Annotated in this window: 56 protein-coding genes and 4 pseudogenes; 24 read left to right on the top strand and 36 right to left on the bottom strand. The window is 63.2% G+C overall.

The window, feature by feature from the left end; all coding sequences use genetic code 11:
- Positions 1 to 784: pseudogene (locus tag F1735_RS16280) on the top strand (ISL3 family transposase); the annotation flags it as partial.
- A 151-nt stretch (positions 785 to 935) separates the two neighbouring features.
- Here the strand turns inward: F1735_RS16280 and F1735_RS36560 are convergent.
- Positions 936 to 1,076 (bottom strand): hypothetical protein, encoded by a 141-nt coding sequence (locus tag F1735_RS36560; protein WP_229505814.1) that lies wholly within the window; start codon positions 1,074 to 1,076, stop codon positions 936 to 938.
- 406 nt (positions 1,077 to 1,482) lie between these two features.
- Positions 1,483 to 2,580 (bottom strand): annotated as a pseudogene (locus tag F1735_RS38245) (transposase).
- A 231-nt stretch (positions 2,581 to 2,811) separates the two neighbouring features.
- On the opposite strand from F1735_RS38245, the gene F1735_RS16265 reads away from it, so the two are divergent.
- On the top strand, positions 2,812 to 3,243 hold the full coding sequence (locus tag F1735_RS16265) for a DUF29 domain-containing protein (protein WP_167237899.1): 432 nt from the start codon (positions 2,812 to 2,814) through the stop codon (positions 3,241 to 3,243).
- 100 nt (positions 3,244 to 3,343) lie between these two features.
- Here F1735_RS16265 and F1735_RS16260 read toward each other — a convergent pair whose 3' ends face one another.
- Both F1735_RS16260 and F1735_RS16255 read right to left on the bottom strand, forming a co-directional pair.
- A complete protein-coding gene (locus F1735_RS16260) occupies positions 3,344 to 4,681 on the bottom strand; it encodes an extracellular catalytic domain type 1 short-chain-length polyhydroxyalkanoate depolymerase (protein ID WP_229505813.1) in 1,338 nt (445 codons plus the stop codon).
- A 24-nt stretch (positions 4,682 to 4,705) separates the two neighbouring features.
- Complete coding sequence (locus tag F1735_RS16255; RefSeq protein ID WP_166875850.1) at positions 4,706 to 5,119, bottom strand: CopG family transcriptional regulator; 414 nt, start codon at positions 5,117 to 5,119, stop codon at positions 4,706 to 4,708.
- Positions 5,120 to 5,262: 143 nt separating this feature from the next.
- On the opposite strand from F1735_RS16255, the gene F1735_RS16250 reads away from it, so the two are divergent.
- The 6 genes from F1735_RS16250 (at position 5,263) to F1735_RS16225 (ending at position 8,790) form a co-directional block, all read left to right on the top strand.
- The gene (locus F1735_RS16250; RefSeq protein ID WP_167237898.1) at positions 5,263 to 5,628 is read left to right on the top strand and encodes a VOC family protein; all 366 of its coding nucleotides are present in this window, start codon (positions 5,263 to 5,265) and stop codon (positions 5,626 to 5,628) included.
- A 19-nt stretch (positions 5,629 to 5,647) separates the two neighbouring features.
- Positions 5,648 to 6,139, top strand: coding sequence for a thioesterase family protein (locus F1735_RS16245; protein ID WP_229505812.1), 492 nt, complete (start codon positions 5,648 to 5,650; stop codon positions 6,137 to 6,139).
- Positions 6,136 to 6,342, top strand: a complete 207-nt coding sequence (locus F1735_RS16240) for a DUF1289 domain-containing protein (protein WP_167237897.1) — start codon at positions 6,136 to 6,138, stop codon at positions 6,340 to 6,342. Before F1735_RS16245 ends, F1735_RS16240 begins: the two co-directional genes overlap by 4 nt.
- Positions 6,343 to 6,786, top strand: a complete 444-nt coding sequence (locus F1735_RS16235; protein WP_167237896.1) for a hypothetical protein — start codon at positions 6,343 to 6,345, stop codon at positions 6,784 to 6,786.
- Positions 6,787 to 6,793: 7 nt separating this feature from the next.
- Positions 6,794 to 7,738 carry an MBL fold metallo-hydrolase gene (locus F1735_RS16230; protein ID WP_229505811.1) on the top strand — a complete coding sequence of 315 codons (945 nt, stop codon included), beginning with the start codon at positions 6,794 to 6,796 and terminating at the stop codon, positions 7,736 to 7,738.
- Positions 7,739 to 7,836: 98 nt separating this feature from the next.
- A complete protein-coding gene (locus F1735_RS16225) occupies positions 7,837 to 8,790 on the top strand; it encodes an NAD(P)H-dependent flavin oxidoreductase (RefSeq protein ID WP_167237895.1) in 954 nt (317 codons plus the stop codon).
- Between the two features lie 145 nt (positions 8,791 to 8,935).
- Here F1735_RS16225 and F1735_RS16220 read toward each other — a convergent pair whose 3' ends face one another.
- The 13 genes from F1735_RS16220 to F1735_RS16155 form a co-directional block, all read right to left on the bottom strand.
- The gene (locus F1735_RS16220; RefSeq protein WP_229505810.1) at positions 8,936 to 10,402 is read right to left on the bottom strand and encodes a glycoside hydrolase family 19 protein; all 1,467 of its coding nucleotides are present in this window, start codon (positions 10,400 to 10,402) and stop codon (positions 8,936 to 8,938) included.
- A 92-nt stretch (positions 10,403 to 10,494) separates the two neighbouring features.
- Positions 10,495 to 12,846, bottom strand: coding sequence for a chitinase C-terminal domain-containing protein (locus F1735_RS37440; RefSeq protein WP_187364266.1), 2,352 nt, complete (start codon positions 12,844 to 12,846; stop codon positions 10,495 to 10,497).
- 34 nt (positions 12,847 to 12,880) lie between these two features.
- Entirely contained in the window at positions 12,881 to 13,876 is a 996-nt protein-coding gene (locus tag F1735_RS16205) for a cupin-like domain-containing protein (protein WP_187364270.1), read from the bottom strand.
- A gap of 119 nt (positions 13,877 to 13,995) precedes the next feature.
- The gene (locus F1735_RS16200; protein ID WP_167237893.1) at positions 13,996 to 15,654 is read right to left on the bottom strand and encodes a glycosyl hydrolase family 18 protein; all 1,659 of its coding nucleotides are present in this window, start codon (positions 15,652 to 15,654) and stop codon (positions 13,996 to 13,998) included.
- A 374-nt stretch (positions 15,655 to 16,028) separates the two neighbouring features.
- A complete protein-coding gene (locus F1735_RS16195) occupies positions 16,029 to 16,610 on the bottom strand; it encodes a hypoxanthine-guanine phosphoribosyltransferase (protein ID WP_167237892.1) in 582 nt (193 codons plus the stop codon).
- Between the two features lie 125 nt (positions 16,611 to 16,735).
- Positions 16,736 to 18,016: a phenylacetate--CoA ligase family protein gene (locus tag F1735_RS16190; RefSeq protein ID WP_167237891.1), complete on the bottom strand. Its 1,281-nt coding sequence runs from the start codon at positions 18,014 to 18,016 to the stop codon at positions 16,736 to 16,738.
- Positions 18,013 to 18,366: an MmcQ/YjbR family DNA-binding protein gene (locus tag F1735_RS16185; RefSeq protein ID WP_167237890.1), complete on the bottom strand. Its 354-nt coding sequence runs from the start codon at positions 18,364 to 18,366 to the stop codon at positions 18,013 to 18,015. Before F1735_RS16185 ends, F1735_RS16190 begins: the two co-directional genes overlap by 4 nt.
- Before the next feature lie 10 nt (positions 18,367 to 18,376).
- The gene (locus tag F1735_RS16180) at positions 18,377 to 19,198 is read right to left on the bottom strand and encodes an ABC transporter ATP-binding protein (RefSeq protein WP_167237889.1); all 822 of its coding nucleotides are present in this window, start codon (positions 19,196 to 19,198) and stop codon (positions 18,377 to 18,379) included.
- Between the two features lie 62 nt (positions 19,199 to 19,260).
- Entirely contained in the window at positions 19,261 to 20,589 is a 1,329-nt protein-coding gene (locus F1735_RS16175; RefSeq protein WP_373888534.1) for an ABC transporter substrate-binding protein, read from the bottom strand.
- A gap of 21 nt (positions 20,590 to 20,610) precedes the next feature.
- A complete protein-coding gene (locus F1735_RS16170; RefSeq protein WP_167237888.1) occupies positions 20,611 to 21,669 on the bottom strand; it encodes a branched-chain amino acid ABC transporter permease in 1,059 nt (352 codons plus the stop codon).
- 1 nt (position 21,670) lies between these two features.
- Positions 21,671 to 22,567 (bottom strand): branched-chain amino acid ABC transporter permease, encoded by an 897-nt coding sequence (locus F1735_RS16165; RefSeq protein ID WP_167237887.1) that lies wholly within the window; start codon positions 22,565 to 22,567, stop codon positions 21,671 to 21,673.
- A gap of 145 nt (positions 22,568 to 22,712) precedes the next feature.
- Positions 22,713 to 23,519 (bottom strand): ABC transporter ATP-binding protein, encoded by an 807-nt coding sequence (locus F1735_RS16160; RefSeq protein ID WP_167237886.1) that lies wholly within the window; start codon positions 23,517 to 23,519, stop codon positions 22,713 to 22,715.
- A 58-nt stretch (positions 23,520 to 23,577) separates the two neighbouring features.
- Entirely contained in the window at positions 23,578 to 25,536 is a 1,959-nt protein-coding gene (locus tag F1735_RS16155) for an AMP-dependent synthetase/ligase (RefSeq protein ID WP_167237904.1), read from the bottom strand.
- A 154-nt stretch (positions 25,537 to 25,690) separates the two neighbouring features.
- Between F1735_RS16155 and F1735_RS16150 the strand changes: the two genes are divergently transcribed.
- The 8 genes from F1735_RS16150 (at position 25,691) to F1735_RS16115 (ending at position 31,808) form a co-directional block, all read left to right on the top strand.
- Positions 25,691 to 26,377: a Crp/Fnr family transcriptional regulator gene (locus F1735_RS16150; RefSeq protein WP_167237885.1), complete on the top strand. Its 687-nt coding sequence runs from the start codon at positions 25,691 to 25,693 to the stop codon at positions 26,375 to 26,377.
- Between the two features lie 101 nt (positions 26,378 to 26,478).
- Positions 26,479 to 28,287, top strand: coding sequence for an aminopeptidase P family protein (locus F1735_RS16145; RefSeq protein ID WP_187364265.1), 1,809 nt, complete (start codon positions 26,479 to 26,481; stop codon positions 28,285 to 28,287).
- Positions 28,287 to 28,553: a hypothetical protein gene (locus F1735_RS16140; protein WP_167237883.1), complete on the top strand. Its 267-nt coding sequence runs from the start codon at positions 28,287 to 28,289 to the stop codon at positions 28,551 to 28,553. Before F1735_RS16145 ends, F1735_RS16140 begins: the two co-directional genes overlap by 1 nt.
- A 24-nt stretch (positions 28,554 to 28,577) precedes the next feature.
- The gene (locus tag F1735_RS16135) at positions 28,578 to 29,324 is read left to right on the top strand and encodes an MgtC/SapB family protein (protein ID WP_167237882.1); all 747 of its coding nucleotides are present in this window, start codon (positions 28,578 to 28,580) and stop codon (positions 29,322 to 29,324) included.
- Positions 29,325 to 29,348: 24 nt separating this feature from the next.
- Positions 29,349 to 29,927 carry a DUF924 family protein gene (locus tag F1735_RS16130; protein ID WP_167237881.1) on the top strand — a complete coding sequence of 193 codons (579 nt, stop codon included), beginning with the start codon at positions 29,349 to 29,351 and terminating at the stop codon, positions 29,925 to 29,927.
- Positions 29,928 to 30,770: a Rossmann-like and DUF2520 domain-containing protein gene (locus F1735_RS16125; protein WP_167237880.1), complete on the top strand. Its 843-nt coding sequence runs from the start codon at positions 29,928 to 29,930 to the stop codon at positions 30,768 to 30,770. It abuts the gene before it with no gap.
- Complete coding sequence (locus F1735_RS16120) at positions 30,767 to 31,270, top strand: GNAT family N-acetyltransferase (RefSeq protein ID WP_167237879.1); 504 nt, start codon at positions 30,767 to 30,769, stop codon at positions 31,268 to 31,270. Before F1735_RS16125 ends, F1735_RS16120 begins: the two co-directional genes overlap by 4 nt.
- 175 nt (positions 31,271 to 31,445) lie before the next feature.
- Positions 31,446 to 31,808 carry a hypothetical protein gene (locus F1735_RS16115; RefSeq protein ID WP_167237878.1) on the top strand — a complete coding sequence of 121 codons (363 nt, stop codon included), beginning with the start codon at positions 31,446 to 31,448 and terminating at the stop codon, positions 31,806 to 31,808.
- A gap of 6 nt (positions 31,809 to 31,814) precedes the next feature.
- Here F1735_RS16115 and F1735_RS36535 read toward each other — a convergent pair.
- Positions 31,815 to 31,987: pseudogene (locus F1735_RS36535) on the bottom strand (molybdopterin-dependent oxidoreductase); the annotation flags it as partial.
- A 127-nt stretch (positions 31,988 to 32,114) separates the two neighbouring features.
- Between F1735_RS36535 and F1735_RS16105 the strand changes: the two are divergent.
- Entirely contained in the window at positions 32,115 to 32,708 is a 594-nt protein-coding gene (locus F1735_RS16105) for an alpha-ketoglutarate-dependent dioxygenase AlkB family protein (RefSeq protein WP_167237877.1), read from the top strand.
- Positions 32,709 to 32,911: 203 nt separating this feature from the next.
- A complete protein-coding gene (locus tag F1735_RS16100) occupies positions 32,912 to 33,469 on the top strand; it encodes a porin family protein (protein WP_167237876.1) in 558 nt (185 codons plus the stop codon).
- A 143-nt stretch (positions 33,470 to 33,612) separates the two neighbouring features.
- On the opposite strand, the gene F1735_RS16095 is transcribed toward F1735_RS16100, so the two are convergent.
- The 3 genes from F1735_RS16095 to F1735_RS16085 all read right to left on the bottom strand — a co-directional run bounded on the left by F1735_RS16095 (position 33,613) and on the right by F1735_RS16085 (position 36,193).
- Positions 33,613 to 34,086: an REP-associated tyrosine transposase gene (locus F1735_RS16095; protein ID WP_167237875.1), complete on the bottom strand. Its 474-nt coding sequence runs from the start codon at positions 34,084 to 34,086 to the stop codon at positions 33,613 to 33,615.
- Between the two features lie 126 nt (positions 34,087 to 34,212).
- Complete coding sequence (ettA, locus tag F1735_RS16090) at positions 34,213 to 35,880, bottom strand: energy-dependent translational throttle protein EttA (RefSeq protein ID WP_167237874.1); 1,668 nt, start codon at positions 35,878 to 35,880, stop codon at positions 34,213 to 34,215.
- Positions 35,881 to 36,007: 127 nt separating this feature from the next.
- On the bottom strand, positions 36,008 to 36,193 hold the full coding sequence (locus F1735_RS16085) for a hypothetical protein (RefSeq protein ID WP_167237873.1): 186 nt from the start codon (positions 36,191 to 36,193) through the stop codon (positions 36,008 to 36,010).
- On the opposite strand from F1735_RS16085, the gene F1735_RS16080 reads away from it, so the two are divergent.
- The gene (locus F1735_RS16080) at positions 36,183 to 36,956 is read left to right on the top strand and encodes a choice-of-anchor L family PEP-CTERM protein (RefSeq protein ID WP_167237872.1); all 774 of its coding nucleotides are present in this window, start codon (positions 36,183 to 36,185) and stop codon (positions 36,954 to 36,956) included. The genes F1735_RS16085 and F1735_RS16080 overlap by 11 nt on opposite strands.
- A gap of 62 nt (positions 36,957 to 37,018) precedes the next feature.
- Here the strand turns inward: F1735_RS16080 and rarD are convergent, their stop codons facing one another.
- A complete protein-coding gene (rarD, locus tag F1735_RS16075; RefSeq protein ID WP_167237871.1) occupies positions 37,019 to 37,885 on the bottom strand; it encodes an EamA family transporter RarD in 867 nt (288 codons plus the stop codon).
- 53 nt (positions 37,886 to 37,938) lie between these two features.
- On the opposite strand from rarD, the gene F1735_RS35710 reads away from it, so the two are divergent.
- The 4 genes from F1735_RS35710 to F1735_RS16060 all read left to right on the top strand — a co-directional run bounded on the left by F1735_RS35710 (position 37,939) and on the right by F1735_RS16060 (position 41,854).
- A complete protein-coding gene (locus F1735_RS35710) occupies positions 37,939 to 38,145 on the top strand; it encodes a hypothetical protein (RefSeq protein ID WP_222853004.1) in 207 nt (68 codons plus the stop codon).
- The gene (locus F1735_RS16070) at positions 38,142 to 40,022 is read left to right on the top strand and encodes a potassium transporter Kup (protein ID WP_167237870.1); all 1,881 of its coding nucleotides are present in this window, start codon (positions 38,142 to 38,144) and stop codon (positions 40,020 to 40,022) included. Before F1735_RS35710 ends, F1735_RS16070 begins: the two co-directional genes overlap by 4 nt.
- Before the next feature lie 134 nt (positions 40,023 to 40,156).
- Positions 40,157 to 40,609: an FKBP-type peptidyl-prolyl cis-trans isomerase gene (locus F1735_RS16065; protein WP_167237869.1), complete on the top strand. Its 453-nt coding sequence runs from the start codon at positions 40,157 to 40,159 to the stop codon at positions 40,607 to 40,609.
- Between the two features lie 168 nt (positions 40,610 to 40,777).
- Positions 40,778 to 41,854 carry an HAF repeat-containing PEP-CTERM protein gene (locus tag F1735_RS16060; RefSeq protein ID WP_167237868.1) on the top strand — a complete coding sequence of 359 codons (1,077 nt, stop codon included), beginning with the start codon at positions 40,778 to 40,780 and terminating at the stop codon, positions 41,852 to 41,854.
- Here F1735_RS16060 and F1735_RS16055 read toward each other — a convergent pair.
- The 9 genes from F1735_RS16055 to F1735_RS16015 all read right to left on the bottom strand — a co-directional run bounded on the left by F1735_RS16055 (position 41,829) and on the right by F1735_RS16015 (position 51,730).
- Positions 41,829 to 42,311 carry a GNAT family N-acetyltransferase gene (locus tag F1735_RS16055; RefSeq protein ID WP_229505809.1) on the bottom strand — a complete coding sequence of 161 codons (483 nt, stop codon included), beginning with the start codon at positions 42,309 to 42,311 and terminating at the stop codon, positions 41,829 to 41,831. The two genes, F1735_RS16060 and F1735_RS16055, sit on opposite strands and share 26 nt — an antisense overlap.
- A gap of 11 nt (positions 42,312 to 42,322) precedes the next feature.
- On the bottom strand, positions 42,323 to 43,366 hold the full coding sequence (locus tag F1735_RS16050; protein ID WP_167237867.1) for a histone deacetylase family protein: 1,044 nt from the start codon (positions 43,364 to 43,366) through the stop codon (positions 42,323 to 42,325).
- A gap of 38 nt (positions 43,367 to 43,404) precedes the next feature.
- A complete protein-coding gene (gene gshA, locus F1735_RS16045) occupies positions 43,405 to 44,997 on the bottom strand; it encodes a glutamate--cysteine ligase (RefSeq protein WP_167237866.1) in 1,593 nt (530 codons plus the stop codon).
- Positions 44,998 to 45,129: 132 nt separating this feature from the next.
- Positions 45,130 to 46,950 carry a DUF885 domain-containing protein gene (locus tag F1735_RS16040; protein WP_167237865.1) on the bottom strand — a complete coding sequence of 607 codons (1,821 nt, stop codon included), beginning with the start codon at positions 46,948 to 46,950 and terminating at the stop codon, positions 45,130 to 45,132.
- Between the two features lie 47 nt (positions 46,951 to 46,997).
- A complete protein-coding gene (gene prmC / locus F1735_RS16035; protein ID WP_167237864.1) occupies positions 46,998 to 47,831 on the bottom strand; it encodes a peptide chain release factor N(5)-glutamine methyltransferase in 834 nt (277 codons plus the stop codon).
- Between the two features lie 2 nt (positions 47,832 to 47,833).
- Entirely contained in the window at positions 47,834 to 48,307 is a 474-nt protein-coding gene (locus F1735_RS16030; protein WP_167237863.1) for a disulfide bond formation protein B, read from the bottom strand.
- Between the two features lie 94 nt (positions 48,308 to 48,401).
- Entirely contained in the window at positions 48,402 to 49,478 is a 1,077-nt protein-coding gene (gene prfA / locus F1735_RS16025) for a peptide chain release factor 1 (RefSeq protein ID WP_167237862.1), read from the bottom strand.
- Positions 49,479 to 49,560: 82 nt separating this feature from the next.
- Positions 49,561 to 50,835: a glutamyl-tRNA reductase gene (hemA, locus tag F1735_RS16020; RefSeq protein WP_166891308.1), complete on the bottom strand. Its 1,275-nt coding sequence runs from the start codon at positions 50,833 to 50,835 to the stop codon at positions 49,561 to 49,563.
- Positions 50,836 to 51,040: 205 nt separating this feature from the next.
- Complete coding sequence (locus tag F1735_RS16015) at positions 51,041 to 51,730, bottom strand: response regulator transcription factor (RefSeq protein ID WP_167237861.1); 690 nt, start codon at positions 51,728 to 51,730, stop codon at positions 51,041 to 51,043.
- Between the two features lie 243 nt (positions 51,731 to 51,973).
- Between F1735_RS16015 and F1735_RS16010 the strand changes: the two genes are divergently transcribed.
- Entirely contained in the window at positions 51,974 to 52,465 is a 492-nt protein-coding gene (locus F1735_RS16010) for a hypothetical protein (protein WP_167237860.1), read from the top strand.
- Between the two features lie 34 nt (positions 52,466 to 52,499).
- Here F1735_RS16010 and minE read toward each other — a convergent pair whose 3' ends face one another.
- The 5 genes and pseudogenes from minE to F1735_RS35705 all read right to left on the bottom strand — a co-directional run.
- Positions 52,500 to 52,751, bottom strand: a complete 252-nt coding sequence (gene minE, locus F1735_RS16005) for a cell division topological specificity factor MinE (RefSeq protein WP_166875981.1) — start codon at positions 52,749 to 52,751, stop codon at positions 52,500 to 52,502.
- A 1-nt stretch (position 52,752) separates the two neighbouring features.
- Positions 52,753 to 53,568, bottom strand: coding sequence for a septum site-determining protein MinD (gene minD / locus F1735_RS16000; RefSeq protein WP_166875984.1), 816 nt, complete (start codon positions 53,566 to 53,568; stop codon positions 52,753 to 52,755).
- A 27-nt stretch (positions 53,569 to 53,595) separates the two neighbouring features.
- A complete protein-coding gene (minC, locus tag F1735_RS15995; protein ID WP_167237859.1) occupies positions 53,596 to 54,345 on the bottom strand; it encodes a septum site-determining protein MinC in 750 nt (249 codons plus the stop codon).
- 480 nt (positions 54,346 to 54,825) lie between these two features.
- Positions 54,826 to 55,320, bottom strand: coding sequence for a hypothetical protein (locus F1735_RS15990; RefSeq protein WP_167237858.1), 495 nt, complete (start codon positions 55,318 to 55,320; stop codon positions 54,826 to 54,828).
- A gap of 376 nt (positions 55,321 to 55,696) precedes the next feature.
- Positions 55,697 to 55,890 (bottom strand): annotated as a pseudogene (locus F1735_RS35705) (IS4 family transposase); the annotation flags it as partial.

Genomic DNA, 55,890 nt, shown 5'->3' with positions numbered 1-55,890 from the left:
ACGGAAGGACGCAAACACGGCACGGTGACCGAGTTCAAGGCCGATCTGCTCGCCCATGGCGGCGATCCGAACGAGATCAAACACGTCTGCATGGATATGAGCGCGGCCTACACGAAGGGCGTGACCAAGGAACTGCCGCAAGCCCAGATCAGTTTCGACCGCTTCCATGTGATCGCGCTGGCCAACGAGGCAATGGACAGCGTCAGACGCCAGGAGATGCGCGAACAACCTCGTGTCGTGCGTGCGGCGGTGGGAAACGAGAAGAAGGAAATCAAGGGCATGGCGTGGGGCATGCGCAAGGACCATGCCGACTGGACCGTGGAGCAGAGCAACACGATGTATCGCTTGCAGCGCTCCAACCTCAAAAGCGCGCGCGCCTGGCGCATGAAAGAGGCGCTTCGCGCGACCTACAAGACGGGCGTGACCAGCAACTGCCCGGAGCAAGCCGAAGCGGCGTTGATAAAGTGGATATCGTGGGCCCGACGCAGCCGCCTTGAGCCATTCAAGAAACTCGCCACGACGCTCAAGGATCGCATGGCGGGCGTCGTACGCGGCATGCTCGATGGACGCAGCAACGCCTACGTCGAGGCGATGAATGGGATGCTCCAACAAGTCAAACGGGCCGCCCGCGGATTTCGCACCGTGAAGAACTTCGTCGCCATCGCCTACCTTCGCATGTCCAAGTTCAAAAAACCTTCCGGCCAATCCACTACAACCAGCCGCCGCTCCGTTGCGATCTACCATCTACCGTGCCGGCTGTCCAGTTCCACTCAAAACGGCATAGAGCCCCATTTCTTCAACGTTGTCTCTGGCGCACCGATACGCTTTGCGAATTCCGGCCATGTCAGGCCCAACTTCGATTTTGCGCTGCGCAAGAATTCTTGCTGCGTCATGTTCATTGTCATCATCAATTTTCAATACGTACCCAATGGGCATCATAGCACCATTGCAAACATCAGCATCAACTTTGGTTTGGAAATTTCAAGATGGGGCTGGCACGCGTCGATATCGCCATGACCGAGGATTAGCATCAGCGTGTCGATCTCGTGGCCTTGCGCCAGCAGCCGGGACGCCATCGCGCGCCGCCCGGAATGGGTTGAGCCGCCCTTGATGCCAACGTCCCGGTAAAGCTTACGGCGACTCGAGGATGTCGGCCGGCGCCGTACAAGCATCCTGAACGCGTGATTACAACCCTAATCACGCGTTCATGACGCTGCCCTAAAACGGGCGTATAGTTGCTTCTAAATTATGCCCAACAGGAGATCACGTGCGCCAACCTCAACAATCAGCATATATTTACCGAGCAGCCCTAGCCCGGATATTTCATGAGTCTGTCAATCTGAGGGCCGGGTGCGCCGAACATGTTCGCGGCATGTTGATTGCTCGCTTCCTGATGTCGGTTCTGCCGCGCGGCCAGATTACAGACGTAACTCTCCCTACTCCCCTTGCTTTATAGCGTGCCCGGGACAGCACTTGGCGGGCTTATGGTGCCAGCGCGCGGGCGGCAGTGGGGAAGACGTGCTTGAGTGGATGCTGGGATGCGAGCAGGACGCGCACGCGCCGCGTGTTGCGCACGACAGCCGCGCCGATCTTGAGCAGTTTGATGCGGATCGTCGCCGTGCAGGCGCGTGCCAGTTCCGTGCCGACCAAAGCCAGGCGGCGCAAATTGATCATCAGGGTATAGGCGAACGCTGCCAGTAGCAGCCGCAGTTGGTTGGCCTGGAATTTGTGGCAGCTCGCACGGCGTCCGAACAAATCGAGCTGCGCCTTCTTGATACGGTTCTCTGCTTCGCCGCGGGCGCAATACACGCGTTCGTACAGTGCCTTGGGACCTCCAGTGAGGTTGGTGACGATGAAACGCGGGTTGGCGCCGCGCGCATCGTGTTCCAGCCGCGCGATGACGCGCCGTTGCCGATCCCACGTCCCCGCCGCATAAGTGAATTCTCCAATCATGCGTTGCTTGGAGCCGGCCTTCTGATCGCGCAGCAAGTACGGATAGACCTTGTGCCCAGGATGCCGCACCGTCGTGCTCGGGCCAGGCGCCATCCCGGCCAAGCCCATCACGCGCATCAGGCGCTGAACCCGCTTGCGGTTCACCAGCCAGCCCAGCCGCAGCAGGATCACCACCATCCGCCGGCTAACGTAGAACGGGTGCTGGGTGTACTTCTCGTCGACGGACACGGCCACACGTGGTCGATACACCGTGGCCCGCGACATGCCAGCCAGCTCGCACTGTCGCGATAGCGGCAGTTTGGGCTCCGGCTCGATTCACCCCAGCCGCACCGCGCCATTTACAGGCCTAACTTTTTTGAGCCAGTCCAGCTCCATCTTCAGGCGCCCGACTTCGCCAAACAGGCGGTCTTCGTTCTCGTGCTCCAGTTCAACCTTGGGGCCGCGCTTACCCTCGAACAAGGTGCCGGCGTTCGCCAGGATCTCCTTCGTCCATTGGCTCACCATCACAGGATGGACGCCGTGCAGTTGGGCGATCTCGTTGACCGTCTTGACCCCTCGCACGGCCTCCAGACCGACTTTCGCTTTGAACTCCGCGCTGTGCACTTTCCGCTTCTTTGTTTCCGTCATTCCCTGCTACCCTCCGTTGAGGACCATAGCTTAAACTGCTCTCTCAAATCGTGGGTCCACTATATCCCGCGCACGCCTGTGTGGGCCACTGCGAAAGTGCTCGATTCGACGTTTTTCCCTGGGTAGGTCGCGGCGCGCCACTATCTTGTCGGGCAGCGGCCATTTTCTGCCGTGCCGGGCTCGCTTGGCTTACCATACGGAGACTGGTTCGGCTTTGAACAGGAGTGGTCAATGGCAGATTTGTACGACACCGACGTGGTGGCCTGGGCTTACCAACAGGCTGCCTTATTGCGGGCGCGGCAGTGGTCCTCGCTCGACCTGGAGAACATCGCCGAAGAAATCGAAGGCGTTGCCAAGGCCGAAAAACGCGAGCTGGGACGCCGCATGTCGGCCTTGTTTGCGCAGTTACTCGAATGGCATACGCAGCCCGAGCGGCGCAATACGGCCTTGTTGCGCAGCATCGGCGACCAGCGCATGAGCATTGCGCGCGTCTTGCGCAAGATGCCCAGTTTGCAGTCGGCCCTGCTCGATGTCGAATGGCTCGACGATGCGTGGAAAGATGCCCTCGGCATCGCCGCCGGACAGATGGAACTGGCGGGGCTCCCGCGCAGGAGCACCTGGACCTTGGTCCAGGTGCTCAACGCGAATTTTCTGCCCGATTAAGCTGGCCGGACCGGTTTTCCCTCATCAATCAGGTGGCGCGCCAGCGTCGACCCGGCTTGGCCGGATCGGCGCAAGCACACTACCCGTGAACAACGCAGCCTTAGCGCTTGGTCTGGAAAAACCGCATCATTTCACGGCTGGCGTCCGGCCCCTTGCCATCGGTATAGCTGCCGCGTGCGCTGCCGCCGGACCAGGCATGACCCGCGCCATGAATCAGCCACTGTTCCGCCTGCGGCGTGCCATCGACCGCCTGGTGTACGGTGCGCGTGTAGGCGTGTCCGTCCGGTACACGGCCCGGCTCGATAATCTCCTGCATCACGTTGTGCGCGCCGCGCTTGATCAGCTCGTCGCCATTGACCGGATGCACGGTCGTATCCTTGTCGCCATGGAAGACGATGATGGGAATCGACTTGCCGCTGGCGCGCTGCGGCCCGAAATTGCCCTTCATGGCGGCCAGCGCCGACGGCAAGTCGTGCGCCGAGGCGAACGGCAGGCCGGAATGCACGCCCACCGCCGCATACAGTTCCGGATACAAGGTGCCCATGATGGTCGCCATCGCCCCGCCGGCGGACAGCCCGGCCACATACACCTGGCTGGCGTCGACCGCATGGTTGTGCATGATGGTTTCGGTAATGCCGGCAATAATCGATGGCTCGCCCTGGCCGCGCTGTTGATCGACCGCATTGAACCAGTTCCAGCAGCGCGAGGAATTGGCTTGCATCGATTGCGCCGGGTACACAACCAGGCATTGCATTTCCTCGGCCAGCACATTCATCTGCGTGCCGGTGGCGAAGTCATCCGGGTCCTGCGTACAGCCGTGCAACATGACCACCAGCGGCATCGGCTGGCCGGTGTAGCTGCTCGGCACGTACAATTTATAGGTCCGGGTGCCGGCCGCATTCGTGAAGCTGCCGTCGGTAAATTTGCCGGGCAGCGCCTCGGCCGGGCTGGACGCGCCGCCGCCCTGCATGCCGTTCATGCCGCTCATGCCGTTCATCCCATTCATGCCGGGGATGTCGAAATGGGGCATCTTGAAGGCGGCATGGCCGTTCGCGCCGGCACGATCGAGCTTGGCGAGCAGGTCGGGCATCAGGTTGTTGAAGGCCTCGGTCGCATCCTGCACCACGCTCTTGACGTATTGCTCGTGGCTTGAGGCGCCCGGCGCATGCGGCTGGGACGCCGCCTGCGGCTGCGGCCCGGGCGGCGCGCTGCCCGCACGCGCCTGGCTGAAACCCTGCGCGCCATGGAGCGAAGGCATCGGCGGCGTGATCTCGCGCGCTCCCGCTGGCGCCGCCGGAGGATGGGCGGCGCCGCCTTTGTGGGGCGTCAGGACCTTGAGCGCATCCTGAATGACCTTGGTGGCGGATTTTGGCCCCTGGCCCATCAGGGTCTTGGTTGCCGCCCGCATGTTCGCGAACAGTTTGTCATTGAGTTTCATTGGCTTTTTCCTTATATAAGCGCATCAGAGGATGCGGCCCGCCAGTGCTGTCTTGATCACGCTGCTTGCATGCAGGGCTCCAAGTACAAAAATAGATTCGATGGTTGCCAGCGCCAGCTCTACCGAGACGTCGCTGGCGATGCTTGCCATGCCCAGTACCTGGATCTGCAAGCGTTCGCCCGCCGCCAGCGCCGCTTCGAGGTCGGCCCTGGAATAATGATGCATTCCAAGCACCAGGCTCTTGCGCGCCACCGTTTGCCGGACCACTTCGGCATGGGTATTGAGCTGATTGCGGATCGCCGTGCGTATCAGGTCGGTCCGGTTCGAATAAAAGCCTTCACTGACCAGGAGGTCGATCTGGCCAAGATCGATCAAGCCCAGGTTGATGGTGATTTTTTCCGATTCAGCGGGTTTCAGTTTCAGGTCGCGGGCGTTCATATGTCTCCAATATCATCTGCGTGGCATCCGTACGCCATCTGTATGGATGGTAGTCTACCCTTGTGAGCTTCTCCGTCAAGCGCGATTCGTCTGAATGCGATAATGACGTTTTTATGTATCAATCCCGTCACAGCGGAGAAACGATGGCAAACATTACAGGAATCGACCACGTGCAGGTGGCCATGCCGGTCGGTGCCGAAGACGCCGCGCGCGCCTTCTACAACGGGGTGCTCGGCTTGCCCGAAGTACCCAAGCCGGCCCACCTGGCCGTGCGCGGCGGCGCCTGGTTCCAGTGCGGCAGCGCCCAGTTGCACCTGGGGGCCGACAGCGCCTTCCAGCCCGCCAAGAAAGGTCACCCGGCCCTGATCGTCGCCGGTTTCGATGCGTTCGTCGGTGCGTTGAGGGGTGCTGGCGTCGATGTCCAGGTCGAAGAAATGGTCGCCGGGCTGCAACGCGCCACCGTGAACGATCCTTTCGGAAACAAAGTCGAGCTCATCGAGCAACGTTAAAAGAAGGCATAATCCGCGCATGAGTCCCGACCTGCAAGCCGGCTTCCGCTTCGAGTGGAGCTACACCGTCCCTGCGCGCGCCAGCGTGCCGCAGCTGTACCACGACACCGGTTTCTGCCTTGACATGCCCGACGTGCTGGCCACCGGTTACCTGGTCGGCATGATGGAACTGGCCTGCGTGCATGGCGTCATGCCGTTCATGGACTGGCCGCGCGAGCAAAGCCTGGGCACGATGGTGCATTTTTCGCATTTCGCCCCGACCCCGCCCGGCATGATCTTGCTGATCAAGGGCGAAGTGCTGGAAGTCGACGGCCGCCGCCTGTTGTTCCGCGTAGAAGCGTGGGATGGCGTCGAGCGCATCTGCCAAGGCACCCACGAGCGCCATGTGATCGACCCGGTGCGCTTCAACGCCAAGGTTGCCGCCAAGGCCGCCGCCGCACTCACTACCGTCGTTCCCGCGCAGGGCCGCCTTGGCGCGGGAACCCAAGTTAGCCCTGTCGAGGCCGCATGAATCCCGAACTGCAGACGCCGGTGCCGTCCCCCTGCATCAGCCTGTGCGACATGGCGCCCGATACCGCGGCCGGCAAGGGCCTGTGCCGCGGTTGCCTGCGCACCCTCGATGAAATCGTCGCCTGGGGCACTGCCCCGGATGAGTACAAACGCGCGGTCTGGGCTGACATCCGCCGCCGCGAATCCGAACTGGACTTCGACTAAATGAATTTCTACACCCCGCAGCAAGCAGTTACCGGCCCCGCCTACGGGACCGGCTTCAAGGTGTTTGCCACCATCGTCACCGTGGTGCTGCTGGTGTACGCCGCCAGCGTGGCATGGCGCTTTCCGCTGCCCTCGTTCGGCATGGGCGTCAAGGCGCTGCTGCTGGGCGCGATCGTCATGCTGGGTGTGAGCTACTACTGGTTCCTGCGCGCCACCACCACGGTGGACGCCACCGGCATCCGCCAGACCTGGCTGTACGACAAGCAGGTCGAATGGCGCGACGTGCGCGGCGCCAAGATGATCGGCATTCCCTACATGTCCTGGCTGTTCCCGCCGCGCATGGTTGTGCGCACCGGCAATTCCTTCACCACCTTCAATGGCGGCTCGCAAGCCGTCCTGATCGAGTTCGCCAAGATCTCGCTCGCGTTTCAAATGAAAAAATGAGTTACCCATGAGTGCAATGTTACATCCCGACCCGGCGCGCTTGCCGGCGTCGATGCAGGTGTTCGAACGCGGCTGGTTGTCATCGAACAATGTGCTGTTTACCGGGGCCGGCGAGGCCACCCTGATCGACAGCGGCTACAAGACCCACGTGCCGCAGACGCTGGCGCTGGTCGGCCATGCGCTCGGCGAGCGGCCTTTGGCGCGCGTCATCAATACCCACCTGCATTCGGACCATTGCGGCGGCAACGCGGCCCTGACGGCGCGCTACGGCTGCCGCATCGGCATTCCCGTGGCCGAGGCCGCCAATGTCGCGGCCTGGGACGAGCGCGCGCTCAGTTTCAAGGCCACCGGCCAGCAGTGCGAGCCGTTCAAGGCCGACTTTACCGTCTCGCCCGGCGACGAACTGGAACTGGGCGGCAAGCTGTGGCAAGCGCTGGGCGCGCCCGGGCACCATCCGCATTCGCTGATTTTCTTTTGCCCGGGCGAAGGCATCGTCATCTCGGCCGACGCCTTGTGGCGCAACGGTTTCGGCGTGATTTTCCCCGAGCTCGACGGTGAATCGGGCTTCCAGGAGGCGCGCGCCACGCTGGAACTGATCGACAGCCTCGACGCCCGTCTCGTCATTCCCGGGCACGGCGCCATGTTCACCGATGTCCAGCCGGCGCTGAAACGGGCGTTCACGCGCCTGGCTTTCCTCGAAGCCGACCCGCTGAGGAATGCCGAGAACGCGGTCAAGGTCATCCTCAAATTCCTGCTGCTCGAGCGCCAGCGCATCAGCCTGGCCGACGTGGCGGCCATGTTCGCCACCATTCCCGTGCTGGAAGGCGCGCGCCGGCGTCATCTGCATCGTTTCGAGACCTCCGGCCAGATGGCCGACTGGGCCGTGCAATCGCTGGTGCGGGCCGGCGCGGCCAAGCGCGATGGCGACGAACTGGTCAACAGCGACCTGTAAACACATTCCTGCCGCGTTTTCAAGCACGGTCGTACTTTTTTCGAACTATAATGGATGAGAATTTGCTTCCATCCACTTTTTTCGATTGCGAGACCGACATGGCATTGCCCGCCGCGCTGCAAAACCTCACCCTTCCCGTCATTGGATCGCCGATGTTCATCGCCAGCGGACCCGCGCTGGTGGCGGCGCAGTGCAAGGCGGGGATCGTCGGTTCCTTCCCCGCGCTCAACGCCCGTCCGGCCGAGCTGCTCGACACCTGGCTGAGCGATCTCAAGCAAGAGCTGGCCGATTACCAGGCCGCCAATCCGGGCGCGAAGGTGGGGCCGATCGCGGTCAACCAGATCGTGCATCAGTCGAATGACCGCCTGGAACACGACGTCGCGATGTGCGTCAAGCATCAAGTGCCGATCATCATCTCCTCGCTGCGCGCGCCGCCGAAAGAAATGCTCGACGCCATCCATAGCTACGGCGGGATCGTGCTGCACGATGTGGTGTCGATCCGGCATGCCGAAAAGGCGCTGGAAGCGGGCGTGGATGGCTTGATCCTGGTCGCGGCCGGCGCTGGCGGGCATGCCGGGCCGTTGTCGCCGTTCGCGCTGGTGGGTGAGGTGCGCAAGTTCTTCAACGGTCCGGTGGCATTGTCGGGATCGATTGCCACGGGCGACGCGATTCTGGCGGCGCAGGCGATGGGCGCCGATTTTGCGTATATCGGTTCGCGCTGGCTGGCGACCAGGGAATCGAACGTGACCGACGAATACCGCGCCGCGATCGTGGAATCGGCGGCGGCCGATATTGTGTACACGAACCTGTTTACTGGCGTCCACGGGAACTATCTGAAGAAATCGATCATCAACGCCGGGCTTGACCCGGATGCCTTGCCGGAATCGGACAAGTCGAAGATGAGCTTCGGTTCGGGCAGCGCCAAGGCCTGGCGCGATATCTGGGGCGCGGGGCAGGGCGTGGGGATGATGAATGATGTGCCGACGGTGGCCGAGATGGTGGCGCGCTTGAAGCAGGAATACGACGCCGCGCGCGCGCGGCTGGCGCTGTAAGCGCCCCGTCGTCCCGCGCAGGACAACCAACCTAAAGACCGTCGTTCCCGCGCAGGACAACCAACCTAAAGACCGTCGTTCCCGCGCAGGACAACCAACCTAACGACCGTCGTTCCCGCGCAGGACAACCAACCTAAAGACGAGGTTACTGCAGTTTGACCTTCCAGTTATCCTGCACGCACTTGACGTAGTTATCCGCAATCAACGCGCTGTACGGCGTCTGGTAACTCACCAGCTGGCATTGATTCTGCCCACCCTCATTCCAGTTTTTCTCCCAGTAGATGTTGTACGACGCCGAACTCGACGGTCCAAAGCGCTGCATCGTTGCGCACGATAACTGCTCGGCCCCTACATTCCAGCCCAACTCGCCAGCAAACTGCTTGTAATAGTTGATGCGGTTCTGCGCCGCCGCTTTTTCCGTCCCCTGTCCGCACTCGGCATTGATGATCATGATCGTCGTGGCGAAGTTGTTCCCCGCCCCGGCCGCGCGATCGGCCGCGTTCGGCACCCAGGTCCCATCGATCACATGCAGCATCGATGGCTTGGGCGGCTGCGGATACACAAAGAAGAACGACGCCGACGCCAGGTTCAGCCAGGTCGACGCCACCCGGTCCGGATCGCGCAGCAGAACCGATTGATCGCCGCCGAACATGATCTGCGAGAACGGCCCGTAGTTGTAGTTGTACGATAGCTGCTTGGCCCCGCGTCCGAAATACTTCTTGAAGCTGCCGTCCGCATTTTTCCCGCAGGTCCAGACCGCATTGAACACCGGATCGGCGCACTCGGCGTTGTAACCGCAGCCGGCCCCGGTTTCGTCGCAGCCCAGTTCGCGCAGGTACTTCAAGCCCTGGCGCCACTCGGGAATCGTGCTGCTCGCGTTGTGCTCGCCGGTTTCTTGCGCGAAGTGCGCGAACATGGTCGCCAGCGTGTGCCGGCAGATGCCGTCGGCATCGCGCCCGTCGCTGTAGTTGTCGCACAGGGCTGGAAACTTGGCCACCGCCTGCAGGAAACGCTGATACGTATAGCTCGGCTCGCGCAGCGCGAAGAAATGGTCCCATTTGGTCGCCGGCAACAGCCGCTCGACACGCTTGACGTTGATTGGATTGGCGCTGCGCCCCGGCACGACTTGCTCGACGCCCGCGTTGTCCAGCGTGCGGATCGATGCCTTGACGGTGCGGAAGAAGGCGTTGTCGGTCAGCTGCGCCTCACGCGCTTCGGCTTGCGCCTTGGTCGGCACGCCGCCCGGCGTCGGCGTCGGGGTTGGTGTCGGGGTCGGAGTCGGAGTCGGAGTTGGTGTCGGTGTCGGCGTCGGCGTCGGCGTTGGCGTTCCCGTTATCGCCTCCCACGGCCCCCATTGTTCCGTTCCTGGCACGTTCCCCTGCGTCCACCACTTCGCCTTGTAGAACTTGTTCTGGTAGCTCGCACATTGCCCTGCGGTATAGACCATGCCTGCGTTCCACGGCGCGCACATCGGACTCACGTCAAGCTTGGTCATCGACCGGCTTGCGCTCTGCGTCCCGACTGATTCGCCGCCCTTGCCATCGCTGCCGCCGCATCCGGCCAGCATGCCCGCCAGCAGTCCTACCGCCAGCGTCGATAATTGTTGTTTCATATTTGTACTCCAAGAAGTTGGATATCGGGCAAAAAAACCCGGAAACGCACGCTGGCGCTCCCGGGTCCTTGCCCTATAAGGTCAGGCGATGCTTACGGCAGCGCGACCGGCAGTTCTGGATACTCATCCGCCAGCGCATAGCGCTTGCCGCCGACCGTGATCACGTAGGCCGACGGCCCCGAAATCGGCAACTGGTAGTTGAGCGTGAGCGACACCGACGCGCCCGGCGCCAGCGCTTGCCATGCCGGAATCGTGAACTGCGCGCGGTTGAAGTTGGCCTTGAAGCCGCCGATATTGTTCGGCCCGTTGTACCCCGCCGCAATCACTTTCAGCCCATACCCCGACTGGTCGCTCATGTTGGCGGGCGCCGCCACCGGATACGAAAACTCCACCACGCTGCCGCCCGGAATCGTGGTGGCCGACTTGTTGGTCACCGTCATCACCGGATTGATCGGGAAGTTGCTGTCACCCATTTTCCAGCCACCCAGCTCGATGCTCACTTTGGCGCTGCTGGCCGGCATGACCGTTTCAGCGCGCTTGTTGCCGTACGGCCCGGCCGCCTTGAAGGTGTTGAAGGTGTTGGTGGTCAGGGTGTTGCCCATCACATACTGGCCCTTGCCGCCGTTTTTGCTGGCATCCCACGCGTAGTCGCCCGCCATCTCCCAGATCATGATGCCGCCGACCTTGTTGTCGACGATGTAGCGCGCCTTGGCATCCATCGATTGCGCCGTCTCGGTCGAGAGGAACACTTTGGTGGTCGGGTTCCACAGCCACGGCGCGGCCATGGTGGCGCTGTAGTTCGGCTGGTAAGTGCCGCGCAGGGTCTTGTCGCTCACCTTGTAGGCGTCCAGGTAGTCCGGCAGGATGGCTTTTTCCAGGTTCAGCGCATGCCACAACGGATTGCCGCCGCCGGGAATGGCCTGGCCCTTGACGTCGAGGTCGTGCCACAGATTGTCGATGCCGACTGCGCCTTCGCCGCAGGTTTTGACGCCGGCGCAGGTCACGGTCGAGCTGACCAGCGCGGTGGTGCCCCACAGGCCGTTGTTGCCGCCGTTCACGTTCCGCCAGCCGCGCGTGTAGTACGGCACGCCCAGGTTGATGCGCCCGGCTTGCAGCGCGCCACGGTAGTAGCGGTACGACCAGTCCACGTTCAGGTAGCCGATGTTGGCGAACTGGTAGGCGTTGCCGGCGCGCAGTTCGGCGTCGTTGCCGTCATCGAACAGGGCCGCGTTGGGACCGACGTACTGGTTCCAGCCGCCGTGCAGGTCGTAGCTCATCAGGCTGGCGTAGTCGAGGTACTTCAGGCCCGACAGGTTTTCCTCGCCGCGCAAGATCCAGGCCGAGGCCGATCCGGCGATGGTCAGCATGTAGTATTTCTTGTCGGCCACCGCTGCCGTGTCGAGCTTGGTGCGCACCCTTTCGAGCAGCACGTTGTAGCTCTTCATCAGGCCGGCCAGGCGTGGTTTCGACATGCCGAAGTCGAGCGGGTTGCCGGCCTCGTTGTTGGTGGTCGGGTGCTCGTAGTCGATGTCGATGCCGTCGAAGAAGCGGTACTGGCGCAGGAACGCCACCATCGAGTCGGCCAGGGTGTCGATACCGGCGCTGTTGAGCGAGCCGTCGGCGTTGGTGGTGGCCGTGTAGAAGCCGCCGCTGCCCGCCCAGCCGCCCACCGACAGCATGATTTTCACATCGGGATGCTTGCGCTTGTATTGCGCCAGCAGGTTGAAGTGGCCTTTGTAGGGCAGGCTCGGGTCCATGGCGGCAGCCGGGTTCTCGGGCCAGGTGAGACCGGTATCCGGGTTGCTCGCGCCGCTGCCCAGCAAGAGCCTGGATGTGGCCGGGTCGACCGCGGCGAAGGCGTAATTGACGTGGGTGATCTTGTCCCACGGGATGTTGTTGACGAGGTAGGAAGGCGTGCCATCCTTGCCCGTGCGCCAGCTGGTGAAGTAGCCGACGATGCGCCGATTGAGCCCGTGCGCGAGCACTTCGCGGCCGTTGGCGTCGTACACGCCGCAGTACGGCACGTTGGGGACTGTGGAAGTGAGGCCGTCGGGGCGGCAGGCGACCGTGGGTGTCGGCGTCGGCGTCGGCGTCGGCGTTGGCGTCGGAGTCGGTGTCGGTGTCGGTGTCGGTGTTGGTGTTGGCGTCGGCGTCGGAGTCGGAGTCGGAGTCGGCGTCGTCGACAGCGCCCACGGTCCCCATTCCTCGGCGCCGGGCACGTTGTTCTGTGTCCACCACTTCGCCGTGTAGGTTTTGCCCAGGTGGCTGACGCAGGCGCCAGCCGTATAAACCTGGGTGGCGGACCATGCGCTGCACACCACCACTTGGGCCAGTTGGCGCTTCGACTCGCCACCCTGGCCTTGAACGGCGTCAGGACTGCTGGCGCCTCCGCACGCTACCAGGGCGCTGCCGAGAAGGGCGCCCATCAAACGATTGATCGTCATTATTGTTGTCTCCGTGATTCATTGTGTTCCCCCCTCAGAAATCATGATTGGGGGGATAGTTAGTGTAGAAGTCATTCGGCCATCGGAAATTGGTCGTCGACAGCGTCACCGACATATCGAGCCCTTCCACGTAATGCCACCAGCCGACCGGCAGGAACAGGATCTCGCCCGGTTCCAGCACGCATTCGAGCACCTGCACCTCGGCCATGGCGGGAAAGCGCGCCAGGTCGATGTTGCGGGCGTCCACCTCGGTAAAGCAGTGCCGGTGGTTGTAGACCCTTGGCGTGTCCGACGGCGCCATCAGCTTGATCTTCTTGCGCCCGATGATCTGGGCCATGAAGTTATTGGTCAGGTCGTGGTGGAACGGGGTCACCGTGCCGGCCGGGCCGAACCAGAAAAAGCCGCGCCGCCCCGGATCGTCATCGAGGTACTCGGGCAGGGTGCCTACGTCCTCGAACAATTCCTTCAACGCTACACTGTTGAGCGAGTCGTTGTTGGCGGTCATGTAGAAGTCATTCGTGCGGCCGCTGGTGCGGACCATCTCCACGTACTCGCCGAAAGGCATCTTGCGCTTGTGGGCGATACTGTTGAGCTCGTATTGGGGATCGGCTTCGCGTCCGAACTGCACCTCGACCTCGCGTTCGCCGAAGCGCTGCGCAAAATAGTCGAGGTTCCATTTCTGGCGTGCCGGGAAATGCTCCAGCATGCCGGTGATGATCACCGGCCGGTTGGTGCGGTAATACTGTTGCAGGAAGTCCTCGCCGGAGAGCTTCTCCCGTCGTTCAATCCCCTCGTCGTACAGCCGGTTCAATTGCGCCTGGATGTTCAGCACCCAGTCGCGCTTGTTGACCCGATTGGCCAGCCTGCGCGCAGCCTGCAAGTACGGGCTGCGCAGCGCCGCGTCGATTTCGGTCCGGGCGTTGGCCTGCGACACGTTCGATTTGACCAGGATGGCGGCAATCGCCTCGGGCGAGGTGCCGAGCATCAGGTTTTCGCCGATCCAGCGGCGCCAGTCGTCGTTGACCTGCATTGTTGGCGACACCTGCGGCTTTACGTTCGATTGAATTTTCAAGAGGTTTCTCCAGGAGGTTGCGGGCATGGAGATGCCGGCCGCCTTGTAAGAAGCAGCCGGCACCTCCGCTTAGCCGCTTAGCGGCCCTTCCATACTGCGCTGGTCAGGGCACCGTTGGCGTCGCCGTCGAGTTCCCAGGAGAACGCGCCACGCAGGCCCTGATCACGCATATATTGCATTTTCACACCGATGGTGGCCGGATCGTCATAGCTCCACCATTCGCTGTTGGTCGTCAGCAGGTACAACTGCTTGCTCACCGGATGAGTCCAGCGGGTGCCGGCCTTATTGATGAGAACCTTGTAGTCGTCGATGCCGGCTTCGTACTGGCCGGCTGCCGCGCCGCTTGCTGCCTGGTACAAACCGTCGCCGCGCGGGCCGGGGCTCACGCCTTTCCAGCCACGGCCGTAGAACGGCACGCCCAGCAGGATTTTGTTTTTCGGCATGCCGGCTGCGACCAGCGTTTTGATCGCGTCGTCGGTGTTGTACTTGACCAGGTTGCCGGTCGCCGGGTCGGCGGGATCACGGTACAGCGGCGCGTGGAAATTCGTCGTGTTTTCCCATCCGCCGTGGAAGTCGTACGTCATCACGTTGACCCAGTCCATATATTGACTATACAGCGCAGGTTCGGTCTGGGCAATCTTCTCGCCGCCGGCGCCGATGGCGGCCGTCAGCGGATAGCGTTTGCCGTCGAGCTTGCCCTGTGCGTCGAGCTGGGCGCGGAACTCGGCCATCAACAAGGTGAAGTTACGCTTGTCGTTGACCGGGTCGACCGTGTTGTACGACTGGCCGCCACCGCCCGGGTATTCCCAGTCGATATCGATGCCGTCGAACACGCCCTTGGCCGCGCCCGGACCGCCGCGTCCATCCTGCACCGGCAAGTCACCGGCGAGGAATTGCTTGATGCACGACCTGGCCAGTTGCTTGCGCAGGGCGTCGGTCTTGGCGGCCGCCGAGAAGTAGCGCGACCAGCTCCAGCCGCCCAGCGAAATGAACACTTTCAGGTTCGGGTGGGCCGCTTTCAGCAGTTTCAGCTGGGCGAAATTGCCGGTCAGCTTGGCATCCCACGGGATGACCTTGCCATCGACGGTGCGCGCGGGCGAGCGCTGGTAATCGGCGTAGGCATCGCCGCCGGTGCCGGCGTCGGCTGGCGGCGGCGTGGTGTTGCCGGTTTCGGCCTTGGTCACCATGTCGCACTCGTAGCCGCCGTTTTTGGCGTAGACGTTGCCGAAGGCATAGTTGATGAAGGTGAGCTGATCGGCCACGCTGGTCGGTACGCCGTTCACTGGTGTTTTGGTGGTATGGATGTCGGCCACTTCGTAACTACGGCCGTACACGCCCCACTGCGCAAAATAGGAGCCGATTTCACGTCCGCCAACCGGTGTTGGGGTGGGCGTCGGTGGCGTTGGGGTCGGTGTTGGCGGCGTTGGCGTCGGTGTCGGCGGGGTTGGCGTCGGCGTCGGGGTATCGGTGCTCAGTTCCCACGGTCCCCATTGTTCGGTGCCGGGGACATTGTTCTGGGTCCACCATTTGGCTTTGTAGACCTTGCCCTGGTAGACCGCGCAATGACCGGCGGTGTAGATGGCGGTCGCATTCCAGTTGGCGCAGGCGACCACGGCCGCAGCCGTTTTGGTCATGCTGCCCTGCATGTCGGATTTCTCGCCGCCGCTGCCGCCGCAAGCGGCGAGCATGCCGCCGATGAGCGCGATCAGCAGGCTGCTCTTTGTGTTGTATTGCATGTTGTCTCCTTGGTCGATAGGTGTCCGTTTTACGATCTTCTGCAATCGGAACTGCGCCGATCAATCCGGAAAACGGTGAGCCAGAGTGAGCCTCGGATAATTGGTAGTCAAGTGGTTTTAGCGAGTTGAGTAAAATGAAATACCAGTTAGATTTGTGAAAGAATGTCGCGTCCGGGCAAGGTATGCATTTATCGCCCATGCATATGCGGGAAACGAATTGTTAAATGTGGAGGCTGAGAAAGGCGGGATATCAGAGAGATATCAAATTGTACACAAGGTCAGTAGTACCGCTTTAGTACCCGTTTAGATTGGTATTAACGACGCCGCGAGCGCTTGCGGCGTGTTTTTCCTGCTTGTCACGATGTTGTGGAAAATCACCGTGGTTTCAGGTCTTCCGCGCGGATTGCCCACAGGCCAGGCAAGTTGCGCCAGTAGCCATACACATCCATGCCGAAACCGACCACGAACTTGTTGGGAATGGACAGGCCGACGATGTCCGGCTTGACCGGTTTGCTGCGTTTCAGGGCCTTGTCGGCAAACACGGCGATGACGACCTCGGCCGCGCCCATGTCGAGCAGGCGCTGCTTGACCTGGGCCAGCGTTTCGCCCTCGTCCAGGATATCGTCGAGCACGATGATGATGCGCCCGGCGACGCTGGGGCGCGGGATGACTTTCCACACCACATTGCCGCCCTGATCGTCGTCGCCGTAGCGGCTGACGTGGATGTAGTCGAATTCGAGGGGGAAGCGCAGCTGCGGGAGCAGGTTGCCGGTGAACACGACGGCGCCGCCCATGACGCCGAGGACGAGGGGGAAGGCGGCGTTGTCAAGGCGGTCGAAGCGCTCGTTGAGCTTGTCGGCGACCTGGCGCACGGCGGCCTGGACGGCGGCGGCGTCGAAGATTTCTTCCGCCTTGTCGAGAAGGGCGCGGGCACGTTCAGCGTGGAATGCTTGCATGGTGGTTAGCTCATAAAGGACACCAGGCAATTATGCTGCAAAGTGCAATGCACAATGGGAAGCGTTGGCATTGTGCGACAGCCCCCCGTCCATCCTGCCACCACGGGGAGTGGCCATCAAACCATTTAACTGTAATCCCGCAAATCCTCAATCACCGTGCCATCGTCAGCCAGGGTCCCCGGCGACTCGAACCGCACCTCCCCGCGCAACTTGGTCACCTCGCGAATCGACTCCACGATCGCCGCCGCCTGGGCCGCGTCCGGCGCCGTGGCTACCTCGCAGTGCAAGGTCATCACATCGTTCGCCATCCGCCCGGTCACCACCAAACGCGCCTTCAAGATCCCCGGATGCCGCCGCACGATATTGTTTACCTGCGACGGATGCACGAACATCGCGCGCACCTTGGTCGTTTGATCCGCCCGTCCCAGCCAGCCGCGAATCCGGCTGTTGGTGCGCCCGCAACGCGATGCCTCCGCATCGACCAGCAGCGCCGACATATCCCCCGTCGCAAAGCGGATCAGCGGATAATCGGCATTAAACAAGGTCACCACGATCTCGCCGATATCGCCCGGCGCCACCGGCTCGCCGCTGCCGGGCCGCACGATTTCGAGCACCACATCCTCGTCGAGCATCATGCCGGGATTGAGCACGCCGCCGGTTGCCGTCTCGTACGCCATGCTGCCGATATCGGCCGACGCATAGGTCTGGAACACATGCGGCACGCCGTTCTCGCGAAACCACGTGCGCAAGGACTCCGGCAGCGCCTCGGCGCCCATCAGCGCGCGCTGCATGCTGCTGATATCGGCCCCCATCTCGCGCGCCTTCTCGATGATGATGCGCAAAAACGATGGCGTGCCCACGTACGTATCCGGACGCAGGTCGGCGATCGCCTGCACCTGCATCTCGGTCTGCCCGGCGCCGGCCGGAATCACCGCGCAGCCGATGCGCGCCGCCCCGCCTTCGACCATGAAGGCGGCCGGCGTGAAGTGATACGAAAAGCAGTTTTGCAGCAGCCCGCCCGCGCGCACGCCGGCCGCGTACATCGGCCGCGCAAAGCGCCACCAGTCCTGGCCGCGCCCCTCCGGATCGAAAATCGGCCCCGGCGACACATACACGCGCGCCAGCTCGCCCACGGGCGTCAGCGCCAGCCCGCCGAACGGGCGCGCCGCCGTCTGCAGCGCCTTCAGGTCGGCCTTGCGCGTGATCGGCAGCGACGCCAGCGCGGCGCGGCTGTTGATGGCGGCGCTATCGACGCCGTCGAGGATGCGCGCCCAACCCGGCGCGCTGCGGGCGCGCTCGATCAGTTGCGGCAGGCGCGCCATCAGGTCACGTTCGCGCTCCTGCGGGTCGCGCCTCTCCAATGCGTCGAGCGTGTCGACGGTATCGACGGGGCAGTCCACCTTCATGCTTGTTCTCCGATCTGGCGTTGCAGCTTGCGCGTCAGTTTTGCAAAAATCAGTTCATAGGCGCGCCGCAGCAGCGCCGCCGCTTCGGCATCGCTGAGCGCCTTCGCGTCCTCCACGTACACCCATTTCGCCCGCGCCAGGTAAGGCGCCGGAATGATGCCGGGACGGTCGGTCAGCTCCAGAAAGCGCTCGTCCTCCACCTTGAAGCAGATGCCTTTGGCGGGCGCCGCGTGGTCCGACATCGCGAACATTTTTTCGCCCACCGAAAACACCGCCCGCGTGTCCCACTTCCGGTCTTCGGTCGCGCCGGGAAAAGTCCGGCACAGCGCCTTGGCAACTTCAAAATCCATGATCGATCCTTCAAGCCAGCCAGCGTTTGCGGCGGCGATAAAATTTCATGTCCCTGAAGCTCTTGCGCCCGGCCCCGGACACGCCCAGATAGAACTCCTTGACGTCTTCATTGCTGGCCAGTTCCTTCGCCTCGCCTTCCATCACCACGCGCCCGTTTTCGAGGATGTAGCCAAAGTCGGCGTAACGCAGCGCCACCGTGGTGTTCTGCTCGGCCAGCAGGAACGACACGCCTTCCTTCTGATTGAGGTCCTTGACGATGTCGAAGATCTCTTCGACGATCTGCGGCGCGATGCCCATCGACGGTTCATCGAGCAAAATCATGGACGGCTTGGCCATCAGCGCGCGTCCGATCGCGCACATCTGCTGTTCGCCGCCCGATGTGTAGCCGGCCAGGCTGGCGCGCCGCTCTTTCAGGCGCGGAAAATACTGGTACACCGCTTCCAGCGCGGCTTTCAGTTCGGCGCGCGAGACAGTGCGCGTGTAGGCGCCGGTCAGCAGGTTTTCTTCGATGCTCAGGTGGCCGAAGCAGTGACGGCCCTCCATCACCTGCGACAGGCCGCGCTTGACCAGCTCATTGGGCGTGAGGTGATCCACCCGTTCACCCTTGAACTGCACCTCGCCCTTGGTCACGTCGCCACGTTCGCCGCGCAGCAGGGTCGAAATGGTTTTCAGCGTGGTCGACTTGCCGGCGCCGTTGGCGCCCAGCAGGGCCACGATCTTGCCCTTCGGGACCTGGAGCGACACGCCCTTCAAAACCAGGATCACATGGTCGTAAATGACTTCGATGTTATTGACCGACAGGTACGGCGTGCTGGCAGCGATGCTGTTCATAGGCTCTTTGCGGTGTAAAAATCCCGCGCGCCGCTGCTCTGGCGCGCGGGCAAGGGACTGGTTTATTTCATGCAGCTCGGCGTGATCCTTTTCTCGGCCGCGTAGGCTGCCGACGACTCCTCGACCAGCTTGCGCGTGAGGGCCTTGTCGCCCACCACCCAGGTCGGCGTGATGGCGATCCACTTCTTGCCGTCCCACTGCTGCACCTTGACCGCGCCCGAGCCTTCATGGTCGTCGCAGCTGGTTTTGATGGTCGGGAACATGCCGAACGCACCCAGCGCCTTCTGGCGCGCCTCGTCCACGTTCAGGTTTTCCAGGCCCCAGCGAATCTGTTCGCCGCTCATGGTCTTGCCCTTGCCGAATTTGTCCTGCGCCACGCGGATCGCCTCCACCCACAGGATACCGGCCGTCAGGCCGCGCATGTGGTACACCGAGCCGATACGCGACTGGTCGGCCAGGTTGCCTTTGCCTGCCGCGTAGACCTTCTTGCGGATATCGTCGATCAGCGGGTAGTTACCCGGCGTGTTGAAGGTCATCGAGGTGTAGCCCTTGGCGGCGTCGCCCGACGGGATCATGTCTTCTTCCGAACCGGCCCACCACACGCCCAGCATCTTCTCGCGCGGGAAGCCGTTGCGCTGCGCGGTCTTGATGGCGACCGAATTCATCACGCCCCAGCCCCACAGGATCACGTGGTCCGGCTTGGCCTGGCGGATCTGCAGCCACTGCGACTGCTGTTCGCTGCCCGGCGGCGCCACCGCGATCTTGATCAACTCGAAGCCGTACTGCTTGGCCTGCGCTTCAAGTACCGGCAGCGGTTCCTTGCCGAAGGCCGAGTCGTGGTACAGGTGGACGATCTTTTTGCCTTTCAGCTTGGCGTAGCCGCCTTCCTTGTCGGCCAGGTACTTGATCATCGCGGCCGCCTGGTTCCAGTAGCTGGTAATGAGCGGGAACACGTACGGGAACACCTTGCCGTTGGCCGCGTCCGAGCGACCGTAGCCGAGGGTCGTCATCGGGATCTTGTCCTGCACCAGGCGATCGAGCACGCCGTAAGCGATGCCGGTGGAGAGCGGTTCGACCATGCTGGCGCCGCCGTTCTTGGTTTTCAGCCGTTCGTAGCATTCGATTCCGCGCGACGGGTTGTATTCGGTCTCGCATTCTTCCCACAGGATCTTGACGCCATTGACGCCGCCATTGGCGTTGACCAGGTTGAAGTAATCGATCGCGCCGCCGTAAAAGCCCGAGCCGCCGGACGCGTAGGGACCCACGCGGTAGGAGGGCAGCGCGATGAACTGGTCGGCCGCCTGCACCTGGTTGAAGGCGCCGATCAGGGTGGCGCACAGCAGGAGGTTCTTGAATGCAGGGCTCTTCATCTTGTGTTTTACGTGATTCATTGTGGTCTCCGGAAGAATGCGTTAATGCGGGAACGGCCAAAGCCGCAGTTTTTCTTTACCTACTTGCCACAGGCGCGCAAGACCATGCGGCTCCACGATCAGAAAAAAGATAATCAGCGCGCCGAACACCATCAACTCCAGGTTCGACGCCACCGAGGTTGGCAGCGAGAGGCTATGCGCCAGGATGTTCAAAAAGACCGGCAGCAGCACGATGAAGGCCGCGCCAAGGAAGGAGCCAAGCACCGAGCCGACCCCGCCGATGATGATCATGAACAGGATGCGGAACGACAGATCGAGGTTGTACGCTTCCGGTTCGACCGTGCCCAGATAGGCGTAGGCGTACAGCGCGCCGGCCACGCCGCAGTAGAAGGAACTGACCGCGAACGCCAGCAGCTTGGTGCGCATCGGCCGGAATCCGATCACTTCGGCCGCCACGTCCATGTCGCGCACCGCCATCCACGAGCGGCCCACGTTCGAGCGGATCATGTTCTTGGCCAGCAGCGCCATGAGCGCAACGATCGCCAGCACCAGCACGTATTTGCTGGCCGGCGTATCGAACTGGTAGCCGAAGATGACGATCTTCTGGGCCGTGATCACGCCCGAAGCGCTGCCATTGGTCAGGTAGGGGATCTTGGTCAGGCACCAGACCACGAAGAACTGGGTCGCCAGGGTCGACGCGGCCAGGTAGAAGCCGCGGATGCGCAGCGACGGCAGGCCGAAGGCGATGCCCACCATGGCCGCGCACAGGCCGCCGAGCACAAAGGCGAGCAGCATCGGAATGCCGGGCAGGCGCGCGATGAAGTTAAACGAGGCGAACGCGCCGACCGCCATGAAAGCGGCGGTGCCGAGCGAGAGCTGGCCGCAATAGCCGGTGAGGATGTTCAGGCCCAGTGCGGCCAGCGAAAAGATCAGGAACGGGATCAATATCGCCGAGAGCATGTAGGGCGAGGCGAACAGCGGCACGATGGCCAGCGCCAGCAGCAGCAGGGCGCCCAGGGCGATGCGGTCCTGGCGGATCGGGAAGATCTGGCCGTCCGCTTCGTAGGTAGTCTTGAATTGTCCGGCTTCGCGGTAAAACATGTCAGATTCTCCGGATGATTTTTTCGCCGAACAGGCCTTCCGGCCGCACCAGCAGGAACAGCAGGGCCAAGACGTACGGGAACCAGCCTTCGATGCCGCCGCCGACCATCGGCCCGATGTAGACCTCGGCCAGTTTTTCGGACGCGCCGATGATCAGGCCACCGACGATGGCGCCGGGGACGGAGGTAAACCCGCCCAGAATGAGTACCGGCAGCGCTTTGAGGGCGATGAAGGTCAGTGCGAACTGCACGCCGTTGCGCGCCCCCCACAACAGGCCCGCCACCAGGGCCACCAGTCCGGCCACGGACCACACCACGGCCCAGATCTGCTGCAGCGGGATGCCGACGGCGAGTGCGGCCTGGTGGTCGTCGGCCACCGCGCGCAGGGCGCGCCCGACTTTGGTTTTCGAGAACAGCAGCGCGAGCGCGGTGACCAGCAGCGCGCAGATGGCGGCGGCGGTGACATCGAACTGGGAAACGATGATGTTGTAGTTGTCGAGCAGGTAGGGAATCGGCACGTCTTCGATCGGCAGGTCCAGCTTGTGTACCTGCGAGCCCCACAGCAGCTGCGCCAGGCCTTCGATGAAGAAGGCGAGGCCGATGGTGGCCATGAAGAGGGTGATTTCGGGCTGGTTGACCAGCGGGCGCAGGACCACCCGTTCGATGGCCAGGCCGAGCGCGATCATGACGACGATGGTCATCGGGATGGCGAGCCAGATCGTGACGCCGAACTTGTCGATGATGCCGACGCAGGTGAGGGCGGCGAAGAACACCATCGCGCCCTGGGCAAAGTTGAACACGCCGGAGGCTTTGTAGATCAGCACGAAACCGATGGCGACTAACGCATACATGACGCCGGAGAGCAGGCCGCCGATCAGGACTTCAAAGAAAAAATTCATGTTCGATATCCTTTATGCCCGTCGTTCCCGCGCAGGCGGGAACCCAATTTTTTGCCGCAGCCAATGGCGCACCTATGAACTTGGGTTCCCGCCTGCGCGGGAACGACGGTGGTATGTGGAGTGCATCGCGGTACGCGGTGCGGCCTCAATGCGCCACCCCCAGATACGCATTAATCACGTTTTGATTGCTGCGCACTTCATCCGGCGTGCCGTCCCCGATCTTCTTGCCGTAATCGAGCACCACCACGCGGTCCGAAATATCCATCACCACGCCCATGTCATGCTCGATCAGCACGATGGTGGTCCCGAACTGGTCGTTCACGTCGAGGATGAAGCGGCACATGTCCTGCTTTTCCTCCACGTTCATTCCCGCCATCGGCTCGTCGAGCAGCAAGATGTCGGGTTCGGCGGCCAGCGCCCGTCCCAGCTCCACGCGCTTTTGCAGCCCGTACGGCAGCCGTCCCACCGGCGTCTTGCGGATCGCCTGGATCTCCAGGAAGTCGATGATATCTTCCGCCTTTTCGCGGTGCGCAATCTCTTCGCGCCGCGCCGGCCCCCAGTACAAGGCCTGCATCAAAAAATTCGACTTCATCTTCAGGTTACGGCCGGTCATGATGTTGTCCAGCACCGTCATCCCCTTGAACAGCGCGATGTTCTGGAACGTGCGCGCAATGCCCGCCTTGGCCGCGCTGTAACAGTCCATGTTCTTGCGGTGCTCCCCGCGCAGCACGATCTCGCCTTGCTGCGGGCGGTACACGCCATTGATCACGTTCAGCATCGAGCTCTTGCCCGCGCCATTCGGACCGATGATCGCGCGGATTTCGTGCTGCCTGACGTTGAACGAAATATCGGTCAGCGCCTTGACCCCGCCGAACGACAGCGAGATATTGTTCAGGTCAAGGATCACCGGCCCGATCTTGCGCGTCGATCCCTGCGTCGCTGGATCATTCATCGCTGGTTCATTCTTCGCCGGTTCATTGGGTTCGTTCATGTTCATCGCGACGCGCTCCTCACGCAGCCTTCTCCAAAACGGGGTAGGTAGTGGCCCCGCAGATGCGCAGATCGGCGCTGACCGTGCCTGCGCGGCCATCTTCGAACTTGACCTGGGTGCTGATGAACTGACTGGCCTTGTCGGTGTACAGCGCCTCGATCAGCACCGCGTATTTGTCGGCGATGAATTTGCGCCGCACCTTGCGTGTGCGCGTCAGTTCATCGTCGTCCGGGTCTAGCTCTTTGTGCAAGATCAGGAAGCGGTGGATCTGGGTCGCGCCCATCAACTCCTCAGCAGCCAGGTCGGCATTGACCTTCTCCACGCAGTCGCGTATCAGGTCGTAGGTGGTGCCGTGCGCAGCCAGGTCGGTGTAGCCGGCGTAGGCGATATTGCGCCGCTCGGCCCAGTTGCCGACCGCTTCCATGTCGATATTGATGAAGGCGCATACCTGCTTGCGCGCATTCCCGAACGCGACCGCCTCCTTGATAAACGGGAAGAATTTGAGCTTGTTCTCGATGTAGTTCGGCGCGAAGATCGCGCCGCAGTCCATCTTGCCCACGTCGGCTGCGCGGTCGATGATTTTCAGGTGGCCTTCGCTGTCGAAAATGCCGGCGTCGCCCGTATGGAAGTAGCCGTCGGCGTCGATGACCTCAAGCGTGGCGTCGGCGCGCTTGAAGTAGCCCGCCATCGTGGCGATGGACTTGACCAGCACTTCGCCGCTGGCGGCAATCTTGACTTCGACGCCGGGCGCCGGCAGGCCGACGCTGTCGAATTTGATGTTCCCGTCCGGTTGCAGGCACACGTAGGCGCACGTTTCGGTGGAGCCGTACAGCTGCTTGAGATTGACGCCGATCGAACGGTAGAAGCGGAACAGGTCCGGTCCGATCGCCGCGCCGGCGGTGTACGCCACGCGCACGCGCGACAAGCCAAGCACGTTCTTGAGCGGTCCGTACACCAGCAGGCTGCCCAGGGCATACGCCGCGCGATCCGCGCTTGACACCGGCTTGCCATCGAGGATATCGGCGCCGCAGCGCTTGGCCACGTCCATGAAGTGGTGGAACATCTTGCGCTTGACGGCGCCGGCGTCTTCCATCCTGATCATGACGGTGGTGAGCATGTTCTCGAACACGCGCGGCGGCGCAAAATAGTAGGTTGGCCCGATCTCGCGCAGGTCGGTCAGCACCGTGTCGCCCGACTCCGGGCAGTTGACCGTAAAACCGGCCACCATGGCCTGCGCCAGCGAGAACAGGCAGTCGCCCACCCACGCCATCGGCAGGTAGGAGAGAATGTCTTCGCGGTCGGTGAGTTTATCGAAACCGACCCCGCCCACGCCGGCCGCCATCAGCGCCGCATGCGACTGGCATACGCCCTTCGGTTTGCCGGTGGTGCCGGAGGTGTACAGGATGATCGCTATGTCGCCGCCGCCGCCCGCCGCCACGGCCGCGTCGAACGCGCCGGGATGGGCTTTGTCCCATGCGCGGCCGAGCGCCTGGAGCGCCGCGAACGAGGTCAGGCCTTCCTGCTTGTAGTGGCGCATGCCGCGTTCGTCGTCGAAGGCGATGTGGCGCACCTGCGGGCACAGGGCCTGCAATTCGAGCAGCTTGTCGACCTGTTCCTGGTCTTCGACGATGGCAAAGCATACTTCAGCGTCGTTCAATACGTAGGCCATGTCGGCCGCCGGCGCATCCTGGTACAGCGGCACCGGCACGCCGCCAAAGGCTTGCGCGGCCAGCATGGCCCAGTACAGGCGCGGGCGGTTGTCGCCGATGATGGCCAGGTTCATTCCGCGCGTAAAACCGAGCGAGGCCAGGCCGCAGGCCAGCGCGCGCACCTCGGCGTTCACCTCCAGCCAGCTCCAGGTTTGCCAGATGCCCAGGTGCTTTTCGCGAAAGGCGGGGCGCTGCGGGCGTTCCTGTCCGTGCGCCAGCAGGCGCCGTGGAAAAGTCTGCAATTGCGAGCCATCGAATGTCTGCACCAGCGTCCCCTTTTGTTTGTCCGGCCCCCTTTCGCAACGGCAAATGCGGGGGTGGCGCGCTTTTTGTGTGATGATATTAGCTCGCGTTGGACAAGGAGGTTGTCTTTTGGATGACAATTGCGCCTCAAATTCGCGACTTTCGATGCTGCGACGCACAATGAGAAACCAGACACAGACATTAATAGATCACTTGCGCTCGACCATCTGGGCACGCACCCTCACGAGCACCGAGATGATCCGGGTGGAGGCCGACTGCTTCGAACAGTTCGTGCCCAAGGGCGGCTTCGTCTGCCGCAAGGGTGAGCCGCTGGATAACTGGGTCGGGATCATCGATGGCCTGGTCAAGATCAACAATTTTTCGCCGTCCGGGAAAAACGTGACGTTCGCCGGCGTGCCGACCGGCGGCTGGTTCGGCGAAGGCTCGCTGCTCAAGGACCAGACCCGCAAATACGATGTGATGGCGCTGCGCGACACGCGCGTGGCGCGCATGCCGCGCGAAACGTTCGAGTGGCTGCTGGAAGTGAGCCTGCCGTTCACCCGCTTTTTGCTGATGCAGCTCAACGAGCGCCTCGGCCAGTTCATCGGCCTGGTCGAAAACGACCGCATGCTCGATATCGACACCCGCGTGGCGCGCTGCCTGGCCGCCATGTTCAACTCGCATTTGTATCCGGGGCTGGAAAAGCTGGTGCAGATTTCGCAGGAAGAAATCGGCTACCTGTCGGGCGCTTCGCGCCAGCGCGCCAACCAGGCCTTGCAACTGCTGGAAAAGGAAGGCCTGGTGCGGCTCGACTACGGCGGCATCCGCGTGCTCGACCTGGAAGGGCTGCGCCACTTCCAGGCATGACCTCCGCGTTCGCGCCCGCGTCCGCGAACGCGTTCGCGCCACGGCCGGGCGCGATACAGGTATCATAAGACCCAATGACACCACCCGATTCAACGCTGCCCATGCCCACCTCCACCGCGCGCGACGAGCGCCTCGCGCAGCTGCGCGCCGCCATGCGGCTCGCCGGCGTCGACGCCTGCGTCATCCCTTCGTCCGACCCGCACCTGTCCGAATACCTGCCCGGCCGCTGGCAGGGGCGCGAATGGCTGACCGGTTTCACCGGCTCGGTCGGCACCTTCATCGCCACCGCCGACTTCGCCGGCTGCTGGACCGACGCCCGCTACTGGACCCAGGCCGCCACCGAACTGGCCGGCAGCAGCGTACACCTGATGAAAATCCCGTCCGGCGCCAGCCTGCTGCACATCGACTGGCTGGCCGCCAAGCTGGCTGCGGGCCAGACGGTGGCGGTGGACGCCCGCGTGCTCGGCCTGTCCAGCGCGCGCCTGCTGGCGGACGCCCTGAGCGCGCGCGGCATCATTCTACGTACCGATATCGACCTGCTGGACGGTGTCTGGAGCGAGCGCCCGGCGCTGCCGCCCGCCCCCGTGTTCGAGCACGCCGCGCCATTCGCCTCCCTCAGTCGCGCCGACAAGCTGGCCGCCATCCGCGCCGCCATGGATGAACTGGGCGCGGACCGCCACTTCATCTCGACCCTGGACGACATCGCCTGGCTGTTCAACCTGCGCGGCGCCGACGTGAGCTACAACCCGGTCTTCCTGGCGCATGCGCTGCTGACAAACGACAGCGCGACCCTGTTCGTGGCCGAAGCCAAGGTCTCGGCCGACCTGCGCGCGCGTCTCTTGCAAGATGGCGTGACCCTGGCCCCGTACCAGGACGCCGGCGCCGCCCTGGCCGCGCTGCCGCTTGGCACCGCGCTGCTGATCGACCCGCGCCGCATCACGGCCGGCATGCGCAACGCCATCGCAGCGGGCGTGACGGTGATCGAAGCGGTCAACCCGAGCACCTTCGCCAAGTCCAAAAAATCCGCGCTCGACGCGGCCCACGTGCGCGCCACCATGGAGCACGATGGCGCGGCACTGTGCGAATTTTTCGCCTGGCTTGAGGCCGAACTGGCCAACCCGGCCCGCGCGCCACTGACCGAGGTGGCGATCGACCGCCACATCACGGCCGCACGCGCGCGCCGGCCCGGTTTCGTGAGCCCCAGTTTCGGCACCATCGCCGGTTTTAACGCCAACGGCGCCATCATCCACTATCGCGCCAGCGAGGCCGCGCACGCCGTCATCGAAGGCGATGGCCTGCTGCTGATCGATTCCGGCGGCCAGTACCTGGGCGGCACCACCGACATCACCCGCGTGGTGCCGGTCGGCGCCACCAGCGAGGCGCAGCGGCGCGACTTTACCCTGGTGCTTCAGGGCGTGATCGCGCTGTCGTCGGCGCGCTTCCCGCGCGGCACCCGCTCGCCGATGCTCGATGCGCTGGCGCGCGCCCCGATCTGGGCCGCCGGCATCGATTACGGCCACGGCACCGGCCACGGGGTCGGCTTTTTCTTGAACGTACACGAAGGGCCGCAGTCGATTTCGGCAAGCGCCATGCCGGAGCCGCACACCGCCATGGAAGAAGGCATGATCACCTCGGTCGAACCGGGCATCTACCGGCCCGGCCGCTGGGGCATCCGCATCGAAAACCTGGTGCTCAACGTGGCCACGGAGCCAACCGAATTCGGTCACTGGCTGCGCTTCGAAACCTTGACCCTGTGCCCGATCGACACGCGCTGCCTGCACCTGCCGCTGCTGCGCGCCGACGACATCGCCTGGATCAACGACTACCACGCCACCGTGCGCGCGCGCCTCGCGCCGCATGTCAGCGGCCCGGCGGCCGCCTGGCTTCAACTACGCACACAGGAGATCTGATGTCGACCGCACGTTCAACCCGCGCCAGCGCCGCCGTCGACCGCCTCAAGGTCCGCAGCGGCAACGCCGGCTATTCCATGGCCCGTACCGGCGACGGCCTGTTCTTCCTGTCCGAAGCGCCGGGCGAGCCGCCCCTGTGCGCGCCGCTCGACCTCGATGAGTTTGTGGCCTTCGTCAACAAGCTCGGACCGCAGGTGGCACGGCGCGTCAGCAAGCTCGATGTCGCCTTCGAAAAGCAGCTGGTGAAAAAGAAGCCGGCAGCATAATGTAGTTCCGCACAAGGACAGCGCATGCCCACCATGGAATTACTGTCGGCCTACTGGTCGAAACCCGAAATCGCCACCAATGGGCTGATCCTGCTCAATTTGCTCGGCGCGCTGATACTCGGGCTATTGGTCGGCTACGAACGCTCGTACCACGGGCGCGCGGCCGGCATGCGCACCTATGGTCTGGTATGCATGGCTTCGGCCGCGCTGACCATCGTGGGCGGCTATCCGGGCTTCTGGTTCGGCGGCCATGGCGCCTCGCTGCTGGCCGCGGTCGACCCCACGCGCGTCATCCAGGGCATCGTCACCGGCATCGGCTTTCTTGGCGCGGGCGTGATCATGCGCGAAGGGTTCAACATCAGCGGCCTGACCACGGCGGCGTCGATCTGGACCTCGGCGGTGATCGGCATCCTGGTCGGCGTCGGCTTTTATCTGGCGGCGATGGGGCTGGCCTTCTTTTCGGCGATGATCATGATTTACCTGTCCAAGGTCGAAGCCTGGCTGCCTTCGCGCCACGCGGTGGCGGTGATGATGCGCTTCAAGCACGACTTCGTGCCGCGCGAAGATGCGCTGCGCCGCATTGCGCTGGCGCGCGGCTACGCCATCGCCGGCGGCTCGCTCACCATCGGCAGCGAGAACAATATGCAGGAATGGCGTTTCGTGGCGCTGGCGCTGTCCAAAAAGAGCGGTGCGCCGCTGTCCGAACTGGCGGCCGAACTGGCGCAATTTAACGGCATCGACAGTTTTCAAATCTCCCATGCCCGTAACTAGTCAAGCCGCACCCAAGGAGCTGCCATGAAGGCACAAGACGTACTCGATTTCTGGTTCCTGCCCGCCGGCGCCGAAGGCCACGGCCAGGCGCGCGACGCCTGGTTTCGCAAGAGCGACGCTTTCGACGCCGAGGTGGCCGAGCGCTTCGGCCCCCTGCTCGAACACGCGCTCGCCGGTGGACTGCGCGAGTGGGACGATGAAGGCCCCCAAGGCGCGCTGGCGCGCATCGTGCTGCTCGACCAGCTCACGCGCAACGCCTGGCGCGGCCAGCCGGCGTCGTTTTCGGGCGACGCGCTGGCGCTGGCGGCCGCCATGCGCCTGGTCGAGAGCGGCGCCGACAAAACGCTCACGCCGGTGCAGCGCTGGTTCGCCTACATGCCCTTCGAGCACGCCGAGGATGCCCGCATGCAGGAGCGCGCGGTGGAACTGTTCTCCGACCTGGCGCAGCACGGCAAGGCCTTCGAAGGCGCGCTCGATTATGCGCACCGCCACCGTGGCGTGATCGCGCGCTTCGGCCGCTTCCCGCACCGTAACGCGATCCTCGGGCGCGCCTCGACGCCTGACGAAATCGCCTACCTCAAGCAGCCGGGGGCGGGCTTCTAGGTGGCGTACACGCTCAACATCATTGGCGCCGGCCATGTGGGGCGCGTGCTGGGGCGCCTGTTTGCCGCCGCCGGCGCTTTTGCGGTGGGCGATGTGCTGACCCGCTCGCACGCGGGCGCGCTCGACGCCGTCGGCTTCATCGGGGCCGGGCGCGCGGCGCCGGCCATGGACCAGATGCGCGGCGCCGACGTGTGGATGCTGGCCGTCGGCGACGACCAGATCGGCGCCGTGTGCGCGCAACTGGCGCTCTGCCATCCATTACAGGGCGCGATCGTGTTCCATTGCAGCGGCGCCAAGTCGTCGGCGCAGCTGGCGCCGGCCACCCAGGCCGGGGCGCTGGCGGCAAGCGTGCATCCGATCCGCAGCTTTGCCGATCCGGCCCAGGTGGCGCAGCACTTCGGCGGCACCTTTTGCGGGGTCGAGGGCGATGCCGGGGCGTTGGCCGTGCTCACGCCGGCCTTGCTGGCGATCGGCGCGCAGCCGGTGGCGATCGAGGCGCAAGCAAAAACCGTGTACCACGCGGCCTCGGTGTTCGCCTCGAATTACCTGGTGACGGTGCTCGACGCCGCGCTGCGCGCCTACCAGGCGGCCGGCGTGCCGGAACCGGTGGCGCGCGCGCTGGCGCAGCCGCTGGCGGCGGAAAGCATGGCCAATGTATTCCGCCTGGGCGCGCCGGCGGCGCTGAGCGGGCCGGTTGCGCGCGGCGACATGGACACCGTGGCGCGCCAGCAGGCGGCCCTGGCCGCGTGGGACGGGCCGACCGGGGAACTGTACGCGGCGCTGGTGCCCGCGACCGCCGGCCTGGCGCGGCGCAAGACCAATATTGGCAAGGACCCATCATGATCAGGAAGGCCGAAGCGAAGGACCATGCGCAGCTGGTGGCGCTGTACAAGGCGGTGGCGCGCATCCCGGACGGCATTGCGCGCACCCCGGATGAAGTCAGCGACGCCTATGTGAGCGGCTTCATGCAAAAGGCGGCCGCCGACGGCCTCGAATTCGTCTACGAAGAACAGGGCGTAATCCATGGCGACATCCACGCCTCGCGCGTGGGCATTGCCGCGCTGGCCCACCTGCTGACCGACCTGACCATTGCGGTGGCGCCCGCATGCCAGGGCAAGGGCGTGGGGCGCGCCCTGTTCGGCGCGCTGCTGGCCGAGGTGAGCGAACACATGCCCCATATCACGCGGGTCGAGCTGTTCGCGCGCGAATCGAATGTGAAGGCGCGCGCGCTGTATGCTTCGCTCGGCTTTGTCGAAGAAGGCCGCCTGCGCGGGCGCGTGCGCAATGCGCGCGGCCAGATCGAAGACGATGCGCTCATGGGCTGGATCAGGCCCGCGCCCTGAAGCCTCGTCGGCCGCTTATGCAACGCGGCTGATGCATTAATGCGAAAAGATGCAACCATGCATCGACAAACGCAAAAAATCGCAATAAGCTAGACCGTTACGGTGATGTTGCGGGAGACTTGCCAAAACGGCAGGGATCGCCATGCCGCTGCTTACGTCGACCAGGGAGACCAGCATGCTATTTTTGAAAAGTACGTCTGTCACAAAGGCGCCCGGCATTTATGAAGTCGACATCGCCGCCAAACCGCCCGGCAAGACCTTCGGCGTCTTCATCGCCACCGACCCCGACAATCCTCCGAATGCGATTCTCGCCGGCCTGGCCGAGCTGGGCTTCCAGAATACCCACAGCGAGGCCTACACCCACAAGGATCGCGGCAAGGTGCTCGACCTGCACTTTCAAAAAGATGGCACCGACATCTTCAAAGGCTGGAAAACCGAGGAGTGCGAGGAGAACCTGAAAGCCATCGATACCTTGTTCGGCAACGTCGGCATCAGCGTCACGCCGCGCGTGATGTCGCTGGCCGAAGCGTATTCCTGAGCCGGGCTAGTTGGACACTTCGATGTGATCAGGGCCCACGGACAGGCGCCGAAGCGTTCGGCCAGCGGCCGCGCCGCCATGTCCGCAAAGCGGTCCGCATCGTACACCGCCCATAGCGGCCCCAGTCCGCCCAGCGCCATCGGTTTGCCATCCAGATGGGTGGCGACAATGAAGCGCTGCGCGCGCGCCTGCGCCACCGGCAGGGCGGCCGCGCTCAGGGCCGCGCCCAGGAAGTGGCGTTTTTTCATGCGAAAATAGCTCCGTCGTTAAGTATCCTCAGTGTCCTCCTGCCATCATAGCGCTCCCATGGACCTGTTTCAAGAAACCCGGCTCACTCCCTTCCCGCTCGACGACGGCACCTTGGCGGTGCTGCCGCAACTGCCCTTGCGCCTGTCCAACGCCGAGGTGCTGGCGCGCCTGATTGCCGAGACCGACTGGCGCGCCGAGTCGATCATCCTGTGGGGCAAACAGCACCTTCAGCCGCGCCTGACCGCCTGGCATGGCGAGGCGGCGTACACCTATTCCGGCCTGCGCCTCGCACCGCTGCCGTTCTCGCCGCTGCTGCTGGAACTCAAGCACGCGGTCGAGGCCGCCTGCGGGCACCGTTTCAACAGCGTCTTGCTCAATTATTACCGCAACGAACGCGACAGCATGGGCATGCACAGCGACGACGAACCCGAACTCGGCGCGCAGCCGGTCATCGCTTCGCTCAGTGTCGGGGCGTCCCGCACCTTCCTCCTGCGCCACAAAGGGACGAAACAGACACTTAAACTAGGCTTAAATGACGGTACTTTAATAGTGATGTCAGGAAACACTCAAACCCACTGGCAGCACGGAATCAACAAGTCGACGCGCGCGATCGGGCCGCGGGTGAACCTAACTTTCCGCTACATCTATTAATTTGCGCTTAACGTTCGCTAACTGAAAAATACATATAGCTGAATTCCCGGTCAGTTATTCCTCGCAAGCGTGATTTTTCTTGTTACATCCGCTTACAAGTCTTACGGAATGGGACTTCATGCGTCCTTTCGCTGGTGCTATCTTGATTACCTCGCAATTCATTGGGAATTGCGGAACAGACTGTTTCACACAAAGGATTCCGCATGAAAAAGCTCATTTTTGCATTGATCGCCGGCGCCACCGCGATGAGCGCCGCACAAGCTCAAAGCCCTGCTCCGTACATCGGCCTGGGCGTGGCATCGTCCGACCACAGTTTCAAAATCGGCGGTAGCGACTTCGACGGCGACGGTTTCAAGCCCTCGCTGAAAGTCTTCGGCGGCGTGGACATTACCCCGATGTGGGGCGTGGAAGCCGGTTACACCGACCTGCGCAAGGCTGAATACGATTACAAGATCGGCAACAACAGCTACACCGGCAGCACCGAAGGCAAGCGCGCTTATGTCGCCGGCAAGGGCACCATGCCTGTGAACGAGATGTTCTCGGTCTACGGCAAGCTGGGCGTCGGTTACAGCAAGGTCGACAGCACCTCGTCGAACCTGAACTACAAGGAAAGCGACACCGGCGTGTACGCGGGCGTTGGCGCCCAGTACAACATCAACAAACAGGTCGCCCTGACGCTCGAATATGAGCGCTATGGCAAGAGCAAGGACTTCGGTGCCAAGGCGGACGCCATCACCGTCGGCGCTCGTTACAACTTCTGATGATGGGCCCGGGCTGACGCGCCACGCGCGCAGTCCGGGCCGCTCCTGACAGAAGGGCAGACCGGAACAGGCACGGCGCCTTCCAGTGTGTGCAGCAAGCGCCCCCTCCGCTTGTTGTACCCATCGGGAGGCGCTTTGTTTGTTTACAGGCGCTCGTCGGCCACCATGCCCGCCGCGATGAAGCGGTGCAGCGACGACCATTGCCAGTCGCGCGGGGCGGCGCACAGGCCGTGGCGCAGGGGATTGTGGTGGATGTAGTCGACCAGGCCGGCGTAGTCGTCGGCCCCGACCGGATGTTGCTGGTAGTGCGGTTCCCAGATAGTGTCCAGGCCCGCTCCCGCGCGCGACTTGCCCAGCGACTTGGAAAACGCGATCTTGACCGCGCGCCAGCGCGCCGCGCAATCGTGGTCGCCCGGGGGCAGGGTCCAGATGGCGTGGGCGTGGTCGGGCAGGGCGACCCAGGCGTCGACATGAAATGGTTTGCGGCTGCGCGCCTGGCGGATCGCTTCGCCGAAGGCGGAGATATGCTCGGTCAGCAGGGTGCCGCCGCGCCCCGACAGGCGCACCGTGAAGAAGTAACTGTGCCCGGCGACCCGGTTGGCGCGATAGTCATTCATCTTTCCAGTATGCCGGGCAGGGCGGGCTTGTGCTTCGGTCAGCGCCAATCTGGCGTGTTTTTATAGCGATCTGTGCTGCAAAAAACGCTTGCGCCACCCCGCGCACGGGGTGGCTCGCCGCGCCGCTTACACCGTGAGCGGCTTGTAGCGGATGCGCTTCGGCTTGGCGCCTTCTTCACCCAGACGCTTCTTCTTGTCCGCTTCGTATTCCTGGTAGTTACCGTCGAAGAAGGTCACTTGCGAGTTGCCTTCGAAGGCCAGGATGTGGGTCGCAATACGGTCCAGGAACCAGCGATCGTGGGAAATGACCATGACGCTGCCGGCAAATTCGAGCAGGGCGTCTTCCAGCGCGCGCAGGGTTTCCACGTCCAGGTCGTTGGACGGTTCATCGAGCAGCAGTACGTTGCCGCCTTGCAGCAAGGTCTTGGCCAGGTGCAAGCGACCGCGTTCACCACCGGAGAGGTTGCCGACGATCTTTTGCTGGTCGGAACCCTTGAAGTTGAAGCGGCCCAGGTAGGCGCGCGACGGCATGTCGAAACGGCCCACGGTGAGCGTGTCGGCGCCGCCGGCCACGTCGTCGAAGACAGTCTTGGTATTGGCCAGGTCGTCGCGGTTCTGGTCGACGATGGACACGCGCGCGGTCTGGCCGATCGCCACTTCGCCGCTGTCGGGCTGCTCTTTGCCGGTGATCATCTTGAACAAGGTCGATTTACCGGCGCCGTTGGGGCCGATGATGCCGACAATCGCGCCCGGCGGCACCACGAACGACACATTCTCGATCAGCATACGGTCGCCGAAGGACTTCGAGACGTTCTTGAATTCGATCACGTCATTGCCCAAGCGCTCGGCCACGGGAATGAAGATCTCGGAGGTCTCGTTGCGCTTCTGGTATTCGTGCTCGGACAGCTCGTTAAAGCGCGCCAGGCGGGCCTTGCTCTTGGCCTGGCGGCCCTTCGGATTCTGGCGCACCCATTCCAGTTCCTTGGCGATGGTTTTCTGGCGCGAGGACTCGGTCGCTTCTTCCTGCTTGAGGCGGTTGCTCTTTTGCTCCAGCCACGAGCTGTAGTTGCCTTTCCATGGAATGCCATGGCCGCGGTCGAGTTCGAGAATCCATTCGGCGGCGTTGTCGAGGAAGTAGCGATCGTGGGTGATGGCGACCACGGTGCCCGGGAAGCGCAGCAGGAATTGTTCGAGCCAGTCGACCGATTCGGCATCGAGGTGATTGGTTGGTTCGTCGAGCAGCAGCATGTCCGGTTTCGACAGCAGCAGGCGGCACAGCGCCACGCGGCGCTTTTCGCCGCCGGACAGGATGCCGATCCTGGCGTCCCACGGCGGCAGGCGCAGCGCGTCGGCGGCCATTTCCAGCTGCAGGTTCAGGTTGCCGCCGTCGGAGGTCGAGATGATCGCTTCCAGGCGCGCCTGTTCGGTCGCCAGGGCATCGAAGTCGGCGTCTTCGTCGGCATACGCCGCGTACACCGCGTCGAGCTTGCCTTGCGCTTCGAACACTTCGCCCAGGCCCGATTCGACCACCTGGCGCACCGTCTGCTCGGGATCGAGCACCGGTTCCTGCGGCAGGTAGCCGATGTTCAGGCCCGGCATCGGCACGGCTTCGCCCTGGATGTCGGTATCGATCCCGGCCATGATTTTCAGCAAGGTCGACTTGCCGGAGCCATTCAGGCCCAGCACGCCGATTTTGGCGCCGGGGAAGAACGACAGGGAAATATCCTTGAGGATCTGACGCTTGGGCGGGACGATTTTGCCCACGCGATTCATGGTATAGACGTAATTGGCCATTGAGTTTCTTGAAATGGGGACGGAAGGTCAACAGGATACAATAAGTCGCCCCGGCTTTGGCTCTTTCCTGCACCGGCCCGCTGGCAGGTCCGGGGGAATGGCGCCCCTTTTATGCATATTGCACGTTTTATGCCGGGCGAGTGTCGGGATTATTTACACTTGCAAACATAGCCACGAGCAATGTTTCCGCAAGCCATTGATTTTGCGCATCTTTTGCTTTTGGGCATGAAAATTGCTTTATTGCATTGGGCAGCAAGCGCCAATAAAAACAAATTCCAACTCTCACCTGAAAAGATAACTCGATGACATTCAATTTGATCCGCAGCGTGATGTCGGCCGCCGCACTGATTCTGGCCACCAGCTCGGCACATGCACTGGTTGTAAGCAACTCCACCAACGCGACCGACCTGGCCAAGGCCCTGGGCGGCACCGGCGTCACCATCAGCAACGCCACCCTGGTCAGCGCCACCCCGACCGCGAGCGGCATCTTCACCAAGGGCGGCAATATCGGTTTCGAGCAAGGCGTCCTGCTGACCACCGGCGTGACCAGCTGCGCGGTCGGCATCAACAACGGCGCTGAATGCTCGGGCGGCGGCACCACCACCTCGCTGAAATTCGACTTCACCAGCACCACCGGCAACATCTTCTTCAACTATGTGTTCGCTTCCGAGGAATACAACGAATACGTCGGCTCCAAGTTCAACGACCTGTTCGAACTCAAGCTCAACGGCGTGAACATCGCCCTGGTGCCGGGCAACAACGGCGTGGTGTCGATCAATAACGTCAACGCGGGCATCAATGCCGGGTACTTCCGCGACAATGGCAAGAACACCATCGCGACCGGTTACGATGGCTTGACCACGGTCATGACCGCCAAGGCATCCGGCCTGGTTGGCAAGAACACCTTCGAATTCCTGATCCAGGACCGCGGCGACGCCAACCTGGACTCGGGCGTGTTCATCCAGGGCGGCACCTTCGCCGCCGATCCGGTCGGCGTGCCTGAACCGGGCAGCCTGGCCCTGCTGGGCCTGGGCCTGGCGGGACTGGCCGTCGCCAAGCGCAAAAAAGCGGCGTAAGCACAGCGCCTGATGAAAAAACAGCGGCCGCGGGCCGCTGTTTTTTCGTGCCGCCGCCGCGCCTATTTGCGTCTGAGCAATCCTTCCGCCGCATACAGCGCCAGCGCGCCCCAGATGATGGCAAAGCCGATCATGCGCTCCCGGGTAAACGCTTCGTGGAACAAAAAGATCCCCAGGCTGAGCTGGATGGTCGGCCCGATGTATTGCAGCAAGCCGAGCACCGACAGGGGAATCTTGCGCGCGCCGCTGGCAAACAGCAGCAGCGGAATGGCCGTGATCGGCCCCGAGGCGATCAGCAGCGACCGGGTGGTGTGCGATGGCGTGTTGAGAAAGGCGTTGTCTCCGGTCATGCTCAGCCAGATCACGAAGCCGAGCGCGAACGGGAACAGCAGCATGGTTTCGAAGGACAAGCCTTCCAGCGCGCCCAGCGAGGCGGTCTTGCGCAGCAAGCCGTAGCCGCCGAAGGAGGCGGCCAGCGCCAGCGCGATCCAGGGCATGCGCCCGGCTTGCCAGGTCAGCCACAGCACGCCGCAGGTGGCCAGCGCGATCGCCAGCCACTGGACTACGCGCAAGCGTTCCTTGAGGATCAGGAAGCCCAGCATCACATTGAACAGGGGATTGATGAAGTAGCCCAGGCTCGCTTCGATCACGTGGCCGCTGTTGACCGCCCAGATGTACAGCAGCCAGTTGAGACTGAGCAGCAGGGCGCTGAGCGCGAAACTGGCCACCACGCGCGGTTGCCGCCGCAGTTCGCGCAGCCATGTCCATTGCTGGCGGATGGTCAACACGATCACCAGGAACAGCAGCGACCACAGCACCCGGTGGCCCATGATCTGGGCCGGCGGCACTTCTTTGATGGCATGGAAATACAAGGGAAACAGACCCCAGCACAGGAAGGCCAGGGCGGCGGACAGGATGCCGGTACGCATGAGTAACAATCAGGGATTCATTGGATCAACATTATCCCGCAGTTAGGGGAAGCTTGCTGGCCACCGGCCATTTACCGATGATGCCAATCTGCCATCGCGAACGCGCGCATCCGCGCAGTGGGTTTATCATGGCGTCTTCAAAAGCAAGTGCAATCTTGCTGTCACCAGGGGTATTTACGATGCAACGAATTGTGCTTGCTTTTTCTGTAGTCATCTTCTATTGTGCAATGCACCAAAACAAGAATATGGTGCAATCTTGACAGCGCAACACAAGAAGAGCAGCCTGGCGGCCCTGACCCTGGCCGCCGTCGGTATCGTTTACGGCGATATCGGCACCAGTCCCCTGTATACCCTCAAAGCCGTGTTCCACCAAGAGCACGGGCTCACGCTGAACACCCCCAACCTGCTCGGCATCATTTCCCTGATTTTCTGGGGACTGACCCTGATCGTCTCGCTCAAGTATGTCGCCCTGATATTGCGTGCCGACAACCGCGGCGAGGGCGGCATCATGGCGCTGATGGCGCTGGCGCTCAATTCGGTGACCAAGGCGTCCAAATGGTATTTCCCACTGATGGTGCTGGGCGTGTTCGGCGCCACCATGTTCTATGGCGACAGCGTGATTACCCCCGCCATTTCGGTGCTGGGCGCGATCGAAGGGCTGGAAGTGGCGCTGCCCGGCATCCCCAACTGGGTGGTGCTGCTCATTACCGCCGTGGTGCTGGTAGCCCTGTATTCGGTGCAGCGGCGCGGCACGGCCGGCATCGGGCGCTGGTTCGGTCCAGTCATGCTGCTCTGGTTCATCGCCCTGGCGGGCATGGGCGTGGTCAATATTATCGAAGCGCCGCAGATCCTGGCCGCGCTCAATCCCCTGCATGCCTTGCGCTTCATGCTGGAAAACAAGTACACGGCTTTCATCGCGCTCGGCGCGGTGGTGCTCTCGCTGACCGGGGCCGAAGCGCTGTATGCCGACATGGGCCACTTCGGCAAGAAACCGATCCGCGCGGCCTGGTTCCTGATCGCCTTCCCGGCGCTGGCGCTGAACTACATGGGCCAGGGCGCGCTGCTGATCATGCATCCCGAGCATGTCAGCAATCCTTTCTATAATCAGCTCGGCAGCTGGAGCATCTACCCGCTGGTGCTGCTCTCGACCATGGCCGCCGTGATCGCGTCGCAGGCGACCATTTCCGGCACCTTCTCGATGACCAAGCAAGCCATCGCGCTGGGCCTGATGCCGCGCATGCGCGTGCTGCACACCTCGGAAAGCGAAATCGGCCAGATCTACATCCCGGCCGTCAACTGGCTGCAACTGGTGGTGGTGCTGATCGGCGTATTGATTTTCCAGTCCTCGGACAATATGGCCGGCGCCTACGGCATCGCGGTCACCGCCACCATGCTGTGCACCACTGTGCTGACCTTTTTCGTGACCCGCTACCGCTGGCACTTGCCGCTGGTGCTGTGCTTCGGCGCGACCGGCTTTTTCATCATCATGGACATCATGCTGTTCTCGTCGAGCACCCTGAAACTGTTCCACGGCGGCTGGTTCCCGCTGCTGCTCGGCGCAATCTTGTTTACCGGCATGATGACCTGGAAGCGCGGCCGGCAGCTGGTGTTCGAAAACCTGCAGTCGCACGCCATTCCGCTCGACGAATTCCTGCAGTCGCTGTTCGTGGCGCCGCCCACGCGCGTGTACGGCACCGCGATTTTCCTGCGCGGCGAAAGCGACGGCGTGCCGCACGCGCTGTTGCACAACCTGTCGCACAACAAGGTGCTGCACGAGCGCGTGGTGTTCCTCACCGTACACATGATGGAAGAGCCGTGGGTGCCGGCCGCCGAGCAGGCCAAGGTGACCGACCTGGGCCACAACTGCTTCCAGATCAATGTGTTCTACGGCTTCAAGGATGAGCCGGATATTCCCAAGGTGCTGGTCCAGTGCGCCGAGCTCGGCCTGCCGTTCGAGATGATGGAAACCTCCTTCTTCATCGCGCGCCAGACCGTCATTTCGGCCCCGGGCGGCGGCATGGCGCCATGGCGCGAGCACCTGTTCGTGACCATGTCGCGCAACGCCCGCGGCGCCGCCGACTACTATCAGATTCCACCGAACCGGGTGATCGAGCTGGGCACCCAGGTTGAAATCTGATCTGCGTCGACGCAATACAAGTCGATACATATGCGCCACATAATCGCCACACTTTTGATGCGACACGAATAGTGCGGTGACGGGCAACTGCTGCTAAACTTTGGCAACTTTTTCCGTCACCGTCCAAGGATTCCATGAAACTCAAGCTTACCCTCGCCGCCGCCTTTGTCGCCACACTCGCCCTGACCGCTTGCGGCAGTTCCGATGACAGCCCGGTCCAGGTGCCGCCACTGGCGGTGACCAACCCGACCACCTTCGCCAGCAAGGACGTGGTGATCGGCACCGGCGCCACAGCGGCGCTCGGCAAAAACATTACCGTGCATTACAGCGGCTGGCTGTACGATTCGAGCAAACCGGAAAACAAGGGCACCCAGTTCGAAACCACCGTCGGCAAAACACCGGCCACGTTCGCGCTGAACCCGGGCAACCTGATCGAAGGTTGGACCGACGGCATCCCGGGCATGAAAGTGGGCGGCAAGCGCACCCTGACGATTCCGGCCGCCAAGGCTTACGGCGTCGCCGGCCGGGGCACCATTCCAGGCAACGCCGGCCTGGTGTTCGACATCGAACTGACCGACGTGAAGTAATTTCCCTCCCGGCGCGCCTGCGGCGCGCCGCTGCCCGCCAATACCGGTCCTCCTCCACATCGACCGTGCCGGGCCGCCGCCGCCTGCGCGGCGCACGCATGACATAACACAGCATGCGTGGCCTTGCGGCGCGCACGATGGCAGCTTGTCCAGCTCTGAGGATGCGCCATGTCCACCCGCCTTGCACTCGCGCTGTTGCTGTCCGCCGCCGCCACGGCCGCCGCCGCTGTACCGACCTATACCGTGACCGTCCTGCCCGAGGGCATGGCCCCGGCCGGCATCAACAATGCCGGCCAGATCGTCGGCATCCGCAACGAACACGCCTACCTGTGGTCAAGCGCCGGCGGCGTCGACCTCGGCACCCTCGGCGGCGCCAGCAGCAGCGGGGCGGCGCTCAACCGCTTCGGCGAGGTGACCGGCGGCGCGCTCACGGCCGACGGCGACGAGCACGCCTTCCTTTACAGCCGTGGCGTGATGAGCGACCTCGGGACGGTCGGCGGCGGCAAATTCACGCGTGGCACGGCGATCAACGACTTGGGCCAGATTGCCGGGGACTTTCATGCGCCCGCCAGCGGCTGGGGCGCCTTTGTGCGCCTCGATGGGCAACTCCGCGATATCGGCAACCTGGGCGGCGCCAGTACCTGGGCCAGCGGCATCAACAACGCCGGCCGCGTGGTCGGTTCCTTTCTGGCGCAGGGCGACTTCCATCCGCCGCAGAGCGCCTATATCTACGAGAACGGCGTCATGACCGCCCTCAACTATTCGCCTTCGGGCATCAGCACCGCCAACGCCGTCAACCAGGCCGGCCAGATCACCGGCACCGACTGGCACGGGCCGGAAGCGGCTTATCTGTACACCAACGGCATAACGCAGGTGTTGGGAAGCATGTACGGCCTGGCCGCGTGGGGCACCGCGCTCAACAACCGGGGCGAGGTGGTCGGCAACCTGGGCGGGCCGCTGCAAGTGCCGTTCTTTGCGTTTATCTACGCCAACGGCGCCATGAACGACCTCAACACACTGATCGATCCCGCGCTCGGCTGGACCGTGCATAGCGCCGCCGGCATCAACGACCTGGGCCAGATCGCCGCCTGGGGCTGCCACGACAGCGACGGCTGCGGCGGCCTGCTGCTGCAAGTGGCGCCGGTGCCCGAACCGGGCGCCACGGCCATGCTGCTGGCGGGGCTGGCGCTGCTGGGGGTGGCGTGGCGCCGCCGCCAGTTCAGCGCAGCATATCGACGTGCATGATGCCGTCTTCGTCGTAGGGCGCGCCCACGGTGGCGAAGCCGAAGCTGGCGTAGAACGCCGCCAGGTGCTGTTGGGCGCCGATGCGGATGCGCTGGCCCGGATGCTGGCGTTCGGCGCGGGCGATGCCTTCGGCCAGCAGGGCGCGTCCGCTGCCGCCGCCGCGCGCACTCCTGGTGGTGAGCACGCGCCCGAGCGACATCTCGGCGAATTTCACGCCGGGGGCGAGGCAGCGCAGGTAGGCCGCCAGCACGCGCGCGCCATCGACCGTGTGCCAGCCGAGCAGGTGGTGCGCGCCCTGGTCGTAGCCATCCATGTCCGGATACAGGCAGGTTTGTTCGAGGATGAACACATCCTGGCGGCTGGCCATGACCGCGTACAGGTCGGCGCCGGAGAGTTCGTCGAAGTGGCGCCATTCCCAGGCGATGGACGGGTTGACGGTCATCGTTTCTACTTTCATTGTTCTGCGTTCTAGTTAGCGGTTTCAAAACCTTCGAGCACATTGACCACGTTGATGCCGATCTCGCTGACCGCATAGCCGCCTTCGAACACGAACGCGGTCGGCAGTCCGGTATGGGCGATGCGTTCGCCGATACGCAGGAAATCGCTGCTTTGCAGCGCGAACGACGACAGCGGGTCGCCCGCGAACGTATCGACCCCGAGCGAGACCACCAGCGCGTCCGGCGCGAAGCCGGCCAGCTTGACGCAGGCCGATTCGAGCGCCAGGAACCACTGCGCCGGAGTCGATCCGGGCGCCAGCGGCAGGTTCAGGTTGTAGCCCGCGCCTTCGCCGTCGCCGCTCTCGCCGGCGTGCCCCAGGTAGAACGGATACTCGCTGCGCGGATCGGCATGGATCGAGATGAACAGCACGTCCTTGCGGCCGTAGAAAATGCTCTGCGTGCCGTTGCCATGGTGGTAGTCGATATCGAGGATGGCGACCTTCCTGGCGCCGTCGTCGAGCAAATGCTGGGCCGCCAGCGCGGCATTGTTGAGGAAGCAGTAGCCGCCGAAAAAATCGGCGCCCGCATGGTGGCCGGGAGGGCGGGTCAGCGCGAAGGTGCCGCGTTCGCCCAGGCGCAGCGCATGCGCGGCGTTGACCGCGCAGTCGGCCCCGGTCTTGGCGGCGATCCAGGTGCCGGCCGTGAGCGGGGTGCCGCTGTCCATCGAGTACAAACCCATGCGCGCGGCAAAATTATCGGGCTCGATATCGGTGCGCATGCCGCGGATCGGCCACACCGACGGAAACGCGTCCTTGTCGGCATTGGCCTCGTCGAGCGCGACCCACTCGCTCCAGGCGCTGCGCAAAAAATGCAGGTAGCGCGGCGTGTGGATGCGCTCGAGCGAGACCAGCGACACGCCATGCGGCGTGACCACCTTGCCCAGGCCGCGCCGTTCGAATTCGGCCAGCACCATCTCGACCCGCTCCGGCTTTTCGAAGCACGGCACGAGGGCGCCGCGGAACATCTCGTGGCGCCCCCGGTGCTGGGCATGGTGCTCGTTATAAAAAGTCAGCACGCGCGCTCCCGCTGTCGGTCACCGCCTCGGTCGTCACCTCAGTCACCGCATAATGTGCTGCTGTTGTAGGCCGCCACGAAGTCGTCGAAGCTGCCGCTCTGGGCCTGCTCGATGATGGCCTGTTCGGCCAGCGAGGCCGCCGCCATCTCGTCGAACAGCGCCGCTTCGGCCGGCATCAAGGGGCTGGCGCGGAAGCTCGCCGCATGCAGCTCGCTCTGGCGCAGGCCGAAGGCGGCCGAGGAGCCGAGCGCGCGCACTTCGTCCAGCACCCGCGCCGAGGGCGTCAGGGCCGCATTGGCGACCTTGGCGCGCTGCGCGGCCAGCGAGGCCGCATGCACGCCGTCTTCGTTGTGGGCGCTGTCGAGCAGCGCCGCCACCGGGGCGATGCGCCCGATCAGTTGGTCGGCCCACTCCCGCAAGCCGATCTCTTCGCCGTTGCGGGTCAAGGTCAATCCGGGACGGCGGCCTTCCTTGACCGTGCGCGCGAAATTGCGCGCGTGGACCAGGCTTTCCGTGTGGTTGATCAGCGGGCTGTCGTCGAGCGCGCAAAACAGCAGGAAGGCATCCATGAAGCGGCCCGTTTCGACGCTGACGCCGACCGGTTCGAACGGATCGACATCGAGGCAGCGCACTTCGATGTACTGTACGCCGCGCTTGCACAGCGCCTGGACCGGGCGCTCGCCGGTGCGGATCACGCGTTTCGGGCGGATGGTCGAATAGTATTCGTTCTCGATCTGCAGCACGTTGGTCGAGAGCTGGATCCACTGGCCATCGCGCTTGGTGCCGAGCGCCTGGTACGGCTTGTAGGGCCGGTTCACGGCATCCATCAAGGTGCTGACATAGCTTTCGAGCGAGTTCTCGTGCGGCGTCAGGCCCGATTGCGCGTCGTTCTGGTAACCGAGGTCGCTCATGCGCAGGCTGGTCGCATACGGCAGGTACAGCGTGTCGTCGGACAGTGTTTCGAGCTGGTGTTCGCGCCCGCGCAAAAAGCCGGTGGAGAGCGCCGGCGAGGCGCCGAACAGGTACATCAACAGCCAGCTGTAGCGGCGGAAGTTGCGGATCAGGGCGATGTAGCTTTCGGACTGGAAGTCGCGCAGCGCGCTGCGCCGTTCTTGGGCGACGCCTTCGCTGCTGGAAAACAGCTGGAACATCTGCTCCGGCAGCGAATAGTTGTAGTGGATGCCGGCGATGCACTGCATCGCTTTCCCGTAGCGCAGCGCCAGGCCGCGCCGGTACACGTGTTTGAGCATGCCGATGTGCGACTTGCCGTACCAGGCGATGTCGATGTCTTCTTCGGCCGGCAGCTCGCACGGCATCGATTCGCTCCACAGCATTTCGTCGCCCAGCTTGGTGTAGGCGTAGCGGTGGATGGCGTCGAGTTTGTGCAGGGTGGTGCCGATATCGTTTTCCGCCGGCGTGATGAATTCGAGCAGGGCTTCGGCGTAGTCGGTGGTGATCTGCGGGTGGGTCAGGGCGGCGCCCAGCGCTTGCGGGTGCGGGGTGCGCGCCAGGCGCCCGGCGCGGTCCACGCGCAGGGTTTCGCGCTCGATGCCGCGCAGGCCCTGGCCCAGCAGGGCGCGGTGTTCATCATCGTCGAGCAGGGCCAGGCGGCGGGTCAGTTGGTTCGACACGGTGAATCCTTTCTTGTACTGCCAAATAGGTAAGTGCTGCGAGATTAACCGAAATCCGGCCAGCGCGCCTGAGGTCTGGTTTTCCTGCTGGGATGGGGCTTGTTTTCTTGATTTATATGCAATGCGGCCGCGCTACGACGCCGGCTTTTTGGCCGCCGCGATCCAGGCGTCGACCTGCTGTTCGAGCAGCGCCAGCGTCAGCGGCCCGTTATCGAGCACCACGCTGTGAAAGCGCCGGATGTCGAATTTGTCGCCCAGCGCGGCCTGCGCCTTCTCGCGCAGCGCGCGGATTTTCAACTGTCCGACCTTGTAGCCGAGCGCCTGCGCCGGCCAGGCGATGTAGCGGTCCACTTCCAGCTCGTTGTCGCCGGGCGCGTTGGCGGTGTTGGCGTTCATGTAGTCGAGCGCCTGCTGGCGCGTCCAGCCCTGGGTGTGGATGCCGGTATCGACCACCAGCCGCACCGCGCGGAACATCTCGGCGTTCAGGTGGCCGAAGGCGGAAAACGCATCCTTGTAAAAACCCAGCTCGGGGCCGAGCGTTTCGGCGTACAAGGCCCAGCCTTCGCCATACGCGCCGTGCCAGCCGTAACGGCGGAAGGCCGGCAGGTCGGCGATCTCGGCCGCGCGCGCCACCTGCAGGTGGTGGCCGGGCAGCGCTTCGTGCAGGGCCAGCGTTTCCATCTCCCACATGGGGCGCGTTTCGATCAGCGAGGTGTTGACCACGAACGCCGCCGGCCGGTCGGCGGCGCCGGCCTCGTACCAGGCCGCGCCCAGTTTTTCGGCGCCCGGGTTGGTGGCCGCCTTGACCAGCACTTCCTGCGCCGGCGCGGCCGCGAACAGTTTCGGCACGGCCGCACTGGCGCGCGTGAGGATGCGCCGGTAGCGCGCCAGCAGCGCGTCGCCGCTGGTGTAGAACAGGCGCGGATCGGTCTTGGCGAACACCATGAACTGGGCGAAGCTGCCGCTAAAACCGGTGCGCGCGATCGCCGCCGTCATCCCGGTGCGCAGGCGCGCCACTTCCTTCAGTCCCAGCGCGTGGATGGCGGCCGGCGCCATTTCGATGGTGGTCTGGCGGGTCACCGCCAGCAGGTAGTAATCGAGGCCGGACGGCAGCGCGCTGGCCGCGATCGACTCGCGCGCCACCGGCACGTATTCGTTGCGCAGGAACTCTTCCAGCTCCTGCAGCGCCGGCGCCACGCGGTTGCGCAGCGCCACCGGACCGGCCAGCGCCAGGGCGTCGCGCACCGGCTTGTCGATGCTGGCCGGGATCTGGCGGAACGGCTGGCCGAGCGGACCGTCGAGCGCGTTTTCGCGCAACTGCTTGAGCAGCGGCGGCACCGCGCGCACGGTCACCTTGGGCGCCACCCAGCCGCTGCGCATGCCTTCGCGCAGTTGCTCGATCAAGCCGGCGACGTGGGCCGGCACCGCGTCCAGGCGCGCCAGGTAGTTACGGTAATCGGCCTCGCTGGCGAACGGCATCTGCGCGGCCAGTTGCGCCAGCGTGATGTGCAGGCCGGCGTAAGCGCTGATCGGCTGCGCCTGGAACGGGTACAGGGCGGCCGCCTTGACCGCCTGTTCTTTCTCCCACACGAACAGGTCGTAGGACAGCTGCTGCTGCGGGCTCAGTTTGTCGCGCTCGATCTGCCTGGCCTGGTCGAGCATCTTGCGCTGGTGCGCATTGGCGGCGCGGCTGGCGACCAGGGTGGTCTCGCTCAGGGCCGCGTCGTAGCGGTAGTCGCCCACCGAGGTGGCGTATTCGGGCTGGTTTTGCAGGCGCCATTCCCAGTCGCCGTCGAACAGCGCGCGCGCCTGCTGGTCCGCGCTCAAGCGTTCCGCGGCGAGGCGTTCGACGGCCGGGCGCTCTTGCGCCGGCCGTTCGGGCACGGCGGCTTGCCCCGCGCCGGCGGCCAGCGGGGCGAGCATCAGGACAGTGGTGGCGATCAGTTTGCGCATCTGATCATTTTAGCAAAGGGGACGGTGCGCACGTTGCACCGCAGAACTTATATGGCGTTGCCGACCCGTGCGCCGCTGACGCGCTCGATGCCGGCCAGGTCGCGCCAGCTCTGCACCTCGCGGTAGCCGCCTTGGGCCAGCAGGGCGCGCACCTGGGCGGCCTGATCGTAGCCGTGCTCCATCAATAGCCAGCCTTGGGCCGCCAGATGGTGTGGCGCGCCAGCCACAATGGTGCGCAGGGCCGCCAGGCCGTCGGCGTGGTCGGTCAGCGCGCCGACCGGTTCGAAGCGCAAATCGCCCTGGGCCAGGTGGACGTCGCCGTCGGCGATGTAGGGGGGATTGGCGACGATCAGGTCGAACCACTCGCCGCCGATGGCGCCGAACCAGTCGCTTTGCACGAAGCGCACGACGGCGCGGTTGGCTTGCGCGTTGGCGCGCGCCACCTCGAGCGCGGCGGCGCTGACGTCGAGCGCCGTGACGCCGGCGTCGGGCCGGGTGTGCGCCACGGCCACCGCGACGGCGCCGCTGCCGGTGCCCATGTCGAGCATGCGGGCGCGCACGGGCAGGCGTTCGAGCGCCAGTTCGACCAGCAGTTCAGTATCGGGACGGGGAATGAGCACCGCCGGGTTGACGGCGAAATCGAGGCCGTAGAATTCGCGACGCCCGACGATGTAGGCAATCGGTTCGCCCGCCAGGCGCCGTTCGACCAGCGCCGCCAGCGCCCCCGCCTCGGGCGCGCTCAGCACCCGTTCGGACTGGGTAATGAGGCCGATGCGCGTGATGCCGAGCGCATGGCAGGCCAGGATGCGGTTTTCCAGCGGGTCGAGCGGCAGCAGCGACTGCAGCGCGCCGACGCGCGCGCCGGCGCCAATCGTGCCCATGATCAGCGGCTGCCGCGCCGTGCCAGCACGAACAGCAGCAAGGCGCTGATGATGGCGAAGCACAGGGTCGACCATTGCGGGATCGACAGGCCGAGCAGGGTGTCGACCGCGTCTTCGCATAGGCCGTCGGCTTCGAAGATCCACGGCAGGTAGACCGCGGTCGGCACCTTATTGAGCATGGTCTGCATCGGGTCGATGCCGCACGACAGGCCCGGATGGGCCAGCACCCACAACTGCTTGCCGGCGTAGAACAGGCCGGTCAGGGAGCCGGCCAGCCCGACGAAGCTCCACAATTTGAACTGCTTGGCCGACGCCGCCGCCAGGCACACCAGTCCGCAAAAGAAGTAGGCGTAGCGCTGGATCACGCACAGCGGGCATGGCAGCATGTTCTTGTAGTGCTGCAGGTACAGCGCCGCGCCAATCAGGGCGAAGCAGACGGCGGAAAGGGTCATCAGGATCGGGCGGTTGTTGGGCATCGTTTCAGGTCCTAGAAGTGTTTTTATTTGCGTCTTGACATGCGGCCTGGGTAGGCCGCATTGCACAGTCTACAACGTCCGGCTTATGAATTGTTTAATCGCCGAGGGCCGCCAGCAATTCGGCCTGGTGTTCGGCCGCCAGCGCGTTGGTCAATTCGGTCAGTTCGCCGTCCATGATGAAGTCGAGTTTATACAGGGTCAGGTTGATGCGGTGATCCGTCATGCGGCCCTGCGGGAAATTATAGGTGCGAATCCGCTCGCTGCGGTCGCCCGAGCCGATCAGGCTTTTGCGGGTGGCCGCTTGCTTCGACTGCTGCTCGCGCAACTGCACGTCCTTGATGCGCGCGGCCAGCACTTTCAGGGCCGAGGCCTTGTTCTTGTGCTGGCTGCGGTCATCCTGGCATTCGACCACGATCCCGCTCGGCAGGTGGGTGATGCGCACCGCCGAATCGGTCTTGTTGATGTGCTGCCCGCCGGCGCCCGAGGCGCGGTAGGTGTCGATGCGCAGGTCGGCCGGGTTGATGTTGACGTCTTCGACTTCGTCCGCTTCCGGCATCACCGCCACGGTGCAGGCCGAGGTGTGGATGCGGCCCTGGGTTTCGGTGGCCGGCACGCGCTGCACGCGGTGCCCGCCCGATTCGAACTTGAGCTTGGAGTAGGCGCCGTTGCCGATCAGGCGCACGATCACTTCGCGGTAGCCGCCCAGGTCCGACACCGATTCCGACACCGTCTCGACCTGCCAGCGATTGCGCTCGGCGAAGCGCACGTACATGCGCAGCAGGTCGCCCGCGAACAGGGCCGACTCGTCGCCGCCGGTGCCGGCGCGGATTTCGAGGAAGATGTTGCGCTCGTCGTTGACGTCTTTCGGCAGCAGCATCTTTTGCAGGTCCATTTCCAGCTGCGCCACGCGCGCCTTGCCGGCTTCGATTTCTTCCTGCGCGAAGTCCTTCATGTCCGGGTCCGCAAGCATTTCCTGCGCGTCGGCGATATCGTCCTGGGCGCTCTGGTACTCCTTGAACAGCGCCACCAGCGGGCCGATTTCGGCGTGCTCGCGCGTCATCTTGCGGTAGGCGTCCATGTTCGAGGTCGCGCCTTCGCTCATGAGCAATTCGTCAAGTTCGACAAGGCGGTTGGCCAGTTGATCCAGCTTGGCCAGCATCGATGGTTTCATAGGGGGCTCGTGTAAGGTGAAGGAAGCTAACAACCGGGAACGGCCGCAGGACTGCGGCGCGGTACGACAAGGGGCTTGGGCGCTAACGGCGGCCGCGGAACAACTGGGGCAGCAAGGTCGCCAGGCGCGCGCGCTCGTCGCCCTGGGCGCGGTGCAGCGCCTGCTGCGGGCCGTGCAGGAACTTGGCGGTCAGGCCCTTGGAGAGGGCGTCGAGCACGGCGTCGACATCGTCGCCGCGCGCCAGCATTTTTTTGGCGCGTTCGAGTTCGAACAGGCGCATCGCTTCGCTGTTTTCTTGCAGGTCCTGGATGACGGGCACCATGGCGCGGTCGTCGATCCAGTGCATGAACGACTGCACCCGCGTTTCGATGATGGCTTCGGCCTGGGCCACGGCGGCCTGGCGACTCTCCAACCCGGTCTGGACCACTTGTCCGAGGTCGTCGACGGTGTACAAGAACACGTCGTCGAGGCGCCCGACTTCGGCCTCGATATCGCGCGGCACGGCCAGGTCGACCATGAACATCGGTTTATGGCGGCGCGCCTTGATCGCGCGCTCGACCAGGCCCAGGCCAATCAATGGCAGCGAGGACGCGGTGCAGGAAATGACGATGTCGAACTGCGCCAGCTGCTCGGGCAGCGCGGCCAGGCGGATCGCACGGCCGTTGAAACGGTGCGCCAGCGTCTCGCCGCGCTCCATGGTGCGGTTGGCGATGGTGATGTTTTTCGGGTTCTGGGCCGCAAAGTGGGTGGCGCACAACTCGATCATTTCGCCGGCGCCGATGAACAGCACATTCTGGTCGGAGATCTTGTCGAAGATGCGTTGCGACAGGCGCACCGCGGCGGCCGCCATGGAGACGCTGTGGGCGCCGATTTCGGTGGTGCTGCGCACTTCCTTGGCCACCGAAAAACTGCGCTGGAACAGCTGGTGCAGGTAGGTGCCCAGGCCGCCGGCTTCGTCGGCCAGGCGCATCGCGTCTTTCATCTGGCCGAGGATCTGCGGTTCGCCCAGGACCATCGAATCGAGCCCCGAGGCGACCCGGAATGCATGACGCACGGCGGCATCGTGCGGCAGCATGTACAGATGCGGGCGCAGTTCGGCGAAGTTGAGCTTGTGGTAATCGGCCAGGAAGTGGGCGCTCGCATCGAGCGGATTGGCGACATCGCTGGCGGCGTACATCTCGGTGCGGTTGCAGGTCGAGAGGATCGCCGCTTCGTCGCCGCCACGGGCGTCGATGCGGGCAAACCAGCCGCGCGCCGCCTGCACCGCCTGGCCGAGCTGGTCAGGCGCGAGCGCCAGCTGCTCGCGAAGCGAGACCGGTGCGGTGGTGTGATTGAGGCCGACGGCGAGCAGTTGCATGGCTTTACAGTGTACGGATGTGTAACGCCATTATACCGTGATGTGTCAAGGACCTACTCAAAGGAGGGTTTTTTGGTGCGGGAGGGCAATGATTGGGGAAGTTGCGGCGATCTTGGCACGCTTGCATCACCGTCGTTTCCGCCACTGGCAAAACCGTTATCCCCCACCTTCGCGGGGACAACGACGCCGAGTTTGCCGGCTCAGGCTACGCCCCAAGCTTTTCCAGCCGGTATCCATAGCTGTACACCGGCACCAGCCTGAAGCCATTTTCCGGTCGCAACTGCAACTTGTTTCTTACACGCGACACATGGGTATCCATGGTGCGTGACGGCACCGCCGTTTCGCGGATCCACACCGCTTCATGAATATACGCGCGCGACAGCGGACGGCCGATATTCCGAAAAAACAACAGTGCGAGATAGAATTCTTTGTGCGTGACTTCGATGACGTTGCCGTCCATCAGCAACCGGCCCGGCCGGGTTTCGAAAATATACGGTCCGAACTGGAGTTGTTCGGCCCCGTTCTGGGCCGGGTAGGCGCGCCGCAGCAGGGCTTGCACGCGCGCCACCAGTTCGCCCCGGCGCAGCGGCTTGACCATGTAATCGTCGGCCCCGGCGCCGATGCCGGCCACGATGTCATCTTCGGCCGAGCTGCTGGTGAGGAACATCATGGGGGTGGTGGAGGGCAGCTTTTCCTTGGCGCGGCGCAACACTTCGGTGCCGCTCATGTCGGCCACCTGCCAGTCCAGGATCAGCATGTCGACGCTGTCCTTGCGTAGCTGTCCGAGTAAATCTTTACCACTGTCAAACGACTGACAGACGTGTCCGGCGGAGGTCAGCACCTGGCAAATCAGGTCTGCCTGGCTGCGGTCATTGTCTAGGACGGCAATTCTCATGGTGGCGTGTGTCGAACGTAAAAACGTGTCGTAGGAGGAGTCCTACCTTGTGCGATCGAATAGTTACTCTGAATATAACAGACTTTTACAAAGCAACACTAATTGGAACACATTAATTTACATCCGGCAACGAACTGATCTGCCGTGCCATCCCCTCGCTTGATTACACGGTACACTGGAAAAACGCCGATTTCAATCGACTTTTTGAGTCTTGAAGGAAATTTACATATCGAAAGGAGAACCATGAACAATGCCTTGACAGCGATTCCAGGCAATCCCGAAGCGATTTTGCAAGTGCGCGAAGCATGCCGCCGCATGGTGCGCAACCGCGCGGCGGTCTCGGCCGGCATATCGGCGTTGCCGGTTCCCGGGCTCGATGTGATGTCCGACCTGACCATGCTGACCGGGCTGGTGAACGACGTCAACGCGGCCTTCGGCCTGTCCGCCGAACAAGTCGAGCACTTGCAGCCGACCTACAAGCGCATTGTCTACGGCGCGGCGGCGGGGGTGGGCGGCATGATGGTGGGAAAATTAATCACGCGCCAGCTGGCGCTGCGGCTGCTCAAGCGCAGCGGCGGCAAGGCGTTTGTGAGGTCGGCCGCGCGCTTCGTGCCGCTGGCCGGGCAGGTGGCCTCGGCGGCGATCGGGTTTACCGTGTTCCGCAAGCTCGGCTACGACCATGTGGACGCCTGCACCACGGTCGCGCGCCAATTGCTGGCGGCGCGCGCCGTTTAGCGGCGTGCCGGGTGGCACGCCAGTGCCGGACCGGTCAGGTGTCCGGCAACACCACGTTTACTTCAAGCACTTCCAGGTTGCCCTGGCGGTCCAGCGACAATTTGATGTCGTCCGGATTGACGCGGGTGTACTTCGAGATCACTTCAAGCAGTTCGCGGTGCAGCGCCGGCAGGAAGTCCGGGCCGGTGCGGTGACCGCGTTCGCGCGCGATGATGATCTGCAGACGCTCCTTGGCCGCGGTGGCGCTTTTCGGCTTGGAGGGAAACAGGAATGAAAGCAGGGCCATATCACTTTACTCCGAAGATGCGCTGGAATATGCCTGGTTTTTCATAGCTGGTAAAGCGCAGCGGTACATCGTCGCCGAGGAAGCGCGAGACCACGTCCTCGTAGGCCTCGGCCACGTCGGTGCCCTTGAAATGAATCGCCGGATTGCCCTGGTTCGATGCGTGCAGCACCGATTCGGACTCGGGAATGATGCCCACCAGGGGAATGCGCAGGATTTCCTGCACGTCCTGGTAGGACAGCATTTCATCGTTCTCGACCCGCTTGGGCGAGTAGCGTGTGATGAGCAAGTGTTCCTTGACCGGCTCGGCGCCGGTCTGGGCGCGCCGCGACTTGGCCTGGATGATGCCGAGGATGCGGTCCGAATCGCGCACCGACGACACTTCCGGATTGGTCACGATGATCGCTTCGTCGGCGAAGGTGAGCGCCATCAGCGCGCCATGCTCGATGCCGGCGGGCGAATCGCAGATGATGTATTCGAAGCCCATGTTGATCAGGTCGTGCAGCACTCTTTCGACGCCTTCTTCCGACAAAGCGTCCTTGTCGCGCGTCTGCGAGGCCGGCAGGATGAACAGGTTGTCGCAATGCTTGTCCTTGATCAAGGCCTGGTTGAGCGAGGCTTCGCCATTGATGACGTTGATCAGGTCGTACACGACCCGCCGTTCGCAACCCATGATCAGGTCGAGATTGCGCAGGCCGACGTCGAAGTCGAGCACGGCGGTCTTGTGGCCACGCATGGCCAGGCCGGTGGAAAAGCTGGCGCTGGAGGTCGTCTTGCCGACGCCACCCTTGCCGGAAGTCACAACAATAATTCTTGCCACAGGGGGTCCTTTTTTCGTATCTGGTATTTAAACGCGGGAGGCCGGACTGATCGACAGTATATCGATGCGGTCGCCGATCAAGCGGATTTGCGTCGGCTGGCGCGCCAGCTGCGGCGCGAAGCCATCTTCGAACGTGCGGTAGACGCCGGCGATCGAGACCAGCTCGGGCTGCATCGCCATGGCGAAGATGCGCGCGTCGCCATTGCCGGAGGCGCCGGCCAGTGCGCGTCCGAACAGCGACGCGTAAATATGGATGCTGCCGTCGGCGATGATTTCGGCGCCATTGTTGACCACCGCCGTGACGATCAGGTCGCCGCCGCGCGCATACACGCGCTGGCCGGCGCGCACCGGGGTGTCGATGATCATGGTGCCGGGCGCGACGATGGCGCTGGCCGCTGCGGGCGCCGCGACGGTCGCTGCCGGCGCGGTAGCTTCGGCGCGCGCCTTGTCGCCGCTGGCGCCGTCGTCGAGCGAGAGGCCGCGCGCGCGGATCGCGTCGTGCATGGACGCCGGGGCGCCGCGCACGGCCACCGCGTTCAGGTGGTATTTCTTGAGCAAGCTGACCATCTTGTCCCAGTCGATGCGCGGCGCGTTCTCGGCCAGGGCGCTGATATCGATCACGGCGAATTCGTCTTCGAAGAAATCGGCCGAGCCGCCCGTCATCTGCTTGAGCGCCGCATCGATCGCCAGCGGGTCGGCCGAGTACAGAATCGTGGAGATCGCCACCACGGTGGAGATCTTGATTTCGATAGGCAGTTGGGACGGGCTTTTGAGCATAGACGAGTCGTGAGGGATGGGCGGATCACCGCCCAAAGTGGCGCAGGCTCGTGCATTCTACTGTGAAAATCGGGGTTAGGGGAGGCTTGCCACGCATGTTCCGCGAGGCAACTCCAAACCGGTTTTTGGCTGAGGCAGCGAGCATTTTTTATCTCCAAGAACACGCGCGACAATGCTTTGAACGCGCCCTGGATGTGCGTCATAGGCGCTGGTCGGATTGCGTACACAGCGAAATGCGCGGCCAGCCGTGACGTGTGCGGATCAGGTGGTCTGCGGGCAGACACGGCGCTGCGGCAAGAAACCGTTGCGTGAGATGACGCTGGCAATGTGCCTGGCGACATGGACCGCAACACTGTTTGATTGGCAGTACGCGAAGCATCAGTTCGGTCTACCAACCAGAAATGCCAGCCGCACACTCGACTGTCTTCATCATGAAATCGAGGGCCAACAAACCCACTCGATTCGATTGACGTGCTTAACTCAAGGCGACGGCTTCTGTTGTCTCTTTAATTTATCTTCTTCATTGTGTTCCATACAGTCGAAAATTGCTCCCAACACACGTTCAACTTTTAATAATTCGATTTCTGTCAAAATGAATTTCTTGTCATTAAAAATTCCTTCACCGCTGCGGTCGATGAAAATCGTTATTCCGGAGCCCAGAATTCTTACTCTGACATCATCAAAGGCAAACGCATTCGGATTTCCCCGCGCCAGTTCCGCTCTTTTAAAACCGGACTTCATGTCTCCAAGCGCCACCATCAGCTTACGATAGCGTTCCTCTCCCTGAGTGAATCTTCCCAGAGGAACGCATGTTGTTGGGAATGATTTTATGGTACTGGATACTTCAGAAATGGTATAGATTGGCTCATAACAAACATCGACTGTACGCATGCCCTCGTCGGCCTTGGGTGCCGCTGCAAGAGCGGATGAAAAGAGAATGCTTACTAAGAAAATAGTTGATTTTAATCTGTCCATGGATATTGATAGCCACTCTTATAAGTAATTCGCTTTGGCATTTTATAATGATCTGTGATAGGTCGCTCATGCAATATGACGTGCTTCATCTTGTATCCTCTACGCTCCTCGCCATGTTTATGATGATCATCAGCTTGTTGAAACATGATATGAGACATTTCGTGAGACAATGTTCTGAACTGGCTTGCAAAACGTGGCCCCTCTGCCGTATCGATTTTTACTCTGAAATATGGATCAATGGTAACCGTATCGGAAGTTGTGTCGCTGACTTGAGCCTTATGCATATATCGCGACTTTGATCCCTCCATGTTGAAGTTGATGATTACAGTGTCGCCTCGGTACCAAGGCAATCTACCGGACTTAAGCGATTGACAGCTTAACATGGCTTTTGTGTCATGTATTTGTGGGGCTTAGGCTGCTTGTTTCTGGGCTTTGATTGGCCGGGTCGGTGAAGGAACGTCTTGCGAACAATCAGGGCCATGGCATTGTGAAGCAAGTCCACGGCACCACGCAGCAGCAGTGCCGGCATCAGCGGTTTGAGTACCGTTTGTGCATAGGCGCGGTTCACGC

It is taken from the genome of Massilia genomosp. 1 (assembly GCF_011682185.1).
Classification (GTDB): domain Bacteria; phylum Pseudomonadota; class Gammaproteobacteria; order Burkholderiales; family Burkholderiaceae_D; genus Telluria_A; species Telluria_A rubra.
Note: the sequence above shows the minus strand (reverse complement) of the source record. Positions and strands in the feature narration are given on the sequence as shown.

Coding starts and splice junctions, on each gene's coding strand:
- F1735_RS36560 (WP_229505814.1), bottom strand. CDS start 1,076: ATGGCGTCCCGGCTGCTGGCGCAAGGCCACGAGATCGACACGCTGATG.
- F1735_RS16265 (WP_167237899.1), top strand. CDS start 2,812: ATGGCAGATTTGTACGACACCGACGTGGTGGCCTGGGCTTACCAACAG.
- F1735_RS16260 (WP_229505813.1), bottom strand. CDS start 4,681: ATGAAACTCAATGACAAACTGTTCGCGAACATGCGGGCGGCAACCAAG.
- F1735_RS16255 (WP_166875850.1), bottom strand. CDS start 5,119: ATGAACGCCCGCGACCTGAAACTGAAACCCGCTGAATCGGAAAAAATC.
- F1735_RS16250 (WP_167237898.1), top strand. CDS start 5,263: ATGGCAAACATTACAGGAATCGACCACGTGCAGGTGGCCATGCCGGTC.
- F1735_RS16245 (WP_229505812.1), top strand. CDS start 5,648: ATGAGTCCCGACCTGCAAGCCGGCTTCCGCTTCGAGTGGAGCTACACC.
- F1735_RS16240 (WP_167237897.1), top strand. CDS start 6,136: ATGAATCCCGAACTGCAGACGCCGGTGCCGTCCCCCTGCATCAGCCTG.
- F1735_RS16235 (WP_167237896.1), top strand. CDS start 6,343: ATGAATTTCTACACCCCGCAGCAAGCAGTTACCGGCCCCGCCTACGGG.
- F1735_RS16230 (WP_229505811.1), top strand. CDS start 6,794: ATGAGTGCAATGTTACATCCCGACCCGGCGCGCTTGCCGGCGTCGATG.
- F1735_RS16225 (WP_167237895.1), top strand. CDS start 7,837: ATGGCATTGCCCGCCGCGCTGCAAAACCTCACCCTTCCCGTCATTGGA.
- F1735_RS16220 (WP_229505810.1), bottom strand. CDS start 10,402: ATGAAACAACAATTATCGACGCTGGCGGTAGGACTGCTGGCGGGCATG.
- F1735_RS37440 (WP_187364266.1), bottom strand. CDS start 12,846: ATGACGATCAATCGTTTGATGGGCGCCCTTCTCGGCAGCGCCCTGGTA.
- F1735_RS16205 (WP_187364270.1), bottom strand. CDS start 13,876: ATGCAGGTCAACGACGACTGGCGCCGCTGGATCGGCGAAAACCTGATG.
- F1735_RS16200 (WP_167237893.1), bottom strand. CDS start 15,654: ATGCAATACAACACAAAGAGCAGCCTGCTGATCGCGCTCATCGGCGGC.
- F1735_RS16195 (WP_167237892.1), bottom strand. CDS start 16,610: ATGCAAGCATTCCACGCTGAACGTGCCCGCGCCCTTCTCGACAAGGCG.
- F1735_RS16190 (WP_167237891.1), bottom strand. CDS start 18,016: ATGAAGGTGGACTGCCCCGTCGATACCGTCGACACGCTCGACGCATTG.
- F1735_RS16185 (WP_167237890.1), bottom strand. CDS start 18,366: ATGGATTTTGAAGTTGCCAAGGCGCTGTGCCGGACTTTTCCCGGCGCG.
- F1735_RS16180 (WP_167237889.1), bottom strand. CDS start 19,198: ATGAACAGCATCGCTGCCAGCACGCCGTACCTGTCGGTCAATAACATC.
- F1735_RS16175 (WP_373888534.1), bottom strand. CDS start 20,589: ATGAATCACGTAAAACACAAGATGAAGAGCCCTGCATTCAAGAACCTC.
- F1735_RS16170 (WP_167237888.1), bottom strand. CDS start 21,669: ATGTTTTACCGCGAAGCCGGACAATTCAAGACTACCTACGAAGCGGAC.
- F1735_RS16165 (WP_167237887.1), bottom strand. CDS start 22,567: ATGAATTTTTTCTTTGAAGTCCTGATCGGCGGCCTGCTCTCCGGCGTC.
- F1735_RS16160 (WP_167237886.1), bottom strand. CDS start 23,519: ATGAATGATCCAGCGACGCAGGGATCGACGCGCAAGATCGGGCCGGTG.
- F1735_RS16150 (WP_167237885.1), top strand. CDS start 25,691: ATGAGAAACCAGACACAGACATTAATAGATCACTTGCGCTCGACCATC.
- F1735_RS16145 (WP_187364265.1), top strand. CDS start 26,479: ATGCCCACCTCCACCGCGCGCGACGAGCGCCTCGCGCAGCTGCGCGCC.
- F1735_RS16140 (WP_167237883.1), top strand. CDS start 28,287: ATGTCGACCGCACGTTCAACCCGCGCCAGCGCCGCCGTCGACCGCCTC.
- F1735_RS16135 (WP_167237882.1), top strand. CDS start 28,578: ATGCCCACCATGGAATTACTGTCGGCCTACTGGTCGAAACCCGAAATC.
- F1735_RS16130 (WP_167237881.1), top strand. CDS start 29,349: ATGAAGGCACAAGACGTACTCGATTTCTGGTTCCTGCCCGCCGGCGCC.
- F1735_RS16120 (WP_167237879.1), top strand. CDS start 30,767: ATGATCAGGAAGGCCGAAGCGAAGGACCATGCGCAGCTGGTGGCGCTG.
- F1735_RS16115 (WP_167237878.1), top strand. CDS start 31,446: ATGCTATTTTTGAAAAGTACGTCTGTCACAAAGGCGCCCGGCATTTAT.
- F1735_RS16105 (WP_167237877.1), top strand. CDS start 32,115: ATGGACCTGTTTCAAGAAACCCGGCTCACTCCCTTCCCGCTCGACGAC.
- F1735_RS16100 (WP_167237876.1), top strand. CDS start 32,912: ATGAAAAAGCTCATTTTTGCATTGATCGCCGGCGCCACCGCGATGAGC.
- F1735_RS16095 (WP_167237875.1), bottom strand. CDS start 34,086: ATGAATGACTATCGCGCCAACCGGGTCGCCGGGCACAGTTACTTCTTC.
- ettA (WP_167237874.1), bottom strand. CDS start 35,880: ATGGCCAATTACGTCTATACCATGAATCGCGTGGGCAAAATCGTCCCG.
- F1735_RS16080 (WP_167237872.1), top strand. CDS start 36,183: ATGACATTCAATTTGATCCGCAGCGTGATGTCGGCCGCCGCACTGATT.
- rarD (WP_167237871.1), bottom strand. CDS start 37,885: ATGCGTACCGGCATCCTGTCCGCCGCCCTGGCCTTCCTGTGCTGGGGT.
- F1735_RS16065 (WP_167237869.1), top strand. CDS start 40,157: ATGAAACTCAAGCTTACCCTCGCCGCCGCCTTTGTCGCCACACTCGCC.
- F1735_RS16060 (WP_167237868.1), top strand. CDS start 40,778: ATGTCCACCCGCCTTGCACTCGCGCTGTTGCTGTCCGCCGCCGCCACG.
- F1735_RS16055 (WP_229505809.1), bottom strand. CDS start 42,311: ATGAAAGTAGAAACGATGACCGTCAACCCGTCCATCGCCTGGGAATGG.
- F1735_RS16040 (WP_167237865.1), bottom strand. CDS start 46,950: ATGCGCAAACTGATCGCCACCACTGTCCTGATGCTCGCCCCGCTGGCC.
- prmC (WP_167237864.1), bottom strand. CDS start 47,831: ATGGGCACGATTGGCGCCGGCGCGCGCGTCGGCGCGCTGCAGTCGCTG.
- F1735_RS16030 (WP_167237863.1), bottom strand. CDS start 48,307: ATGCCCAACAACCGCCCGATCCTGATGACCCTTTCCGCCGTCTGCTTC.
- prfA (WP_167237862.1), bottom strand. CDS start 49,478: ATGAAACCATCGATGCTGGCCAAGCTGGATCAACTGGCCAACCGCCTT.
- hemA (WP_166891308.1), bottom strand. CDS start 50,835: ATGCAACTGCTCGCCGTCGGCCTCAATCACACCACCGCACCGGTCTCG.
- F1735_RS16015 (WP_167237861.1), bottom strand. CDS start 51,730: ATGAGAATTGCCGTCCTAGACAATGACCGCAGCCAGGCAGACCTGATT.
- F1735_RS16010 (WP_167237860.1), top strand. CDS start 51,974: ATGAACAATGCCTTGACAGCGATTCCAGGCAATCCCGAAGCGATTTTG.
- minE (WP_166875981.1), bottom strand. CDS start 52,751: ATGGCCCTGCTTTCATTCCTGTTTCCCTCCAAGCCGAAAAGCGCCACC.
- minC (WP_167237859.1), bottom strand. CDS start 54,345: ATGCTCAAAAGCCCGTCCCAACTGCCTATCGAAATCAAGATCTCCACC.
- F1735_RS15990 (WP_167237858.1), bottom strand. CDS start 55,320: ATGGACAGATTAAAATCAACTATTTTCTTAGTAAGCATTCTCTTTTCA.